This window comes from Olsenella sp. Marseille-P4559 (assembly GCF_900605015.1).
In the GTDB taxonomy this organism is placed as follows: Bacteria; Actinomycetota; Coriobacteriia; order Coriobacteriales; family Atopobiaceae; genus Tractidigestivibacter.
The window spans coordinates 251,879-303,417 of record NZ_LR027573.1 but is presented as its reverse complement, the minus strand read 5'-3'; the positions used below and the strand labels follow the sequence as shown (position 1 = coordinate 303,417).

Sequence of the window (51,539 nt, the reverse complement as noted above, 5' to 3'; positions counted from 1 at the left end):
GCCCAGCCGCGAGCCCGCGGGGACGCCGGAAGCGGCGATGGTCCGCTTGCCTGACCGGCGAAAGAACATTGGCGCGATTGGCGCCTGAAAGTTGTGCGGATTGGTGATTTCCTAATTGACGCTAACAGGGGCGCTCTCGCCGCTGCCGCCGGCCGCGTTCCCGTGCGCCGGGCGGGAGACGGGGAGGTGCGGCAGGCAGGGCACCCTCGCGCTCGGGGGCGCGCGCCGCCACTCCGCCGGGCCCGCCTGCGCACGCTGCGGGGTCGCCGTCGCCCTGGGGGCCTCCGACGTCACGGTCTGCGACGTCTCCACCGGCGAGGCGGTCGCCACCCACGGGCGCCAGCGGGGCGGGGCGCCGACCGACAGCCCCGACCCGACGCCGCGGCCGGGGCTGCCGTGCACGGGGCCTGCCGGATGGAGGGGCTCGGGCGTCAGGGCGTCGCCCCCCGAAGGGCCCGCCGCCTCCCCCGGCGGCGAGCCGGCAGGCAGCCTGGAGGCCGACCCCGGGGTGCTGCGCGACGAGGGCGCCGAGAGGGGCTGGGGCGCGGCCGTCGAGGGCATGGCGCGCCCGCTGGCGGCGACAGGCGGTCCCGACCGCGCGACCGCCTCCCCCTCCGCCGCCAGGGCGGCAGCCGGAGACGAGCGCGCCGGGTACGGCGAGGAGGTCGGCCTGGGCGCCTGCGACGGGGCGCCGAGGCTGCTCGGGGGGGTGGCCGGCATGCCGCGGACGGGCCCGGGGCGCGGGGCCCCGCAGGCCGCCTCCCGTGGGGCGGCCGGGGCGCCCTCCGTGTCGGGCGACACGATGGATGCCCTCCTCGCCTCCGCGACGCCGGGGCGGGCGGCGGCATGCACGGCGACGCCCGGGTCGGAGACCGCCCGCCGCGACAGGGCGAAGGGGGCGAGGCCGCTCCGGCAGGCGGGGTTCCCCGTGCCCAGGGCGCCCGACGCCTTCGACCGGCCGGACGCGGCCCTCCCCGACGGCTGGGGGCGCGACGGGACGTGCTCGCTGGCATTCGCGCGCGACGCCGGGGACCTCGCCTCCCGCGGCCGGACGGGGCGCGGCAGGGCCCACATGGCCACGGCCCTCGGCATCGCGGCGGCCTCGGCGGGCCACCCGGCGGGGCTCTGGCAGGCCGCGCGGCCGGTGCCCCGGCTGGGGAAGGCCAGGGGGGAGAGCACGCCCGACGGGCCGCTCGCGGACGTCGCCAGGGCAAGGCCCCCCGTCCTGGGCGAGTCCGGCTGCGCGCCCCTTGACGCGGGCGGCGCAGGGCTGCCCTGCCAGGTGACCTCCGAGAGCTACGAGGGGAGGGGCGCCACATCCGCCGCCGACGCCGGGTCCGGCCGGTGGGGCACGGCCCTCGCCGACGGCAGGCCCGCGGCCGCGGTCGTGGGCCGCGTCGCGCGCCACGGCAGGCCCGTGGGGTCCGGCGGACCCAGCCACAGGCCCGGGGAGGGCCTCATGCTGGGGAAGCCTGGGAGGTGGGGACGGCGGCGCGCCCGTGACGAGACCCGAAGAAGTCTCATGCGCGGACCCGAAAGGAATCCGCGCTCAAAACCAAAAGTCAGGCTTGACTAAACACACAAGCGAGCCCGCGAACGGAGGGGAGGCCCCACCGACTGGGTCGCTGCGCCCCAAACGGGGGCCGTGCGAGCCTCCCTCGGCGCCCGGCATGGCCCGGTCGGGCCGCCAGTGCCAGCTCCCTCCCATCGCCGCCGGGGACGGGGGTGCCGGATTGCGGGAGCCGGCTTGCGCCGCTCTCGACGCCAGCGGCGGCACCTGCGGAAGGCGTCGCACTCACGACGGGCCCAAGGCACAGGGGCGTGTCATCGGCGGGCGCAGGACAGGGCGGACGATGGCAGGGGAGAGGCTTGGGGCGCGCGGCAAGGCGAAGCCCAGAAGGGCCTGCGGCCCCTATGGGGGCGAGGCCCCAAGGCATCCCGGTGACAAGGCCCGCCAGGGCTTCGGGGCCGGACCTCCCGACCTCCTGTGGCCCACCGATGCCGCGCGGCCCTCGATGCCAGCCGGCAGGCTCTGCCTGGGCCCGGTCTCGGACCGCTTCGGCGGCGCCACCGCAAGCCGGGCGGCCCCGGCCTCCCCCGACGCCGAAGTGGCCGGCCCCACGCTCGAGGCGGCCTTGGCCACCACGGCGGCCGGAGGGCGCCGCCATCCTGCGACCCGTTCGGGCTGCGGCCGTCGCTGCCGCTGGCCTGGGTGGATCCCCGTCTGCGCGAAGGCCGGCACCACACGCCCCATGCCACGCAAGGGGCGCAGCCCTGACGACCCTCGCATGGGGGGCCTCCTCGGCACCATGGAGGCCGGGATGCTCCATGGCAGGGACTGGGCGGGCGCCGCATCGGATGAGCCCAGGGAGAAGACAGGCGCCTGTATGGAACGTCACGACAAGACGAGGGCCAAGCGCCCGCTGGGCTCGATGAGCCCCCTACAACACAGGCAGAGCTTGGGCCTGGCAGCCTGGTAGCAAGGTGCGGAAAAACGATACCACCCCCTTTGCGTCACTTCTTAGTGAACATCAACAAGCTCGTCGGGGGCGTCCCCGCGCCCACGGCCTTCTCCGTCGCCGTCGAGTGCGGCGACCTGTCCCGCTTCCGCTCGGCGAGGGCCCTCATGTCCCTCGTCGGGCTCGTGCCCCCGGAGTCCTCGAGCGGCGAGTCGGCGAGCAGGGGCGGGATCACGAGGGCCGGGAACCCCCACGTGAGGAGGCTGCTCGTGGAGGCCGCCTGGCGCCACGAGAGGCCGCCCGGGTGCTCGCCGCCGCGGCCTCGTAGGGGGCCGCCCTCCCGCCGCCGGCGGCGACGACGGCCCGTGGGGGGATCCGCGAGATTCCTATGCGAGGCCTGCGCCGACAGGCGTGACTGGACGGGCGGCAACCCCCAGCCGGAGAGTCGGAATGCGTTAGCCAACACGCGGATGTCAGACTCGCACACGCGCGTCCATGGGACCATGCCAGGGACGCCGCCGGCGGCGGGAGGGTGACAGGGAACAACGAAAAGGGGACCCGCACCGGCGGGCCCCCAGTTGTCGATTACCGCTTGACAGTGAAACTCTCATATCAGAAACGCGGAAGAGCCTTATCTTCTCCTTGGCCCAGCCTCTCCAGGATTGCTTGCACAATTTCGTTGTCCTCGATCCTCGTGATGCCGAAGGCCTTCTTGCCCGCATCCTTGAGGGATGCGCCGACGAGGCAGGCTTCCATGCCGTCGAGGATGAGGAAGCGGTCGTGGAAGGACTCCGTGCGCCTGACCGTGAGCTCGGGATACTGCGCGTTGAAGGTTTCGACGTCCTTGGCGGTGAGCCTCGCCTTGGGATGGGTCCAGATGGTAACGGCCACGCCCTCGTTCTTCTTCGCCAGGATGTTGAGGGTCCCCGCGTCGGTGTAGCCGTCGATAAGGATGATTGACTCTTTTGCACGTTGCACGAGGGAGACCAAGAGCTCAAACGCGTCCCAGACCTGGCCCTCGAAGAAGACCTTCTGCGTGGGCTCCTCGTGGGCGTCCATGTAGTCGAAGACGCGCTCGAAGCGCTCGTCCATGCTGTCGAGGCGGGCATCGGTCCTCTGCTGGTAGGCGATCTGGTGTCGTTCCATGTCGCGGATCTGCCCGAACATGGTCGCGTTTGAGGCTATGAAGTGGCGCATCTCCACGAAGGCATTCATGATGCGGACGCTGACGTCGATTGCCGTGTTGCTGCGCAGGACAGCCGAAAGCATGGAGACGCCCTGCTCGGTGAAGACGCGGGGTGGCTTTCTTCTTCCGCCCCAACCGTCCTCACTTGAAGTCACAATTTGTGACTTCAAGTTTTCGACTTCCTGCTTTGCCAGCCTGAAGCAGAAACCCTCGGGGAATCGCCGTGGGTTCCTACTCACCGCCTGATTGAGAACTTTTGTCTCCACTCCATATAATTCGGCTAGGTCGCTGTCGAGCATGACCTGGTGGCCTCGGACGATGTAGATGAGGCTTCGTATCTGGGCGTCCGTGACGGGGACTATATAGGCTGACTCATCTTCCGATGCGTTCGTACCAGTCACCCTGCTCTCGTCCTCTTCCATGTTGCCCCTTCCCATCTTGAAGCCACAGATTGTGACTTCAAGATTGTATCAACGTGCCGCCTCTCCCGTCTTCGAGGTCACAGTCTGTGATCTCGAAGGGACGCATTCTCTAAGGTCACATTCCGTGACCTTACGCCGCGCCTGCCTGCCAGGTCCTGGCCTGGGCGAGCATGGCTTCGAGCTGGTCCGCCGTGAAGGTGAGGCCTTGGGGCTGCGGGGCGGGCTCGTTGCCGAAGAGGTCGCACTCGATGGGCGAGGCCGCCGCCATGTTCACGTCGAAGCAGGCGGTCGACCTTGGAGACTGCCGCCTTCTTGGCGTCCGGGTCCACGTCGGCGTAGATGTTGAGGGTCATGGACACGCTTGCGTGGCCCAGGTAGCTCGCCACCGTGCGGACGTCCGTGCCCGCCGCGATCATCATGGTGGCGAAGGTGTGCCTGAGGTCGTGGAAGGTGCAGCGGAAGCCGTTCATCTTGCAGAAGGCGGCGAAGTCCTTGCCGAGCTGGGTGGGTTGTAGGGTCGGCTCTCCGGCTCCTGGGTGCCCAGGACGAAGGAGTCGCCCGAGAGGCCGAACTCGGCTGCGCGGCGCAGCCACTCCGCCCGCATGGACCTGAGCGTTTGGAAGGTGTGGCGGGTGAGGGGGGATCGTCCGCTCCGAGCTGTCCGTCTTGGGCTCCTTGAGGTAGAAGCCGCCCTCGGCGTTGCCCAGGGCGTGGGAGACCGTGATCGTTCCGTCATCGCCCAGGTCGGACCACCTGAGGGCGCAGACCTCGCCGCGCCTCATGCCGGTGGTGAGCGCGAGCTCTATGGCCATGCCGAGCGGGGAGGGCTGGGCCGCCACCGCCAGGCGCATCATGCGGGTGCGGTCGTCTCGGTTGAGGGCGTTTATTGGCGTCTTGACCCGCTTGGGCGGCTTGCAGAAGTCGCAGGGGTTCTTGGTGATGAGGTCTTGGGCCTCATGGCCTGCTTGAGCAGGCGGAAGGGCTTGGCCACGCTCTTGGGCGCGCAGCCGTCCTTGGTCATGCGGGCCATCCAGTCGTTCACCGTGCCGATGGTGACCGACGTGAGCCTCTCCGTGCCGATGTACTTGGCTATGAGCTTCGCCTGGCCGCGGTAGTCGCGGACCGCGGAGGGCTCGATTGTCCCGGACTGCTCCTTGTAGTCCACGAAGCTCTCCATGAACTCGCGCACGGTCATGCCCGTGGCCAGCGTCCCGCCCTTGCGCTCAAGGTCGAGGATCAGCTCGTCGCGCCTCTTGGCGGCCTGTTTCTCGGTCTTGCCCTCCACCGTGTGGTAGCTGCGCACGACCTCGCCCGTGAGCGGGTTGGTATGGGAGAGGCTAACCTCCCACATGTCCGTGCCCCGGCGGCGCCTCATGCTGCGGGTGGTGTAGTTGAGCTCTCTGACATTGTCTTGCTCCCTTCGCGTGTGTGCCGAGGCCACCATTTGACCACCATTTGACCACCAAACGTGACCACCAAATGACCACCAACGCGTTGTTGGAAGTAGTGAAAAACGTGACGAGCCATGCAAAGAGGGGTTGGGAAGAACACGAGTCCTCCACCTCTGAGCTGGCCTTTTGGAAGCGGGGGCAAACGCTGGGCCTGACGACGAGCGCCCCGGGTTCACTCATAACCCGAAGGTCGTAGGTTCAAATCCTACCCCCGCGACCAAGAACAAAGCCCTGAACCGTACAAACAGTTCAGGGCTTCTTCTTTCCCAATGGGTCGAAACTAGCGAAAGCAACGGTATCGGTAACAGTATCGCGGGTAGCTTACAGCTACTTCTTGCACCTCGTGTTCGCGAGGTAGACCATAGCAGCGCAATCGACCCCAATGATGGCAATCGCCACGTACACGAATGCCGTAGGGACCCTCTCCCCCAGTAGCGCCAAGACGAAAATGACGAGTGTGGCCACGAGCATCCCCCCGCCCATGACCCGGAGCAGCTTTTTCTCATCCACCGTCTCCCTCTCCGCCTCGGTGGCCGTGTTGTAGCCTGCGATGAGGCTTGCCCCGTGGCCGGACAGGAAGGCGACGGTCATGGCGGCGAACGCCGCGAATATGACCCACAGCATGATACGTGCGAACATGTCGCTCACCTCGAACTCTTCCGCTTGGCCCCTTGCCCATTATATACCTGACGGCCCTTGCCCCCCATTCGGGCTGCGTGCCCTTCTCCGTGGCGTCCCCGTTGGCCATCGTCGGCATCTTGCGGGCGGCCTTGGCCGTTGTGGTAGACATAATCGTCCGTGGAGTCCGGAAGCGGTGCAGAGAGAAGAGCGCCCCCTATGGAATGATGCGGTCAGAAAAGAGAGGCCCGGCTCATCAGGAGCCGAGCCGCCTGTGTACGGAAGCGTGTTTTCTGAGCCTACGTCAGCCGATGGAGACCGACCCATTGCCAGAGGGTGACGGGGGCACCGCCCATCAGCACGTTCGTGCCATCGAGCTCCGCCTTTATCGTGTCGTGATAGGCAGGAATCCAGACGAAGTGGCCGATGTAGCGCTGGGGCTGGCCGAACTTGTCATGGTAGCGCCCAGTCTCGTCCTCGATGTGGTCGAAGCAGGTGATATGCACGTCTGTGGCGCCGAGTTTCTTGAGTCTCCCATAGTCTGCCAAGGCATGGATATCTGCCGTCACAATCGGGTCGTCAGCAGACTGCACGAACCAGAGGGGCGTCTTGGCAATCGATTCCATCTCGTCGTCTGTTGCCAGGGATGCCACCCATGGTGCGCAGACGGGGACGCCTGCGGCAAAGAATCCCGGATAGTCTGCCACCAGTCTCATGGTCATGAATCCGCCGTTCGAGAGTCCGCCCACGTAGATGCGCTCGTGGTCGATATTGGGATGCGCTTCTATGAACTCGTCGATCAAGGTCTTCAGCGCCTTCGTGTAGATGGACTTGTTGTCATCTGCGATTTCTCCCGAACCTGAGTCCATCCAGTAGGTCGGGCTCGAAGGGGCAAGGATGTAGGCGGCACCGCCGAGCTTTTCTTGGATGTCAGGGGAGGAGAGTGCCGTCACGCGGTTGCCCATGACGGTACGGTAGGGCTCCTGTCCCTCTCCTGCACCATGGAGCCAGACGAGGAGTGGTACCTTCTCGACAGGAGGAAGCGGACGTGCTGCACGTGCGGCATTGACGGCAACGAGATCGGGCGTGAAGAAGCCATAGTTCATATCGATATCGTCGAATATGCCGGTGCCGGTAAGGTCCCAGCCTGCAAGGTCGGGGCAGACATCTCCCGTATCGATATCAAACAGCATGCCTACAAGCGGAGCCTCGCCTGGCGTCTCTGCGGGAATCGCCTTCGTCTGCGTGATGCGGAAGCTCATTGCACGGATATAGCCACGGGTGAGCGCTCCATCGATCCTCTTTGTGAGGCGCTCTTCGGGGAGCTCGAGCGCGATGTAGGAGCCTTCTGCTTTGTGGTTGCCCTCTCCGTCAGAGGCATAGGCGGAGAGCACATCCACATAGCCCTTGGAAAGGAAGGCCTGCTTGTCGGTGTGATGCTCCTTTGCAAGCACCACTTCGCCGGTTTCTGCATCCTTGCGCTCCACATAGACGCTGAAGCCGTCCTTGTCTACAAACTCTGCTCGTACCTTCTCGGGGAGCTCGAGGATGAGCCTCGAGACATAGGGCCCCATATCGGCGGCCGAAGTGAAGGTCTTGTATCCAGCCATGCATATCCCCCTTCCTGTGCGGCAGGGCCAGCTCCCTGCCGACCCTGCACCGTCTACCCGCTGCTTGTTCTACCCAGATGGGTCAGCTATGGCAGCAGGCCTGCCGAAGGGCCGCCTGCCAGCCTGCGCGCTTGCTCTTCCTCATCGCGTCCGCCATCTGGGGCATGTAGGTCTCATGTCCGTACCGCTCGTGAATCGCATTCGTGGTCCAGAGGTCAGCTGCACGTCCTGCCACGAAGGCAGCGCCTGCAGCAGAGAGCTCGGCGAGCTTCGAGACCTCGACCGATGCTTTTGCCATGTCTGCCTGGAACTGCATGAGGCAGGCATTCTTCGTGACGCCGCCGTCAGCCCTGAGCGCCTCCAAGGCAAGGCCAGTATCGGCGCGGAGCGCATCGAGCACATCCGCTATCTGGTAGGGAATGCACTCGGTGCAGGCCTTCGCGATCTCTGCCCTACCGGTGAGCGTCGTGACGCCCGTGAGCATGCCCGTGGCGGCGCTGTCCCACCAGGGGGCGCCGAGGCCCGTGAATGCAGGGACGAAGTAGCTCCTGTCGTTCGGGTTGGCCTCGCGGATGAGCCCCTCGAGCTCGTCAGGGCTCTGAATCATATGCACCCGGTCCTTCAGCCAAGTGACGACGGCACCTGTGTAGTTGAGGTTTCCCTCGAGCACATAGGAGAGCTTCCCTTCGAGGCTCCAGGCAATGCTCGAGACAAGGCCATGCGTGTTCCGGATGGGGGCATCTCCTGCCATGAGCATGACAGAGGAGCCGGTACCGTAGGTTGCCTTCACCTGTCCCGGCTTAAGGCAGTCCTGGGCAGCAAGCGCCGCCTGGGAGTCTCCGAGCATCGCATGGAGCGGGATGGGATTTGAGAGCGTGCCGTTGAAGTCCGAGACGCCGAAGAGGGCATCGGACGGCAGCACCTTAGGGAGCGCTGCACGGGGAATGCCGAAGAGATCGAGGAGCCCTTCGTCCCATTGAGCTGTCTCGAGGTTCAGGAGCTGCGTCCTTGTGGCATTCGAAGGCTCTGTCACGAAGGGATGGCCTTCGCAGAGGCTGTAGGCGAGCCAGGAGTCGATCGTGCCGAAGCAGAGCGTGCCGGCCTTTGCAGCTTCAGCGACTGCCGGCACGTTCTTGAGCATCCAGGACATCTTTGCTGCCGAGAAGTAGGGAGAAAGAGCGAGGCCCGAGCGCCCCTGGACGAACTCTACGGCTCCGGGATGTGCCTCTTCCAGCTCGTCGCAGAGCGCAGCGGCGCGTCCGTACTGCCAGACGATTGCGTGTGCCAGGGGACGTCCTGTGGTCCTGTCCCAAGCAAGGCAGGTCTCGCGCTGGTTCGAGATGCCGAAGGCAGCGATGTCTTCGGCTGTGGCTCCTGCGTCTGCCATCACGGCTGCCACGCAGGAGCAGACGTTTCGGAGGACCTCCTCTGCGTCATGCTCGACCCAGCCGCGCTCATCCACATACTGGGTATGGGGATGGGAGGTCTTCGTAAGAAGGGAGCCGTCTTCCTCGAAGAGGAGTGCCTTCGTGCCCTGTGTGGACTGGTCTATCGCAAGGATTAGCCCGCCCATCGCTACTGTGCTGCCTTCCCGAGAAGCTGTGTGGCAGAGGAAGCGATGCCTTCTGCATCGAGACCGTAGTAGGCAAAGACTTCCTTCGAGGTGCCGGTCACGACCGGGGCATCGGGAAGCGAGAGGTTCTGGACAAGGCGGGGGCAGGAGGAGGCGACCGTCTGGGCGACGCGTGCACCGAGGCCTCCATAGGGCGAGTGCTCCTCGACGGTGAGGACAGCCTTCGCATTCTGGGCAGCCTTCACGACCGCCTCCTCGTCGAGCGGCCTCACGCAGTACATGTCGAGGACGGCGGCAGAGATGCCCTGCCTCTCGAGGAGAACGGCAGCATCAAGCGCGGAGCGCACGAACTCGCCGGTGGCGACGATTGCGATGTCGGTACCCCCTTTGAGCCAGGTTGCCTTGTCCATCTCGAAAGGGCAGGAATCCTCGCTGTAGACGTCCTCGACAGGATTGCGGCCCACGCGGATGTAGGCTGGGTGCTCGTCCTCGAGCAGGGCGCCGAAGAGCCGTGCCGTCTGGAAGCGGTCGCTCGGGAGGTAGACGCGCATGTTCGGTATGGCAGACATGGCAGCGATGTCCTGTGCCGAGTGATGGGACATGCCGAGCGCACCATAGGAGATGCCGCCGGAGATGCAGATGAGCTTCACGTTCGTGTCAGAGTAGGCGCAATCGACCTTTGCCTGCTCGTAGGAGCGGGTCGTGAGGAAGCTTGCGGGGCTTGCTGCGAAGGGCTTCTTGCCGCAGGAGGCAAGGCCGGCAGCGATGCCGACAAGGTCCCGCTCGGCGATGCCGACCTCGATGGCCTGCTTCGGGAACCTGTCAAAGAAGGGCGCAAGCGAGGCCGAGCCCCTCGAGTCGGAGCAGAGGACACAGACATCCCTGTCTTTTTCGGCAGCTTCCATCAGCACATCACAGATGGCCTGCTTGTTCGCGATCTTGTTAGGCATGGCACTCCTCCTTGTGCGCGGCGAAATCGGCCGAGATCTGGGCATGCTCTTCTGCCGTCGGCAGGTGGTGGTGCCAGGATGCCTTGTCCTCCATGATGGGGGAGCCAAAGCCCTTCGTGGCGTTGGCAATGATCACGGTCGGCTTGCCCTTGGCCTTCTGAGCCAGGGTGAAAGCGGCGTCGAGGGCGGTGAGGTCGTTGCCGGGAATGGAGATCACATTCCACCCGAAGGCGGCCCAACGTTCCTGTTGGGGGTCCTGCCGCATGACGTCCTCAGTGGAGCCAGAGATCTGCAGACGGTTGCGATCGACCAGGGCACACAGGTTGTCGAGGGCATAGCTGCCGCCGCTCATGGCCCCCTCCCACACGGAGCCCTCGGCCAGCTCGCCGTCGCCAAGGAACACATACGTGCGATAGGAGCGGCCGTCCATCCGAGCGGCAAGCGCCATACCCACAGCGACGGGAAGGCCATGTCCCAGAGAGCCCGAGTTCGTCTCGATGCCGGGAAGCTCGTTGTTTGGGTGTCCGATGTAGGGGCTCTTGAACTTCGAGAAGCGTGCCTTCACGTCATCGAGGTCGAGGAAACCCTTGTGGCAGAGCACGGCGTAGTAGGCCTCCATCGCATGGCCCTTGGAGAGGACGAAGCGGTCGCGGTCGGGATCTCCCACCGTCTGAGGCGTGATTCTCAGATGGTTCTCGTAGAGGACCATGAGGGCATCGATCACGGACATGTCGCCGCCTATGTGTCCGCCGCCTCCGGCCATGATGATGTCCACACAGTCCTGGCGCAGCTCCCAGCGCAGGCGTTCCAGCTCGGCAATGTCCGCCACCCTACTCACCCCTCAGGTATGCCTTGACGTCTTCCTCGATCGGGTCGTACAGGTCGGGTGTGATGCCCAGGTACTTGCAGGCCTCGTAGAGCACAGGCACGACATCGTCGTGGATGCCGGCACAATGATGGATGTAGGGACCTTCCACGATCTTTGCCTCGAGGCGCTTGATGTTTGCCACGCGGACCCAGAGGTAGGTGCCCATGCCCTTGGGGCCATCGATGCCTTCTGCCGTGCCGAGCAGGAGCGAGTACTTGCCGTTGTCGCCGTCGAAGCGGGCAAGCGTGACCTCGCCGTGCCTGGCCTCGGCCGTGAGGGCGCCGTTGTAATCGAACGCCAGGGGAACGGTGATCGTGGGCCTCTCCCTAGCGACGCTGCAGGGCCACGGCCCACAGTGCTGCAGGAGTTCGCCATTGGGCTCGTCGGGGTGACGGATGGTCCAGTCAGCGAAGAAGGAGCGCTTGCGGCCCATGTCAGCAGCCTCGACCATCAGGCTGGTGATGGCACCGTGCACATCGGTCTCGCAGGTGATGGGCGTGCCCTCCTCGTTGAGGATGGAGTTTGCCGCACAGGGCATGATGCCCAGCTCATGCTGGAGCTCGTTCCAGCACTGGATGCAGCCGGCCGTGCAGTGATACTTCTTGAGCATGCGGCGCATGGCCACTGCCATGGCAGCGATGGTGCGTACCTGCTCGTCCGTGCAGCTCTGCTCGAAGTGCTCGGCAATCCGGGCAAGTTGCTTCTCGACGTCCGAGGTGCCGTCCCCGGCGTCTTCTGCTGGCGCCGCCTTCACGCCACGCCGGCACGCACGCCTGCAGACTGTCCTCCGCCGCCAAGCCGAAACATCGATGTACGGGCCGTGCTTCTGCACGGTATCCGAGGATATGAGAATGGGCAGGGATGCCCGCATGTCTCATGCTGCAGGACGCGTCCGCAGCGGCATTCGACGAACATCGTTCATCCTTGCAGTTCAGGAAGCCTCAGAGGCACCTGTTCCACGACCGCATTGCCGCTTGACAGGGGTTCGGGTCATATGAGGAATGGCGCATGAATCAGCTCATGAAAGTCCACGAACGCAATCTCCTGCGGCGACACAATCGATGCGACAGGAGGTCGCCGGCTCCCGCTACTCCTTGGCCATTTCCCAGCCGGTGATGATGGTCATAGCCATGCAGAAGAGCGTGAGAACTGCGAAGTACCTGTGTGCCTTCATGGAAACCTCCCGTATGTTGGTGATAGGCATGAGTCTAAGCTCAGGACCTACCTGTGCGGCTAGCCCTTTCGGACGCATTGGATTTGTCACCCGTGGTGCCGGTGACCACATGCCTCCTACAGGTCGTCTACGTACAGGTCGTCTACGAGTGCGGTCGACTTGGCATAGGCCGTGGATCGCGCCTCGAAAAAGTCCGTCTTCACCATGTTGGCGTTGCTGTATTGCGAAACCCACGCCATGTCCGTCGACTCCTCGACAAACTCCGGTCAAAAGGTGCCAAAGCTATGGAAGCTCCAGCTCAGATTCCCCAGGTAGTGGATGTAGTCAGAGACCTACTGGCCCGTGAGGCCAGGGATGTCCTCGCCAATAGCGTAGGCGCCCCACGTAATCTCCTGGCGTACGTCCTCCACAAGCATCTCCTGCGGCTCGGCCACGGCAGCCTCGGAGAAGATCTGCGGCTCTTCTCGCTGCAGCTCCAAGATCATATTGCGGAAAGCCAGAGGTGGGTGTTCTCGTCCAGATTGATGTAGCGAATCTCCTGCGCGCTACCAGGTATCTTGTCGTTTCTTGCCAGGCTGTAGGAGAATATGAAGTCCGAGTAGAAATGCACGCCCTCAAGGATGAAGTTCGCCATCATCACGCGCAGCAGCGCGGGTGCGCCCCTGCGCTCCTGGAACTCGTTGTAGAGGTTGCCGATGAAGGTGTTTCTCGCCAGCAGGTGCTCGTCGGTTTTCCACTGATAGAGGATGTCGTTGCGCTGTCCGGGGCTGCAGATGGTGTCGAACATGTACAAGTAGCCCTGCGAGTGCACGCACTCCTGGAACGTCTGGATGTGTAGGCACAGGTTCACCTCGTTGGCCGTGATGTACTCGCCCGCGTTGGGGAGGCTGGCGTTTGACTGCAGCCGGGACTTGGCCTAGCTGGAGCCGCTCTCGCACTCCTCGACCTCGAGCGCCTTGCTCCACACGCAGTAGATGGTCTTCACGCTATCGCGCCAGGCCTCGACGGCGGGGCGGTTGATGCGCTCTGATGCGTTTGGACACACGAAGACGGGCCCAGGATTAGCCCAGGCCCCGCACGAGAACGTGAGAACTCCGCTGCTAGCCGCGCGGCATCTCCACAAGCTGCGCGTTTGACTTCTCGTCATCCCCGGACTCGAGGGTTGCGAGCGAGCGGTAGAGCCATGCGGCGGCATCAGGCGAGAGGGCCTCGGCGTCTGCGCTGGCAGCAAAGGTGAGCAGCGCATCGAGAAGCTGCTTGCCGGCAGGGGAGAGAACAGCGATGTCTGTTCCGGCGTGGGCGGGCACGCCGCGATGGCCGCTCACGTGCTCAACAAAGCCGCGCACCTGGTCAAGGCGCTGCGGAAGGTCGGCAGGGGGCTCGGCAAGGCCGGCGGCGCTGAGGGCGTCAACCACAACCTGCGCGGGGGTCCCACAAGGGACAAAGCCGGGCGCGTCGTCCATTGCTGCCGTGATGGTTGCACCGAGGGCAACCGTCGCCCTGGCAAGCTCGCTCTGCATTTCGTTCATGTGCTGCTCCTCTACGAGGTACGGTTTGGTGGAGTCAGGATACGAGAGTAAAGACCAGCGCACTGTTGTAGTTGCAACTCCTACTGCAAATCGTCGTGGGCAGGTCAGGACTGGCGACGAGCCATGCCGCCGTGGTCTCCGGGATGCCGACGGAGCCGCGGTGTTTCAGCTGGGCTCGTGGCCTGCGGTTTCTTTGCCTGGGAGCGCTGCTTCGGCGTAGCCTTTCTGCGCTGGCGGGTGGCCTTGGGCTTTCTGGTCGGTGCACCTTCTTTTGTCGGGCGACCCTTCTTGGCTCCGCGCCGCGGCTGCGCACCCCTCTCGTCTAACGTGTGGGCAACGCGTGCCGCCTTGCGCCCATCGACGATCTTCTTGCGCTCCTTCTTGCCGGGGAGGCGGTCGGTGGGCTTGCGGTCGGGGTCAAGCCTCAAGGGGTCGTCTCCCAGCGAGACGCCTTGGGCGCGCGGGTAGATGGGGATGTTCCTGCCCATGAGCTTCTCGATGTCGCGCAGGTCGAACTCCTCTTCCGGCGAGGCAAACGTGAGCGCCCATCCGTACTCACCGGCGCGCCCCGTGCGGCCAATGCGGTGGATGTAGTCCTCGGCGTCGCTGGGGACGTCGAGGTTTGCCACGTAGGCAACGTCGGGGATATCGATGCCGCGCGCAAGCACGTCTGTGGCGACAAGGACACCCACCTCGCCATCCGAGAAACGCTTGAGCGCGCTTGCCCGCTGGTTCTGGCTGCGGTTTCCGTGGATGGGCGCGCATTCGACGCCCGCCTTGCGCAGTCGTCGGCACACGGCGTCGGCACGGTGCTTGCCGCGCGTGAACACGATTACGCGCTCGGACCCCTCGCGGTGCAGCACCTCTAACAGCGCGGAGACCTTCGCCTCGTACGAGATGGGAAGCACGAACTGCTCGATCGTCTCGGCAGCCGTGCCCCTGTGGGCAATCTCCACGCGCACGGGGTCGTGTACCAGAGATTTTGTGTTGTCCAGCACGTCGTCGGAGAGCGTTGCCGAGAAGAGCAGCGTTTGGCGGCGGGTTGGCGCGCGCGACACGATGCGGCGCATGTCGGGGAGAAACCCCATGTCGAGCATGCGGTCCGCCTCGTCGAGGACGAGCACCTCTACCTGCGAGAGGTCGCAGTCACCCGAGCCGATGAGGTCGATCAGGCGCCCGGGCGTGGCCACGAGCAGGTCGCACCCGCTATGGAGCGCTGCGCGCTGTGGCTCGTAGGTGACGCCGCCCACAAGCACCGTTGCCGTGTGACCCGTGTGCGTGCAGATGGCCCTCGCGACGTCCTCTATCTGGGTGGCAAGCTCGCGCGTGGGCGTGACTACGAGCATGAGTGGACCCTTGCCGTGGGCTGCGTGGCCGAGGCGGTCGAGCGTGGGGAGAAGAAACGCCGCTGTCTTGCCGGTGCCCGTCTGGGCTGCCGCCATAACGTCTTGACCCGCGAGGACGCAAGGGATCGATGCCGCCTGTACGGGCGTGGGGGCCACGTAGCCCATGTCTACGACGGCGGCGATCGCGCGCGCGGAGAGCCCGAGGGCGTCGAAGGTGGTGGGGAGGTTCTTCTCGGCGTGCGAAGCGTTCTTGCTCTGGCTTTGGTGGCGCTTGGCCATGTGGCGGTGCTCCTATCAACTGCGGTTGCGTGCAGTTGACAAGCTTACGCGATTCCTGCGCCCCACACGAAAGAGACAAGGTGACAGTCCCTCTGTCTCGTTTTCAAATGTTGCGGTGGCAACAGTTCGTTATGGTTAACACTCCTATACTGCAATGCGAGAAGACAAATGGCCGCAGCCCACGCCGCAGCCACTTAGCTAGGAGGCACATATGGCCACAGACCTCGACCTTTCCAAAAGCGTCCACGACCTCGCGCAGGAGAATCCCGGCTTTACCGACGTGATGGCAGGCCTCGGCTTCACCGACATCGCCAAGCCTGCAGCGCTCAATACCGTTGGCCGCGTGATGACCGTGCCCAAGGGCTGCGCCATCAAGGGAATCTCCCTCGAGGATGCCGTGCGTGCCTTCGAGGAGGCCGGCTTCACGGTTTCGGGCGTCGCGCCGGTGCCGGCGTCCGCCGCTGCCTCGGTGCCTGCCACAGCCCCTGCGTCGGAAGCCGCTGCACCCGCCCCTCGCGGCCAGAAGGTCGAAGGCCTTGACGAGGAGGGACGCGCCAAGCTGCTGCAGAGCTATGTCGCGCGCCTCTCGGCCGGCGAGGCGCTCGAGTCCGTGCGCGCAGACTTCGTGGCCAACTTCGAGGGTGTAGACGCCGGGGAGATTGCCCGAGCCGAGCAGGGCCTCATCCAGGGCGGCGTGAAGATTGACGACGTGCAGCGCCTGTGCGACGTGCACTCCGCACTCTTCCACGGTGCCACGCGCGAGGAGCGCATCGCCAACGCCGAAGATGCCGTGATGGGCTCGCTCGCCAAGGGCGCAAACGACTTCACCACCAGGGTGCTCTCGCGCACGCCGGGCCATCCGGTTCGCGTCTTTACCCTGGAGAACCAGGCCATCTCTGCCCAGATTGAGCACACGCGCGCGGCGCTTGCCGGCACGGGCGCAGCAGACGAGCTGCGTACCCTATCCAAGCTGGGCATTCACTACGCCAAGAAGGGCGACCTCATCTACCCTGCGCTCAAGGTGCGCCACGGCTACTCCGGTCCGTCGGACGTCATGTGGGGTGTGGACGACGAGATTCGCGCAGAGCTGCGCGCGCTTCTCGACGCAAGCGACCACGATGCGGGATGGCACGAGCGCGTCGAGAAGGTCCTCACTCGCGCCGAGGAGATGGTCTACAAGGAGACGAACATCCTGCTCCCGCTATGCGCCCAGAACTTCACCAATGACGAGTGGCTGCAGATGTACGCCGACATGAGGGGCTATGACCTGTGCCTCATCGACGATGCTGGCACATGGGGGATAGGCGAGGACTTCATCCAGCGCCGCGCCGCGTCCTTCGGGGCTGCGCCCGCGGTCTCCACGCCCGGCGAGATTCACCTTCCTACCGGCCACTTCACGTCCGAGCAGCTCGACGCCATGCTCAACACCATTCCGCTCGAGATCACGTTCATCGACGGTCAGGACGTCAACCGTTACTGGAATGATGACGGCGAGAAGAAGCTCTTCAAGCGCCCGTCATCGGCGCTGGACCGCGAGGTGTGGTCGTGCCATCCTCCCAAGGTGCAGCCCATGGTGAGACGGGTGATTTCTTCGCTCAAGAGCGGCGAGCAGGACTCCGTTGACATCTGGATGCAGAAGGAGGGCGAGCCCGTGCTCGTGCGCTATATGGCCGTTCGCGACCGCATGGGCGCCTACCTTGGCACCATGGAGGTCGTCCAGCGCATGGGGTTTGCCGAGAAGCACTTTGCATGAGACAAGGGGACCGTCCCCTTGCCTCATACGCTACCATGTAGCCTGGCCACGCGGGCGGCCCTCCAAGCAGTCCCAGGTAAAACCTGCTTGTCAATCCAAAACCGGGAGAAGCGCATGCTCAGGCAAACCCTTGAGGACTACAAAGTCCTCCTCAGAAGCATCCCCAGTGCGACCGTCACCCTCTTTGTGGTGAGCGTCATCGTGATGAACCTCCTTGCGAACAAAGAGCTGGTATCGCTACCATGGCTCGCGCTCGACTGTGGCTTCTGCGTGAGCTGGGTGAGCTTTCTCTGTATGGACATGATCTGCAAGCGCTTTGGCGCCAACGCATCCATCAAGGTGAGCCTTCTCGCCCTTGCAATCAACCTGGCGGTGTGCGTGCTGTTCTGGCTCGCGAGCATGACGCCGGGCATGTGGGGCGCCTACTACGACACGGGCAGCCTCCAGGTAAACGACGCCCTCAACGCCACGTTTGGCGGCTCGTGGTACGTGGTGGCGGGATCGTCTGTGGCCATGCTCTGCTCGTCTGTGACCAACTCGCTGCTCAACGAGGGCATCGGCCGCAGGCTCCGCAAGAACACGTTTGGCGCCTTTGCCCTGCGCTCCTACGCGAGCACGCTCGTTGGGCAGTTTGTCGACAACCTTGTGTTTGCGACCATCGTGAGCCACACCTTCTTTGGCTGGACGTGGCTGCAGGTCCTCACCTGCTCGCTCACGGGAGCCATCTTCGAGCTCCTGTGCGAGGTGTTCCTCTCGCCTGTAGGCTATCGCGTGGTGCGCGGCTGGGAGCGCGAGCGCGTGGGCGAGGAGTACCTGCACCTGCATGCCGCCAAGGCGACAGGGGCCGAGCAGTGAGTGCCGAGAGGGGCCTGCCGCTCGACGCCGGCAGCCGCTCGCTTTCCGTGCTTGTCACGGGCACGTCGCGCGGCATCGGCCAGGCGACGGCGGGCCTCTTCCTGTCGCGCGGGCATCGCGTATGGGGGATGGACGTGTTGCCCGCCGCAATCGAGCACACCCGCTACCAGCACGTCGTTTGCGATGTGCGCAATCGTTCTGCACTGCCGGCCGGCATTGCGCCCGAGGTTATCGTGAGCAACGCGGGTGTGCAGGGCAGCGGGTCCGACATCGACGTCAACCTCAAAGGCGCTCTCAACGTATGCGAGCGCTACGCGTTTGAGCCGGGCGGTCGCACGCCTGCGCCGCAGGTGCGCGCCGTAGTGCTCGTGGGGTCTTCCAGCGGGCACACCGGCGCGGAGTTCCCCGAGTACGCGGCGTCGAAGGGCGGCGTGCTTGCGTATGCAAGGAACCTGGCCCAGCGCCTTGCTCCACAGGCAACCTGCAACAGCGTGGATCCGGGCGGGGTGCTCACCGAACTCAACCGCCCCGTGATGGATGACCCTGCGCTCTGGGGGCGTATCATGGCCCTCACGCCGCTTCGCCGCTGGGCAACGCCTGAAGAGATTGCGGAATGGATCTACTTCGTTGCCGTAACCAACCGTTTCATGACGGGGCAGAACCTGCTCATCGACGGTGGCGAAGCGGGAGGTTTTGATTTCGTGTGGCCGGAGGACTAAGAGATATGAGCAATCTGCTCGATGCCATCGCCGAATCCGACGAGGACGTCTGCGGCCGTGAGTTTGTGGGCGAGGACCTCTCGGGAGAGGACCTTGGACATGTGGAGTTCGAGGACTGCACCTTTAGCGGGTGCGTTCTTGCCTCTGCGCGGATGGGTCGGCCGAGCCTCGAGCGCTGCACGCTTATGGGTTGCGACTTGGCAAACGTTGCGGGAAACACCGGCTTCTGGCGTGATACGAGGGTTGCCGACTGCCGGCTTGCGGGGGCCGACCTCCACAAGTCCGTCCTGGTGCGCACGCAGTTTTCGGGCTGCGACCTGCGTGAGGCGTCCCTCTCGCAGCTTCGCATTCGCGGCTGGCTGCACCTCGAAGACTGCGACCTCACGCGTGCCGAGCTCTTCCAGACGCGCTTGGCGGGTGTCAACCTCACGGGCTGCAGCATCGCGGGCATCCGCGCGGTGACGATTGTGTTGCTGCCTGCAACACAATCGTCGACGAATCTGTTGCGACCTGCGGCTCGTCACACATTCGTGTACGAATGTGTGACGGATAGAAGGGAGGCTGGCGAGAACGGCGCGAGGGAGGCTGGCGAGAACGGCGCGCGATCAGGGCGCCGCGCCCCCTCATTAGCGTCTCGGCAAAGGGGTATCCTCTTCTTTGTCAGGCCGACGGAAAACCCGTCGGGACGGCGGTCGACAGGGGAGTTGCGCATGGATGGGTTCAAGCGCTTCTGCATGTTCGTCTTCTCGCTGGCAGGGCTTTTGACCCTGGCGGCGTTCGCGTTCACATGGCTGGGGCCCTGGACGGCCCAGGCATCGGCGCTCTTCGTGCTTCCGGAGTACTACACTGCGGTTGAGGTGCTGCTTCTCATTACGGTGGTGGGTCTTCTCATCCTGCTCTTCCGCTCGGTCTTTGCGCGGCGAGTACGCACCGTCGAGGTGACCACCGTCGACGGCGGCACCATCTCGGTCTCGCGTGATGCCATTGCGTCCCAGGCCAGGCATGTGGTCGAGGTAGACGGTGCCTGCTCGGCAGACCGCGTCTACGTGAACGCCAAGAAGAGCGGGCACATCCGCGTGCATGTGCGTGTCCTGCCGCATGAGAGCGTGGACGTGGTCCAGAAGGGCACCGAGCTCCACGACGAGCTGGTCCGTGGTCTCGCGGCCGTGTGTGGCGACAAGCTCGAGGACGTGAGCCTCGAGTTCGTGGAGCCCAGGGAACCCACTGACACCCCCGTTGCGGGCAACGTGAGCGTGCCCACACCCTCGCAGGCAGCACCTGCTGCTGAGGACCATCTCGCACCAGGGCCCGAGGTCGAGGCCCCCGCGCCGGAGGCCCCTGTGGCAGCATCCCAGACGGCATCCTATGGCACCATTACGGTACCCATGAGCCCGGGACATGAGGGGTCGTCCGCCTCAGCAGACGATAAGCCCGCAGACAACCGGGATGGGGAGGCCTAGCCATGAGCGACGAGTTCAACAAGGCACCGCGGGCCAAGGTCGAGGCAGAGGCCCCACAGGCGCAGCGCGCCGACGAGCACGATGCCACGAAGGCGTCCACGGAGACTCCCCGTACCGACGCCACACCCGGGAAGACGACCCCCGAAGGCTCGCAGAGCGGCGTCGACAAGGTCTCCGCATGGGTGAGTCGCACCTTCCCCGGCCACGAGAACGCCTTCCTGGGCGGCGTCTGCGGTCTGATCGTCGCAATCGTGATGGCGGCCATCGGATTTTGGCGCGCGCTGCTGCTCGTGCTTCTCGTGCTTGTCGGCGTGGCCATAGGCCAGAAGGCAGACGGTGACCCCAAGATCTGGCGCGCCATAAGCAAGCTCTTTAGGGATCACGAGATTCACTAGGCACGCGGCTCACGCATCATGCCCACTATGCCGTAACATCGCAGTCATCAGTCCACGTAAAAGGAGCGAGCATGGACACCGAGAATAGCGTACAGCAGGCCGAGGCTCCGGCAGAGACGGGCATCGTTGCCACCACGGCATCCACGGCCCCGAGCGAGCCCGTCCAGGTTCAGGACATCGACATCGCAGACGACTCCGATTCCGAGGACTCCCTCACGTTCTCCAATGGCGTAATCGAGAAGATCGTCGCCATTGCCATGCGCGACGTCCCCGGCGTAGTGGGCATGAAGGGCAGCTGGCTCAACCGCGTGCAGGACGCATTTGGTGCCTCTGATACCACGAAGGGCGTGTCGGTTGAGGTCACGCCCGAGAGCGCCGTCAAGGTGAACGTCTCGGTGCTCATCGAGTACGGCGCCTATGCGCCGCAGGTCTTTGAGGACGTCAAGAAGGCCGTCGTGAAGCAGGTCACGGGCATGACCGGCCTGGAAGTCGCGGGCGTCAACCTGCGTATCGAGGACGTGCTCACGCCCGAGGAGTACAAGCGCAGCGTGGAGGCCGAGAGGGGTGCAGAAGAATCCGCGCCCGTGGCCGGCACCGACGACGCTGACGCAGCCACTGCACGTGGCGGGAAGGCATAGCGCATGGGAGTTCGCAATGCCTGCGCCGTCGGCCTGGGACGGCTTGCGTCCTGGGGCCTGCGTCGTGTGCTCCACCGCAATGCATCGCAGATGCCGGGTAGGGTCACCCTTGCGCTCGACCCCAATGCCATAGCGCACCTCGCGTCCAAGCTCTCCGAGGGCTCTATCGTGGTCTGCGGCACAAACGGCAAGACCACCACCAACAACGTGCTGGCCAACGCCATCGAGCGCTCGGGCAAGAGCGTGCTGTGCAACCGTGCGGGTGCTAACATGGCGGCTGGCGTTGCCGCCGCAATGCTTCCCGGCTCCGGCGCGGACTGGGCGGTGATGGAGGCCGACGAGCTCTCGACCGTCCACATCCTGCCCCAGCTGCGTCCTCGCTACCTGGTGCTGCTCAACCTCTTTCGCGACCAGCTCGACCGTGCGGGCGAGATAGACCACGTACAGGACACCATCGTCGCCGCGCTCGCGGTCTCGCCCAACACGACGCTTGTGGTGTGCGGGGACGACCCGCTCTCCGTGGGAGTGGCGCTATGCGCCCAGAGGGCTGGCACCAAGGTACTGACCTTTGGGATGGGAGAGGACCTTCGCCTTCCGCCCGACCGCGTGCCCGAGGCGCGCTTCTGCCAGGTCTGCGGAGCCGAGCTCACCTACGACTATCGTGCCTATGCCCAACTCGGCGCCTTTAGGTGCCCCAACGGCGACTTCTCCCGTCCCAAGCTGGACTTTGTTGCCACAGGCGTGCACGTGGACGCCCATGGCGTGGCCTTTGACGTGGCGTTTCCCGAGGGTGGCGCGGCTCACGTCTCGGCGGGCTTTGGCGGCGTGTACATGGTCTACAACCTGCTTGCGGCTGCGGCGGCGGCGCACCTTGCGGGCGTCGATGCCGCCTCGTTCCAAGCCGCGCTCGACGGCTACCATCCTGAGAACGGCCGCCTCCAGCACTTCATGGTGGGAGGCCGCGAGGTCGTGCTCAACCTGGCAAAGAACCCCACGGGCTTCAACCAGAACATCTCGCTGCTCCAGGCCGACGCCCGCCCCAAGGCCGTCTTCTTTGTGATCAACGACGACTTCAACGACGGCAAGGACATCTCCTGGATCTGGGACGTGGACTTTGAGCGGCTTCTTGGCGAGAAGGACCTCCTCGCCTTTGCGGGCGGCCACCGCGCCAACGACGTGCAGGTGCGCATGAAGTACGCGGGCATCAAGGCGCCTGTGGCGGCCACGGTCTCCGAGGTGCTGGGGCGTCTTGGCTCGGTACCCGTCGAGAGGCCCCTCTACGTGCTGTGCAACTACTCTGCGCTGTGGCCGGCCAAGGCCGAGCTCGAGGGGATGGGTGAGCGCCGTGACTAGCCAGGCTGTCGAGAGTCGCGGTGGCGCCAAGGGCGGCCGCACGCTGCGCATCGCCCACCTCTACCCGGAGCTCCTGAACCTCTACGGTGACTCTGGCAACATCCTGTGCCTGCGCCGCCGCATGGAGTGGCGCGGCCTCGCGCCGGACGTGATGGAGGTCCATGTAGACGATACGCCGTCCTTCTCGGATGTGGACATCGCCTTCATCGGCGGTGGGTCAGACCGCGAGCAGCGCATCGTGTGCGACAAGCTCCTGGCCGAGCAGGCAGAGATCAGGGCCTTTGTCGAGGACGGCGGCGTGCTTGCAGCCGTCTGCGGCGGCTACCAGCTGCTGGGCTCGAGCTACCTCATGGCCGACGAGCGCGTCGAGGGCCTCTCGCTCGTAGACCTCTACACCGACCACGGCGACCCGCGCCTCATTGGCAACATCGTGGTGGAGAGCAGCGTTTCCCCGCAACCCATCGTGGGCTACGAGAACCACGCCGGCCGCACCCACCTGGGCGAGGGCATAGCCCCGCTGGGGTGCGTGGTCTATGGCCATGGCAACGATGGCGTGACGGGCTACGAGGGCGTGCTCTACAAGAACGTGGTGGGCACCTACGTCCATGGCCCGCTTCTGCCCAAGAACCCTGGCGTCGCGGACTACCTCATTGCCCGCGCGATGGAGCGCAAGTACGGCACGGCGGAGCTTGAGCCGCTCGACGATACCGAGGAGCTCGCTGCCAACCAGGTCATGTACCATCGACTCATGGCAGGAGAGGTTCGGGAGAGCTAGTGCGCCAGCCGTGGCCGTGGACGGTCGCGTGGCGCTCAGGATGGAGGGCGCATGTCGAAGGTCATCGTCTTTGGGTCGCTCAACATGGACCTCTCGGTTGGCTGCCCGCGCGTCCCCGGCGCAGGCGAGACCATCATCGGCCACGGTTTTCTCGCAAGCCCCGGTGGCAAGGGCGCAAACCAGGCCGTGGCCTCGGCGCGCATGGGCGTCGTCACGCACATGGTGGGCGCCGTGGGCAAAGACGTCTTTGGTACCCGCGTCGTGCAGTCGCTCGTCGAGGCCGGGGTGCTCTGCGAGCGCGTCCGCGCGCTCAAGAACGTTCCCACGGGCACGGCGACGATCCTTCGCGCCGAGGGGGACAACCGCATCGTGGTCGACCCCGGAGCCAACGCCGCAACCCCGGCAGACGTGGTCTGCTCGGCCATCGACGACATTGCAAAGCCAGGCGACATCTTCTTGGCGCAGCTCGAGTGCGACCTGGACACTACGGTGGATGCCATTGCCTATGCCCGTGAGTCTGGCCTCTACACCATCTTGAACGCCGCCCCCGTGGCGATGCTTCCCTCAGACGTGTACCAGGCCATCGACCTTCTCTGCGTGAACGAGACCGAGTGCAAGGCGCTCACGGACATCTCGCCAGATACCGAGAGGGGCTGCATGCGCGCGCTCATGGCCTTCTCGGCACGAGGCGTGGCAACCACGGTCATCACGCTGGGGGCAAAGGGGTCCGTCGCGCGCATTGCCGACGACGTGTACCGCATGGGCTCCTTCGAGCTCAACGCTGCAGATACGACGGCTGCGGGAGACACGTACCTGGGCGTGCTGGCGGCGCAGCTCTCGCAGGGCCTCGACATCGTCGATGCCATGCGCTGGGCCTCTGCCGCAGGTGCCCTGGCAACCACGCGCGAGGGCGCTCAGCGCTCGATTCCCTCTCTCGCCGAGGTCCAGAAGTTGTTGTGAGACAAGGGGACTGTCCCTTTGTCTCACCCGGTGATGCGATAGAGCTTGTAGCCGTTCTCCTCAAGAACGAGCTCGAAGCCAGGTGTGTCATCGGTGATGTAGTTGATGCCGCGCCACTTGGTTGCGTCGTAGGTGTCCTTCACGAAGGTGTTGTTGCGCTCGTCGGTGCTCATTACGAGAACATAGCGCGCGCCAATGGACTCAACGGCCTCCTGCACCTGGGAGTCGTTGGCAATGTTGTAGAGCCGCTGGCGAATGACGCGGCTCTGCCAGGTCTCGTCGCTGCCTCCGTAGCCAGAGAAGAACCGGTAGTAGCAGCGCATGCCCGTGACGCCGTAGCCAAAGACGCTGCCGTCGAAGGGCTGGTTGATGACAAGGTCGTTGCCAACCAGGCGGTGGGCCTCCTCCATGAAGTTGGCCTCCTGGTAGGTGAGCGGCGCTTCGTGCGAGTAGGCACGCCAGACGTAGTTCTGGTAGGTGGCCCAGGGGCTGTTATTGTCGTAGTTAAAGCCGTTCTGGGCCTTGCCGGGATAGAAGAGCGCGAGCGGCACATACACCGCTGCCACAACGAGCGCCGCTGCCACAGAGAGCCCGCGCCAGTTTTGTGCGGGCGTCAGGCGCACAAGGCGGCACGCGCCCTCGGTGACCGCGTCCAGCCCAAAAGCAATCAGCGGCACCGAGAAGATCGTGGCCAACGACCCAATGCGGTACGGGTCGGAGTACCAGTACCCAATGAGGATGGAGCGAAAGGCGTCGTCGCTTGAGCCGCACGCAACGTAGGTCATGTACGCCGCGATGGCGTAGGGCACCACAGCCCAGCGCGTCTCTCGGCGAGAGGCGAGCAGGACCCCGCCCACGAGCAAAAGCGCCGCAGGGAAGAGCTGCTCGGCATCGGGCGCCGGCCACATGCCGCGCATGTAGCTCAGGTGCAAGACGTTGGTGATGGCGTTGTCGTCCCTGGCAAAGGCGTCCCAGTGGTAGCCAATGAGGCCCTTGAAGGCGGGAATCTTTGTGGCTCCCACCCAGATGACCACACAGAGCAGGGCAAAGCCCACGGCAAGCGCACGCGGGCCGACGCTTACGCGCGACCCGCACCGAACGCGCAGGCTGGAGCCCCACACACGAGCAACGATCCACGGCACCAAGAAGACCGCCATCGAGAAGACCACGTTGGGGTGGAGAAGCACCGTGCCGCCTGCAGCGAGGGCCCACGCGACAAGGTGGGCAAGCGTTGCCCGGCGGTTGTCTCCCTGGTCGAAGGTGCGCATGAAGAGGGCGCAGATGGCGGGCAGCACCGCGAATGAGGCAATGTTGGGGTAGACTGGCCCCCAGTTGGAGATGCCCCAGGGAAAGATTGTGAGCGTGAGCGAGCCTACGGCGCCGAGGGCCACCACGCGCGTGCGTCCGGGGAAGAGCGTCGAGAGCAGAAGCAACATGGAGAGGGGATAGACCACCGCCATAAACGCAAGGTTCACGGCGTTGACGGCGCTGGTGACGCTGACGTTGGTGGAGAGCGCGACCGTTGCGCACAGCACGTGCCAGCCCGAGGGGTAGTAGCCGGTCGATTGCACGGAGAGAAGCGCGTTCGATTCGGTCGAGTACGAGCGGCCGTCAAGCGGTGACATCGAGAGCGAGTCCATCATCGCACGGATGGAGTTGATGTGATGCACCGTGTCGTAGTCCTGGTGGAAGACGTTGGGGGAGGGGAGCATGCTGGCGAGAAAGACGTAGCTGGCGGCAAGCCCTGCCACGAGGAAGAGCGCCACGAGGGCCGGGTGCACGGCTGGGGCCCCATCGGCGGTCCCGCGAGGGGTGCGCCTGCGGAGAAGCGCTGCCACCAGGAGCACCGTAGTGGGCAGGCCAACCATCATGACGGGCGTGGCGGGGACTCCCGCCATCGAGTACGCCTGCCCCATAAGGCAAAGGACGGCCACGCCGAGAGGTGCCGATGCAAGCAGTGCCGTCATGCGGGGAATCCCCACCGTGCGGCCGAGAAGATATCCCGGAACGCCCAGGTAAAGCAGCGTCACGAGGACCGTTACATAGAATGAGAGCCACATGGCCGGTTGTATCCGCTTCGCTCGAGGGTGGGCGCGCGGGGCACCGCGCGTGTAATCAGCCGTTCCATCCTAGCCCATAGGGGTGCAGGAGAAACGTGACAATGTCCCACATGGTAGACTACCTGCTGGGCTGGCATCCCGCTTGCCCCTAGTCGCGTCCTCCTGCATGGAGGAGATGGGAGCGGCCTCCCCATGTGGCCCTTGTTCTTCCTCGCTTGCCTGCTTGCCTTGGTGGTTATCTACCTGCCGGGCGCGCTCGCGCTTCGAGCGCTGGGGCTTCGTATCGAGGACGCTATCGCCTGCGCTCCCCTCTATGGGATAGCCTTTCTAGCGATAAACGCCATGGTTCTGCCATACCTTGGCATCCCGGCATCCCTGCTCGCGCTTGTTGGCCCCATGTTGGTCTTTGGTGCCGCGGCCTACGCCATGGCCTCTGCGCGGCGTCGCCGTACGGCAGGCGACAAGGCCTCCGCCACGCCTGACGGGGACTGCATCCAGGTCTGCGGACACGGCGTGCCCGCATGGTCTGTCCTTGTCGTCTATGGCATCGTCGGTGTGGCCTTGTGCTGCCTGACCTTTGTGCGCAACCTCGGAGATCCCCAGGCCTTTGTGCAGGAGTTCGATAACTGCTTCCATCTTGCCGCCATTCGCACCTATCTCTCCACGGGGAACTTCTCGTCCTCCTCGAGCTTCTACTACGTGCCCGGGGGTGCCATGCCTCTCGTGTCTCAGGCGGGGTTTTATCCCAGCGCCTGGCATGACCTGTGCGCCCTTGTCGCCCAGACCCTCTCCGCACCGGTGACCCTTGCCGTAAACGCCGTCAACGCAACGCTTGTGGGCGTGGTCTTCCCGGTATCTGCCTTCTTCCTGTTGCGCAAGGCTTTCCCAGGTGGGGACTCTGTCGTTGTGGCCGGGCTCTCTGTGGCTCCGTGCTTTGCCTGCTTCCCGTGGGACTTCCTCACGTTTGGGCCGCTCTATCCCAACCTGCTCACCAATACCCTGGTGCCGCTCGGTGTTGGTGCGTTTGTCGTCTTCGCGTGGCCCGGTGGCAAGCGGGGCGTGCGTCTGCGCATGCTGGTGGTCTTTATCCTGGCCTGCGTTGCCCAGGGCCTCTCTCAGCCCAATGGCATCTTCACCATGGCAGCGCTGCTTGCGGCGTATGTCGTGTGGGCAGCCATGAGGGCGGCTAGGCTCGCGCGCGAGGCTGGTCGACGCGCGCCCGCTCCGCTGGCCGCGGGGGTCATCGCGTTTTTCGCCGTTGGCCTCATCTGGGCGGGCTGCTACAAGCTGCCCATGCTTCGCGCGGTCGTGACGTTCGACTACTGGCAGTCCAGCATGGGGGTTCGTGACGGCGCGCTTGCCGCCCTCTCCCTTGGCATGAACGGACATCCTGCCCAGTGGGCGCTTGCCGTCCTGGTGATCCTTGGCGCTGTGCTCGCCGTGATTGACCGCTCGCGCGACCACTGGTGGCTTGCCGTCTCCTGGGCGTTCATTCTCATCTGCTTTGTGATAGACGTGTCTACCGAAGGTTTGATCAAGCGCCTTACCTGTGGTTTTTGGTATGCAGACCCGCATCGTATAGCGGCCAACCTCAGTCTTGCCGCCGTGCCGCTTGCGGCGTTTGGCCTGTCCTGGCTGGGCGAGAAGGCCTCCTGCCTGCTGCGTCGCGCAGAGGACTCTGTCGTCCCGCTTGCGGTGGGGGCCGCTGCCTTGCTTGTGGTGAGCTTCCCGGCGTACCTGCCAACCGGCTCGACCGAGGGTTCCACCGCCTTTGCGAATCTGGGAGTTTCGGTTGTTGGCCAGAGCGATCTCATTCACCATCCCCTCACGGCAGAGGAGTTCGAGTTCTCGAGGGAGGCCCTTGCCGCAATCCCCGAGGGCTCACTCGTAATTAACGAGTCGGAAGACGGCAGCGTCTATCTCTATCCGCTCCTGGACGCCAACATCTACTACCGCGCGATCTCTTTCTTCGACGGCAGCAAAAACGAGACGGCCGAGAGCCTTCTCATCCGACATCACCTCTACGAGTATGCCTCCCGCCAGGATGTGCGCGATGCCGTCGCATCGATAGGTGCCCGCTACGTTCTTGTGCTGGACCAGGGCCCCGACGAGGGTGCGGGTCGCAGGCGCCTGTTGTCCTACGATCCCGAGCAGTGGGACGGCATCGAGGGGATAACGGACGGGACCCCTGGGTTCAAGGTCATTCTCGCCCGTGACGATATGCGCCTCTACGAGATTGAGGGGTAATGGGGGACTGCTCTCGGGCGCCTTGTGCCTTGCGGGCATCCAGGAGCGTATGAAGCTCGATGGCTGCCCTTTGGGGCTACGGCCGTCTTGACCCCAGCTTGCGCCGGTCCCTACGCCAGAATCTTGGCCTCAAGCTCGGTGGGCGTGTCTACGATGGTGGTCGCTCCATGCTCCACAAGCCATTTCTTGTCGCGAAACCCCCACGAGCAGGATAGGCACGCGCACCCGCAGTTCTTGGCGGTCTCGATGTCGACCTCAGAGTCACCCACATAGACCATGCCGTCCGCGCTCCTCCCCAGCTCATGCAGGATCACGTCGATCATGTCGCGGTTGGGCTTTCGCCTCGTGCCCGCGCGCTCGCCCATCACGTAGTCGAACTTGCCGGGGTAGAAGTGGTCGATGATGCCCTGCACGGCGAAGTCTGCCTTGTTCGAGACAACGGCGCAGGTGACGCCCGAGGCACGAAGGTCGTCGATGACTTCGGCCATGCCGGTGTAGGGGCGTGTGGTGTCGAGCTTGTGCTCGTCGTAGTAGGCCTTGAACTCGCTAAAGACTCGATCGGTGAGGTCCTTTGGCGTGCCTTCGGGGACCGAGAGGTCGATGAGACGCCGAATGCCGTTGCCGGTGAAGAGACGCACCTCGGCTAGGCTGCGCTTGGGCAGGCCACATGTCACAAGCGAGTGGTTGACGGCGCCAAAAAGGTCGTCCAGCGTGTTGAGCAGCGTCCCGTCGAGGTCGAAAATCGCGGTCTGGTATGGCATTCCACATCACTCCCACCGCATCCGCTCGAAAACCGTTGTCCGTGTGGTTACGTGGTGCGGATGCGCTTACGTATCATGAACGTCGGCTAGCCAAACGAGCGTACACGCAATCCAGCGCGTGCGCCGGGCACCTGCCAGAACGACACGTAAACCCCAGGTGGGCCACAGACAGTTGCCGGGGTTCTTCTCGTCCCGCCATGCGGGCTTTTCGTTAAGGTGTCGTTGCCGACCTGCGTGTTGGTGGGTACTCTCGCCTGTTTGGTTTACCATGGCCAGTTGCGCGTGTCGCCGCGGTCTACGTCGGCGCGCCGTCATCTGTTGGTCTGCCCGTACGGCACGGGGCGGAAGAGGCGAGAGGAACCACATGTCCCACAGCATGCATACGCACACCTGCGGCGAGTTGCGCGAGGCGAACATTGGCGAGGAGGTCACGCTTACCGGTTGGGTCTGGCACCGTCGTGACCACGGTGGCCTCATCTTTGTCGACTTGCGCGACCGCACCGGCGTCACGCAGCTCGAGTTTGACCCCGAGGTCTGTGACGAGGCAACGTTCCACGAGGCAGAGACCATTCGCTCCGAGTGGCCCATTCTCGTGAGCGGCATCGTGCGGGAGCGTCCCGAGGGCCAGGACAACGACAAGCTGGCCACCGGTGCGATTGAGGTCTATGTCACCCAGATCAAGGTCTTGAATACCTCCAAGACACCGCCGTTCCAGATTGAGGATCACGTGGACACTGCCGAGGACCTGCGCCTGCGCTACCGCTACCTCGATCTGCGTCGCCCCAAGATGACCCAGAGCCTCAAGCTTCGCTCCGACTTCACCTTCGCCCTGCGCGAGGCCTTCCACGGAAGCGACTTCATGGAGGTCGAAACCCCCTCGCTCTTCAAGTCCACGCCTGAGGGCGCGCGTGACTTCCTGGTGCCCAGCCGCATGCAGCCAGGCCACTTCTACGCGCTGCCGCAGTCGCCGCAGCTCCTGAAGGAACTCCTCATGGTGGGCGGCGTCGAGCGCTACTACCAGATTGCAAAGTGCTTCCGCGACGAGGACCTGCGCAAGGACCGCCAGCCCGAGTTCACCCAGGTGGACGTTGAGATGAGCTTTGTCACCCAGGACGATGTCATGGGCGCACTCGAGCAGGTCTTTGCCGAGGCCTTCGGTAAGATGGGCGTTGAGATGCAGCTTCCCCTGCGCCGCATCGGGTACTGGGATGCCATGGACACCTACGGCATCGACAAGCCCGACACGCGCTACGGCATGACGCTCCACGACGTTACGTCGATTTTCTCGGCATCCAAGTTCAAGCTCTTCGCCACCGCCGCGGCAACCGAGGGCCAGTACGTCAAGGCCATCAACGCCAAGGGTGCCGGCAGGTGGCCCCGTGCGAGGGTCGATCGCCTGGCCGACGTTGCCGCCGAGTTTGGCGCCAAGGGCCTGGCCTACATCGCCTTCCGTGAGGACGGCTCGGTGACCAGCCCAATCGTCAAGTTCTTCTCGGACGAGGAGATGGCAGCGCTTCGTACGGAGATGGATGTCGAGCCCGGGGACCTCGTGATGTTCGCCGCGGCAGACCGCCTGCGTGCCGACGAGATCCTGGGCGGCATGCGCTGCCACATGGCAGGCGAGCTCGACGTGCCACGTGAGGGCCACGACTTCCTGTGGGTCGTGAACTTCCCGCTCTTCCACTGGGACGAGGACCGCAAGTGCCTGGACTCCGAGCATCAGCCCTTCACCCAGCCCAACGAGGACGAGCTTGGCCTTCTCGACACCGACCCTCTCGCCATGGGCTCGCACACCATGGACTTTGTCATGGACGGCTACGAGGCCGGTGGCGGTGGCATGCGTGTCCACGACGCCAAGCTGCAGGAGAGGATTCTGGAGAAGCTCGGCTTCACGCCCGAGCGCGCGCGGGCGCAGTTCGGCTTCCTCATGAGCGCGCTCGAGTTCGGCGCGCCCCCCATGGGCGGCTTTGCGCTGGGTCTCGACCGCGTGTGCATGCTGCTTGCGGGCGCGGACAACATTCGCGAGGTCATGGCGTTCCCCAAGACGGCGAGCGGCTCCGACCTCATGAGCGCGGCCCCGTCTGAAGTCACAGGTACCCAGCTCAAGGAGGTCTCGCTGAGGCTGCTGTAGGGCTGGGGATTGTTGCGGCTGACGTGGCGCAGCTGCGTGTGATGCCGCACGTCCGCTTTTCGACGGGAAGCCCCGCATACGGCCCACGATGTCAATTCGACGCCGAGAGGGGATGCCTTTTTATACGTAATACCTGTGAAAACGCCCACTGTGGCATCAATACGGCGGCAGGGACATTCTCGTGCGAGAAGGTTGCTGGCCGAGAGTGGTGGTGCATACCGCGAGCGGGATCTTCTATAGGGATTGATGCTGTGCCTCTCGTCTTGAATTACCAACAGTTGGCCGGAACGAACGCGGATTACCTTGGCCCCCATCTTACCGGGAAGGTAAGTTTGTTAAACGGAGGGGCGAGATCGTCCCACCGTTCAGGCGTGATGAAGATTGCCGTGGGCGAGGTTTGTCACTATCTGGTGGCGTCACACGTTCATCTTGGGCATGAAATGCTCGCCATCGACGTTGTCGGGGATGACCGACGGGTCGTGCAAGTACTCAGGCGCCCGCAGGCCATCCATAGCGGTGTAATCTCGCAAGAGACGGGAATGTCGAGCGGGCGCTTCAGGCCTGCCCGATTGCCGCTTGGGCACCGATAGTCGCGAGATGCTGCACAAAACTGCCCTAACGCTGGGAAATCGGGGTGCTCGTGTATAAAAACGCTCTATCGCGGGCGCTTCGAGGCACAAATATCAATGATGTAATTATCGTATCCAGTATTACGAATCTATCGTATAGTTTATGCATCATTGTGCAATCAATGTTCAACATTTGATGTCAAGGCCTCGATGGCCCCCTGCGATAGGCCGGTTTTGTGCATGAGAACGGGAATTTCCCTTCGATAGAGTGTTTTTGTGCAGCGGGGGGGGAGGGTCCCGCGCTGCGAAACGCGCGTAGGTTGAGACTAGGGTTGCCCGGTCCCACCTTTCTCGTACTTAAAGCCGCTCTCGCCCCTCTGAACCTCATGAGAGGTCCTGCCGTAACAGCCGACTGCAGCATTGCTAGATTCACGCTCTTCTCAACAGGATCTCCGCCACCTGCGCAAGCACAGTGGGCGTATAGCTCGCGTACTTCCAGCCTTTCTCGGTGTCGTTGATAACGGAGATGCCAAGGTGCCTGCCCGTTTCTGTCGGTAGCCTGTCCTCCGCAAGCAGCCCGGCATCTACCAGCAGTTTGTTCACGTCTCTTGCGCTCGTTGGAAGGGTTTCTGGCCAGGTTCTGGCTTCCTGGGCCGTTCGGATTGCCCTGGTGAGAGACATGGCTTTGCCCATGGGCGCCCCCAGCAGAGCAGCCAGCTTGCGTACTGCGTTCTCGGTATAGACGCACCAGGTGTCTCCCTCGTTGTTGCGCGAGAACGCAATGCCAAGGTTCTGCCCTGAGTCCGTCGGTAGGTGACCTGTGCTGGTCTGCTCAATAATGCCGTGCTTGGCGAGAAGAACATTGATGTCTTGAGTCTTGGCTGGCAGGGTATCTGGCCAGATCTTCTCAGCCCGAGCCCACCGAACGGCAGCCGTGAGCGACTTGGGCCATGATTGCGCCTCTGGTGCGGCGGGAGTCGCCTGCGGCTGCTCTGTCGGCGCAACTGGCACGGCTTGCGGCGCGTCCGCGCCATCCACCTTGGGGCCATTTGCCAGCCCTACCTTATGGTCGAGGCAGTACGCGCTGAGAAGCCCCAGCACGCCGTCACCATGCTGCTGTGCCAGCAGATACTTACTCCCAAAGAGGATAAAGCTGTCCTTCGCGCGCGATACGGCAACGTACATGAGGTTGGGGTTGTTCTCGACAAACGAGGCACTGGAGCCTGCATCATAGACAAGCGAGAAGAGGACAACGGGGCACTCTGCGCCCTGGAGTCGATGCGCCGTCCCAACGGCAAGCTTATCCAGGTCGAGCGCAGGCCGCGTGGACCCATCGAACGCAGCGCCAGCTCCCTCTTTTGCCGGCCGAGTGCCTTGCTGATCTCGCGCATCTGGGCGGCAAACGGCGTGACAACGCCGACGAGAGTCGCGGGGTCGGGTGCCTCCTTGTCCTTGCTTCTCGCGCTCTCGGCATAGCTGTCGTAGATTCCCGGCAGGTTTGCCGAAATCCAGCGAGCGACGGCTCCTGCCTCAGCAAAATTTTTTCGAGACGTACCCGATGGCTGCGCCTTGCCCTCTACAGGGCAGAACCCCATAGCAGGCAAGTCGAGCGAGACAGCACGCTTCTCGATGCCACCTCTCATGGGGAGGAGCTGCCCCATGTAAAGTAGGTCGTTGCAGTACGAAATAATCTCGTCGAGGCAGCGTCTGTGCTCGCGCAGGAAGAGCCCGCCATCCAAATGGCGCTCCCCATCCCCCTCGACTGCGTGGCACCAGGGGCAGGCGGCCTGCGCCGCCCTCATGAGGCTCGAGTAGGCAGAGGCGCTCAGGCCCCGCTCGCGCATGATGTCCCAGACCTTCTCGAACTCTGCCGACCCGAGCGCCATCCGTCCTTCTGCAATCTGCCTGTCAACGGACTCGTCGAGGCTCCAGACAGGTGGAAGCTGCGCCGTATCGCCAACAACCACAGCTCTCTTTGCCAGTGCGAATGCGGCGGCGCCGATCGTGGTGTCTACCTGGCCCGCCTCATCGACGATGAGGAGATCGATGGAGTTTAGGCAGTGCGTCTCCTGCCCCTTGCCGTCCTCGCAGGCAAACTGACGGGGCAGGCGGAAGAGCGTTATGACAGAAAGCGGCATGAGGGCTGCAAGCTGGTGGCGATAGGTCTCGACCGATGCCTTCGTCTTGCTTTTCCGGTCGTATTCCGGCTGAGGAGTGCGGACACCCGGTCTAGGCGACCTCTGCTTGTGGCAGGTAATCCAAACGCCCTCGTAGTAATGCATGGCAAGCCAGAACTCGAGTGGACGTATGCAACTGTCGAGCACATCGTCCAAGGACCCAAGGTCGTGAAGTGCCTTCTCGCCTATGCCTTGTCCCCGCCTGTCGAGCGCACCGTGTCCGGTGAGCCAGCCGGCATGCTCCCGGGCGCCTGCCGTGTTCCCTTGCGCAACAGTCTCAATCAGCTTGCGGCGCTGCACGTCAATCTTGCCAAGCATGTGCCGGCATTCCTCTTGGATGTCCGCTGCTGTGCCAAAACCCCGCCCAAAGTAGGCTCTTGCCTCCTCGACGTAGACTTCTTCCGACTGCTCCTTGAATCGCTTGTCCAGAGCGTATCCGTAGAGGGTCTTATCCCGGTATAAAACATCGCAGATGAGGTAGTTGCCGCCCTGTGCCTCTATCTTCTTGGAGACGCTCGGCGAATAGGCACCGAGGCTGTGAAGCGGTCGGTCCTTCGTGTACTTGACTCTGAAACCGTTGCTCCCCTCCAGTGGTGCATAGTAGATATCTGACAGCCAACGCCTGAAGACCGAGCGGCCCTCGTCCTGCTCGATTTGGCCAAAGGCGTCGATGATGTTCCTCACAGCTTGGTTGTTTGTGGAGGTGCCGACAATAACAGGGGCTTCTCGGCCGTTGAGCGCGTGCCGTACAAGCGTGTCTGCGACGATGGACTCAAGCAGCGTGGTCTTTCCGGTCCCAGGAGGGCCGCTTACGGCGAGCACCTGGCCTTCGCTGAGCGCCGCATAGGCATGCACCGCTGTCTTCTGGGAGCGTGCGAGCGGATACTCCCTGCTCATGGTGCCGCAATGCTCGAGCATCTGCCGGAGCGATGTCGCGTCGGACGCAAGTTCTTGATGGCGAGGGCCAACATTGAGAAGCCCGCGATAGAGTGCGAGGGTGGCATCGTCTGGGGCTTGGTCCAGCCGCGCTGCGATTGTGTGATAGAGGTCCGCGACGTTTGCCGAGGCATTGACCTGCGTGTCGACGAGGACGTATCCATCTTTGTCGAGTATGGCGTCTGCCGCATTGAGTCGCGCTTCCGCATCGGGAGCTGCAGCCCGGAAGAGCTCCTCGCAATAGGCCAGGTACGCTCGCCATTGGGCCCGCCCCTCGAGTGCATCTATCTTCGACCTGCGCATTGACGAGGCGGAGACAAAGGAGCTGTAGGCTGTATAGGCGCCTATGGCTAGCTCTTCCTTGCGACCGGCTTCCTCCTTGGAAGCCGCCGTCTCCTCGAGAAGCGGCCGGGGGATCCAAGGGCTCTTTGCTCGCCAGTCGACGGGATAGCCAAGGGCTCCCCTGTCGCTTCTGGCGAGAGACGCGTTCGCCGGGGCCACCAGAAGTGCCTGCTGGTTGTCGGGGGCTGTGTCGGCCTTTCCTCTCATGGAGCGTAGCACGAGAAGTACCGGCAGCGTACCTTCTCGGAGAGCCTTGCGCTTCTTGCCGCTGTCGAGAGACTCGAGGAGGCTGTCCAGGACTTCACCCGCAAGCTTTCCGGATTCTATCCCTTCCGTATCGCCTGCGGCGGTATAGCCCTCTCGCCTTGGCCTGCCGTTCCCCGTGCGCTCGACCGCACTTCCCCTGAAGTTGACCATCACCATGTTCGAGGTGCCGAGGACATTCCTGAAATAGGATGTGATGCGGAGGGCTGTGTCAGGCATCGTCGCGTCCATTCTCGCTGGTATCGTACGCATGCGGTCGTGTTTGTGCCGGCCAACAGGCGGGGTGCCTGAGATTATGAGCCAAGGCGGATGCCCCATCCAACCAAAATGAGACAGGGGGACAGCCCCCTTGTCTCACCTCGCCGCTGGCCCGCGCGCGATTGCCAGTCCGTTTCTGCCTGCCATTACAGTCAAAATAGGTTAACTTAGAATGCGAGAAACTCACTTAAAGAAACCCTTGATACGGTGCTATCCTTGAGGCTACGTAATACGGTTTTGGGAGCCTGTGCGGCCGTTCTTACGGAAGGGGAAGCGATGTTGAGCCATGCAGTGACACTACATAAACGGAGGCCTGTGACCATCACGTTTATCGCTGCGTTTGCCCTCGCCCTCTTGGCGGTGCTGCCGATGCCTGCCAGGGCGGAAGCGAGCAATTCTGGCCAAGGGACCAGTTGGACGATTCCCAAGTCCAAGGTTGCAACCTGGCTTGAGGAGGGCAAGACTGCACAGGTCACGCTCCAGCTTCCAAGTGCCGAGGCTGTGCTTTCCTCCGACATCGTCTTTGTCGTGGACAACTCAAGCTGCAAGGACGATGCCATCAAGGACGCTACTGCGACGCTCGACCGGCTTGTTGCCGAGGCGGGCGGCGTCGACCAGGTGCGGCTAGGCGTTGTGTCGTTCAAGGGCGACGGCCACGTGGAGAAGGAGCTCTCGACGCTTACCACCGATAACGTCGACTCGTTCAAGAGTGCCATCACGGGTGGCTACACCGGTGATATGAAGTCCGGGACCAACATGCACGATGGGCTGCTCAAGGCCAAGGCCATGCTCGACGCCGACACCACCACCCCCGCGAACCGCAAGTACGTCATCATGGTCAGCGACGGCCTGACGCGCCTGTTCACCGGCGCAGACGGCAACGTGAAGGACATCTACTACCAGTACACCTATTTGGACCAGAGCTCCCAGCAGCCTGCAAGTGATTTCAATGCAAAGGACTTCGTCTACTACGGCATGATCGACGAATGGCGGCAGGCGCGCACGCCCGGCTCTGCAACGTATGCCATGCCGTACGGCAACTGGAGCGACTACTACTCCCACCTCCAAGAGTGGGTGAAGACCGACGGCGACAAGTACGCGTTTGATTTCGCGACGTACGGCAACGATGCGACGCCCAAGGTGAAAGACGCCGCAACGGGAGCCATCACCGACCCGAACTTCGCTTACATCGAGCACGGAACCCAGGCAGATCACGCCATGGCGCCCGACCGGGCGGTCTATGAGGCCTATGGCACATGGCAGGCGCTGAAGGGTGAGGGCTACAACTGCTATGCGGTGCGTACCGGCAGTGATTCCGACTTCTCCGTCAAGTTCATGGATGAGCTAAATGGCGGTAGTGAGCTCGACTTTTCGCAGATTGGCGACAATATCCTGTATGCGTGTGGAGCCGGCTCCATCATCATCGACTCCATGGGCAAGGGTGACGCGTATGACTTCGACTTCGTTCCGGGGTCGGCAGCGCTCAGCGTTGGTGACGAGCAGCTTGAGGCAACGAATGAGGGCGCAAACATGTGGAGCTTCCACAGCAAGGGCGACACGACGGTGCGCTTCACCTTGGTCTACGATCCGGACGCGGATGCTTATGCGCTTACGGCTCATGAGCCCATCTCGAACTTTGCTCCCGTGAAACTGACCTATAACCTCACGCTTGCGCAGGCCCCGACCGAGCCGGGCAGCTACGAGCTTGCGACCAACACCAAGGCGACGCTTTCCCCTGTTAACTCCAACGGCGTTGTGCGTGCCCCAGAGGATTTTGACGTTCCGTCCCTGGCCTACGTTGTCGAGACGCCCGAGCCTCCCGCGCCGGATCCCGGCTCTGGCGATGAGCCCACGCCCGACACCACCAAGCCCGATACCAAGCCGGCTGTCAGGCGCCCAGCCACTTCCAGTGCTGAGAAAGTACCTCAGACAGGTGATGCGATGTCGTCGCTGGCCTTTGGTGCCGTAGTGCTTCTGGCCGCGGGCGCAGTTGCCATTGCTGTGGGAGTGAAGATTTCACAGAGGCACTAACCTGTACAGTTGTGAAGCACGGACAGGTTTTTCTCGACGAACCGTCGGTCGTGGTGCAAAGCGGTCGGCGGTTCATTTTTCTCTTTGAGGGATGCGACTGACGCACCATCCCAAGACGGCGGAACCGATTCCACAGATGCCAAAGTGACGGTCGGTGGCAGTTTTCCGGGTGCGCTCGAGCATCAAGCGGCTCGTACCCTGATAAACTGCAGGTCATGGGTTTTCCAGTTCAGAGATACCACATCAAGGATTTTCCCAGGCTGTCTCCAACTGTCATTTCGCGCACGAGACCTGCGACAGCAGACGCCAGACCTCTCGCGTCAGTCTGGAAATCGAGTGCCGTTCATGCGGCGCTTCTCGGCTTCTCGGTTGGGACCCGCGACAAATTGCTCCGGAGTTTCTACGGCCTGCCAGTGCGTGTGCGTCATCTCTTCGAAGCAGATGACGTGTTTATGACCGTCGATCAGGCTGCCCGGGGAGTTCCCCCTGGGTGAGCTTTCGGATGGACGAGCAGCCCGATATTGCCCTTGTGCTCGAACGCACTTAGTCGGGACGCTGCGTTGGGCAGGCGATTCTCACGGCGTAGATAGCCTGTAAGGGCACTCGCCTGATTGCGTCCTGGGCCCGAGTGGCCTTGGACTGCACAAAAACGCCCTATCGAAGGGTTTTTAGAAGTCCGGTGCACAAAAACGGGCTATCGCGGAACCTTTGGGGGCGTGCAACATCAATCATCAAACTATAGTTGCAAAATCATGCATATTTATATCGATTTAATCATAAAATTGAAATAATAGTTAAGTATTTGATGTTATATCTGGAAAAGTACCCCGCGATAAGCCACTTTTGTGCAATGAACTCGCCATTTCCCGCGATAGACGCTTTTTATGCGAGACGCCGTCTCTAGTGAAGAGAAGTTGCGGCCGCTTCTCGCCCGCAGGCGGAGGGGGAGGCCTGTGTGCATGCACGCTGCAAAGAAGAGATGCGCAAACACGCTTCGCCAGGGCAGCCCGCTATCCCAACACGCCCGAGGCCAGGGCATGGGTGAGAGAGTCCACACCCGCATCGGTAGATGCCCAGCTCGTTGCAAGGCACACGACAGTGTGCTCCAGGTCCGGCTTCTCCCAAAAGCTCGTCACCACGGCCTCGTCCAAGCGCGCCAACTGCTCATCCCTGAGGATGGGGAAGACCTGGTTTGTCTGGGAGGGGTGCGCAAGCACGCAGCCTGCAGCGCCGAAGGCACTGGTAATTCTTCGCGCCTGCGCAACTGCCGCTTGGCCAATCCGACCGTACAGCCCATCCTCGAAGAGTGCCTCAAACTGCACGCCGAGAAGCCGCCTCTTGGCGAGAATCGCACCCCCTCTGCTTTACGATCGTGAAGAAGTGGGGAACGGTGTCGTGGCGCGGGAAGGCCAGCGCCTCCCCAAAAAGCGTGCCACACTTGGTTCCGCCGATGTAGAAGGCATCCGCAAGGCGGGACAAATCCTTAAGAGAGACGTCGTTATCGGGTGCGCCAAGTGCATAGGCGAGGCGTGCGCCGTCCACGTAGATCCTCAGGTCGTGGCTGCCGCACACACCGCGCAGCGCCGCAAGCTCCGCCTTCGAGTACAAAAGCCCGTACTCGTTAGGCTGCGAGATGTACACAAGACTTGGCTGGACCATGTGGTCGTGGTTGCCGTCCTTCTCCCAGAACACATGTAACGCTCGAGTTCCTCCGCAAGGAGCTTGCCGTCATGCTCCGGCAGCTCGAGCACCTTGTGGCCTCCCGCCTCGATGGCACCCGCCTCGTGCACGCTGACGTGCCCCGAGGTTGTAGCAATAACGCCCTGGTACGGGGCGAGAAGTGCGGAAATCGCGACCCCGTTGACCTGCGTGCCGCCAACGAGGAAGAAAACGTCCGCATCGGGCGCGTCGCATGCCTGGCGGATGAGCTCGCGCGCACGGTCGCTGTGCTCGTCCACGCTCGCTGTGTTCGTCCAGTCCGTAGCCAGCGGTTTTCTCGTGGTTGGTTTGAACGAGGCGCCTCATGATGGGGTCTGCGCACCCCTCGAGGTAATCGGACGAGAAGTCAAGCCTTTCCATGGTGGACGCATCCCTTTCTGCCTGCTTGCGCAGGGCCCTTGTCGGCGCTTTCGCCGATTCCGCATTGTCGCCCCATGTACATGTCTGAGCACGAGAACAACTATAGAAGGATATTAGATATGATTTATTGTGCTTATAATCATGTTTGTAATGATGTTTCATCATATTATGAGGTCTCATGGATGCGAGCAAATGCGCGGCGCTTATAGCCGCAGTAGAGTGCGGCTCGTTTTCGGCGGCGGCTCGCCAGCTTGGCTACACGCAGTCGGGCATCACGCGCATGGTCGCCTCGCTTGAGGCAGAGCTTGGCTTTGCTCTGTGCGTTCGCACCAAACAGGGCGTCCGCATCACGGAAAATGGACGCCGCATGATGCCATGCCTGCGCGAGCTCGTACGCGCCCAGCGCGTGGCAGAGGAATCGGGCGCCGAGATTCGCGGCGTGCTTGCCGGCGCGCTTGCAGTTGGCTCCTACTACAGCATCTCCGCCATCTGGATGCCCACGGTCCTCAGCGAGTTCGAGAAAAGCTACTCCGGCATCGACGTGGAGATTAGGGAGGGCGGAAACGCCGAGATGGGTCAGTGGCTCAATAGCCGTGCCGTTGACCTGTGCTTTTGCGCCAAGCCCGCCAATGGCACCTACTGCGACTGGCTGCCGCTCTACGAGGACGAGATGGTCATGTGGCTTCCCGAGGGGCATCCGTACGCGCACGCGGTGCGCTACCCCCTACGCGAGATCGAGCATGAGGCATTCATCCACACGCTTGCCAACCACGACACTGACCAGGACCGCCTAATTCGCGAGGAGGGGCTCCTCGTCCAGGATCGCTACACCACACGTGACGGCTTCACCACATACAGCATGGTCGAAGCGGGCCTCGGCGTGAGCTTTAACCAGCGGCTTATTAGTGAGAGGTGGAACGGGCGCGTGGCGGAGGTGCCCTTCGAGGAGCCGCGGCGCATCTCGCTGGGCATAGCTGTTCCCTCGCTTGCGGAGGCGTCCCCGGCAGCACAGCGTTTCATTGACTGCATCAAGCAGTTGATGCCGCGCCTGCGCGAACGCGCCGGGTCGTCAGCGTAAGGGCATCTGCGACGCTCGGCCGCGTCCTCGGTTCCGGCATCATGAGAGTTTTATATCTCTAACTCCTCTCGTGTAAGCAATGGCTAACATAAAAACATTGCCGAGAGAGGGGAGATATTCATGATGGACAAGAGACTTCTGGCGCTAGTGCCAGAAGCGATGTGCCATGTCATTCTTTCTGTGGCGTGGAAATGGGCGGGTCTTCTGGCTAACGTCTGCCTCGTCTGGGGCGTCGCGTCCGTTCTGACGGCGGTGCTTGCCGGGACGGCCGTGCCTGTCGGGACGTCTGTCGTTCTGATCGCTGTTGCCTGCGTTGGCAAGGCGGCTTCAACCTGGGCTGGCGAGCGCGAGAGCTTCGCGGCCTCACAGGATGTGAAGCGCAAGCTGCGCCGCGCGATTCTCGAGAAGCTTCTGCGCCTGGGACCCGCCTATGACCGTTCGGCCTCGACCGCCGAGGTCGTGCAGCTCTCGGTCGAGGGCTGCGAGCAGCTCGAAACCTACTTCGGGCAGTACCTGCCGCAGCTCTTCTATTCGGTTCTGGCGCCGGTCACGCTCTTTATCGTGGTTGCCCCGATGGACCTTGCCGCGGCCTTCGTGCTGCTCGTCTTTGTGCCGCTGATTCCGCTCACGATTGTGGCTGTGCAGAAGATTGCCAAGCGCATCCTCTCTGCCTACTGGGACCGGTACACCCAGCTTGGCGATTCGTTCCTCGAGAACCTCGAGGGGCTCACGACGCTCAAGATCTACTCGGCCGACGAGGCGCACCACAAGGCGATGAACAAGGAGGCCGAGCACTTCCGCATCGTTACGATGAAGGTTCTCTCGATGCAGCTCAACTCCATCGTTGTGATGGATATCGTTGCTTTGGGGGGTGCCGCAGCAGGCATTTGGGTGGCCCTCTCCGCGCTGGCAGCGGGCTCGATTACGTTGTTCCAGGCGCTTGCGATCGTGCTTCTCTCGGCAGACTTCTTCCTGCCCATGCGTCAGCTTGGCTCGTTTTTCCACGTGGCAATGAATGGCATCGCCGCCTCGGGCAAGATCTTTCGGCTGCTCGAGCTCCCCGAGCCTGAGAAGAGGGCAGGTGTGCCCGCAGCCAATGCCGTGCCAGCCCTTGAGGACGTGAGCTTCTCCTACGACGGCGAGCGGGAGGTGCTGCACGAGGTCACGCTGTCGGTTGCGCCCCGGGGCGTCACGGCGATCGTCGGTCTTTCGGGCTCCGGCAAGTCGACGATTGCGGCGCTGATGGCGGGGTGCCTGACGGGCTATGCGGGGCACATCCGCTACGGCGCGCTTGAGCTTTCGGACGTTGATCCTGCGGTGCTCGCGAAGCGTGTCACGACCGTTGGCGTTGGTGCCTACCTCTTCTCGGGCACCGTGCGGGAAAACCTGCTCATGGCAAAGCCGGAGGCGACGGACGAGGAGCTGTGGGCGGCCCTTGAGGCGGCGAGCCTCGCGGGGTACCTTCGAACGCAGGACGGGCTTGATACGCAGCTCACGCAGGACGCGCAGAACCTCTCGGGAGGCCAGCGGCAGCGTCTTGCCTTTGCGCGCGCCTATCTCCACGGCTCTGCGATGTACGTGTTTGACGAGGCGACAAGCAACATCGACGCGGAGAGCGAAAGCGTGCTCCTCGCCTCGATCTTTCGCCTTGCGGCCGACCGTCCGGTCGTGATGATCGCCCATCGCCTGGCAAACGTCGTGGATGCCGAGAGGATCTACGTGATGGACCAGGGGCGCATTGTCGAGTCTGGCACGCACGAGGAGCTTCTGGCGGCTGGTGGCACCTATGCGCGCATGCGGGCAGGCCAGCAGGAGCTCGAAGCCTATGGGAGAGGTGGCGAGCGTGGATAAGAAAAGCAACCTCCGCCTCATGGGGCGCATGCTTGGCTTCGTGAAGCCGATGGCGGGCGTCATGTGCGCCTCGGTTGTCTGTGGCATCTTGGGCTTTTCCTGCGCGACGGCGCTGCCGGTCCTGGCCGCGGAGGCGGTTCTTTCGGTGGCGGGGAGAGGGAGCCTTGTCTGGGGCGTTGGCGCCTTTGGTGGCGTGCTCGTTTTTCTCGCCGTGGCGCGAGGCGTTCTCCACTACATCGAGCAGCGCTGCAACCACTACATTGCCTTTAAACTCTTGGCACACATCAGGGACCTGGTATTTGGGGCGTTGAGAAGGCTTGCGCCCGCCAAGCTTTCCGGCAGGAATCGCGGCGAGCTCATCTCGACGATCACAAGCGATATCGAGCTCCTTGAGGTCTTCTACGCCCACACGGTCTCTCCCGTGCTCATTGCGGCAGGGATGACCCTTGTGCTCGTGGGATTTCTCGCGAGCTTCTCGTCCGTGTTTGCCTTGGTGGCGCTTGTGGGCTATGCGCTTGTCGGCGTTGCGTCACCTATTCTCGTCTCCCGCGCCTCGGGGGACGGTGGGGCACGGGCGCGCTCGGTGCAGGCAGGGCTCTCCGGCTACGTCCTCGACAACCTGCGAGGCTTGGCGCAGGTGATCCAGTATGGGGCTGGCGAGAAGCGCCTGGCGGGTCTTGACGAGCGCAGCCGCAGGCTTGTGGATGTGCAGAGGAGACTCCGCGCGAAGGGGGTCATCGGGGCTGCCTGCGTGGGCGTGCTTGTAGTGCTCACAGCCGTGGCGCAGCTCTTCGTCGGCGCGCCGCTTGTGGAGTCGGGGGCGGTCTCGGCCGAGGCCTACGTGCTTGCGATCGTGACGACGCTTTCCTCGTTTGGCCCTTATGTCGCGCTTGCCAACCTTGGCTCCACGCTGCAGCAGACGCTTGCATCCGGAGGACGGGTCCTGGGCATTCTCGACGAGGCGCCGGCGGTTGCGGAAAGGGAGACGGGCGAGGAGCCCGCCTTCACGGGTGCCGCGGCCGAAGGCGTGAGCTTCTCCTATGGGGACGAGAAGGTCCTGCGCGACGTGAACCTTGAGATTCCCGTGGGCAAGATCGTGGGTGTCTCGGGACGGAGCGGCTCCGGCAAGTCCACGCTTTGCAGGCTTCTCATGCGCTTCTGGGACGCTGGGGGCGGTGCCATTCGCATTGGAGGTAGCGACATACGCGACATCCGGACGGGGTACCTGCGGGACCTCGAGGCCTTTGTCGAGCAGGATACCGTGCTCTTCCACGACACCATTCGGGCGAACCTCCTGATTGCGAAGCCCAATGCAACGCAGAAAGAACTCGAGCGCGCCTGCGCGCAGGCCTCCATCCTCGACTTCGTCGAGGGCCTACCTGCTGGATTCGATACTGAGGTGGGCGAGCTTGGCGACACGCTCTCTGGCGGCGAGCGCCAGCGCCTGGGCTTGGCACGCGCCTTCCTGCACGAGGCGTCCTTCGTGCTTCTCGATGAGCCGACCTCGAACCTTGATGCGCTGAATGAGGGTGCCGTCCTGAAGGCGCTCGACGCTCAGCGGGGGACCAGGACGGTGCTTCTGATCTCGCATCGCCCGGGCTCGCTGGCAATTGCGGACGAGGTCATCTCCTTGGACCAGGGGAGGGTCAGCTAGGGGCGGACTGACGAAATCGGCCTGACGAAATCGGCCTGACGGCTCCGGCATCCAACGAAAGCAAGGTGGCATGATGCATACCTTTATATCTTTCTGGGACTTCTCTTTGCGGCTCTCGGCATGGCTGACATCGTCGTGCCGCTTCTGCCGACGGTGCCTCTCTATCTGCTGGCGGCGCTCTTTTTCGGGAAGGGGTCTGCTCGGCTTGATGCCTGGTTTAAGGGCACGAGCCTCTATGCGTTGCGGATGCGTCCGCTGTCGGAGGGTAGGGGGATGGCGCTCAAGGTGAAGGTCCAGGCCTTTCTTGCCGTGACGCTATTACTGGGCGTTGGCTTTGCCTTCATGGGTGCCGTGCCCTGGGGAAGGGCAATTCTCGTGGCCGTCTGGGTCTTCCACATCTGGCTCTTCTGGGTGAAGATCCCAGCTGACGCCCCCGAGGCCAAGGAGGGGTTCACGCACGAGGTGGTAGAGGAGCCTGAGGCCAAATGACGAGGACAGAAGACCAGGCCGATCGCAAGCGCATACGTGAGTCTCGCGTCATGCGGGAGACGATTTCGCTCTACTGTCGAGGTGTGCACCATGCGGCACGGGGTAGCCTCTGTCCTGAGTGCGAGGCGCTTGCCTCATACGCGCAGAGTCGCATCGCGCACTGCCCATTCATGCGGACAAAGACGTTCTGCTCGGCGTGTAGCGTTCACTGCTACGCGCCGGCACAGCAGGAGCAGGTTCGCCTGGTCATGCGGTATGCGGGGCTAAGGCTTCTCTTTCGGCATCCCGTCATGTGCCTGCATCATGGTGTGGATACACTCGGGGCAAAGCTGAGGCCACGCGGGAAGGCCGAGGCCTAGTAGCGGGATTTGCAGCTACGGAAGAGAAGAAAGGGCGATATAGGACAGGGCCGCAGTCAGAAGCGACGCTCCCCTCATGCTGCGTGGCTCGTGCAAACTGAAGGATTTTACGAAACCGGTTTTCGACCCCTCGTGCTGGACAGCCTGCACAGAATTCTCCTAACGCTGGGAATTTCGGCTGTCCGTGCATAAAAACGGTCTATCGCGGGACCTTTTCTGGAGTTATCATCAAAGGTGCAATTACTGTATCCACATTTACGAGTTCTTTTTACAGAATATGCGAAAATATGCAAACATAGTTCAATTGTTGATACTACGACCCCAAATGGCCCCGCGATAGGCCGTTTTTGTGCACAGAGGCCAGGATTTCCCAGCGATAGGGCGTTTTTGTGTGCCGACGGCCCCAGGCAAGAGTTGCGAGGGGTCGACGGAGTAGCGCGGGACTTCGCCGGATAGGCCGGCGAGAAGCACAAAGGCAGGGACCCGTCTCTCGTCTTGCAGGGCTCTCATCCTTTGGGATGATGCACCCGATGGCCGGCGCTTGGAAAATTTCCTAGAAGCAGGACACAGCCTGAAGACAGGCACTCTCTAGGATTGGAGCAACCATGGCGAAGCTCGCCTGACACCCGTGGTGGCTGCCAGTAGCGATATCACGCGCCGCCGCTGCGGGAATTGCGCTTGCGCTGGCAGTCGTCCCTGGCATAGCTTGGGCCGACGCAACATTCTCTTCCGACAACCAGTTAACAAAAGAGGGCTACGCCGCCTTAGGCCTCTCGGTAAACGACAATAAGCCTGCTAACGCTGTCGATATGGCACCCTACGATGCCTCCACTACAGGCGCCACGACCATGCTGCTCTCCAACAGTGGCGTATATGTGGCCGCGAATTGAGCAAAGAGCAACGTCTACACGCTCCGCTCGAGGCTGAATCACATGGCTCAGTACTATTCGAAGGACTCGGATAGCGCACACCCCAGTTAGATAGTCGATGACTACGGTGGGCTGTGCGGTGCTTACGACTTCTACGGCATAAACGATGACAGTGACATCAGTAGCAACGGTTACCAGCCCAAGATTGGTTGGTCGTACGATTCCAGTCTGAGCGACAACCAGCTGGACGTACTCAAGGGGGCCATGGACAACGGCTTTGATGGCATCTATGCCACGAGCATCGAGTTCGATATGGGTGGCAGTTACAGAGATCACGCGGCCGAGCTGCGCGCATATGGCAGAAACGCCTCGACCACAGTGGATGGCGTGAAGATTTCCGGTGGCTATGCCGTAAAGCTCTTCTCGTTTGACTCCTCGGGCAACAGGAGCGAGGTGGCAACCCTCTCGCCGACCGTCAATTCGACAAATTCGACACTCAACGACGGCAGTGGCAAGTTTGCCTACCTCGACAGTGACTACCTGCAGGAAAACGACACTATGTTCGAGATTCAGGCGGGGGGATGTGGATAATGATGGCGTGGACGAGATCTGCCACCAAGGGACTTCACTGCCGTCTGGCCGGTTGTGGCCAAGCTTGTTGTAGTCGATGCCGTAGGTGGCGAAGCCACTGTTGTCGGCCATACCCTTCTCGCCGCAGATCACAGGCAGCTTGTTCGCGTTTGCCACCATCGAGATGGTGGACACACCAGCGGCGATGGGGTCGTCGGTAGCTTCGAGGGCATGGGCGACGTGCTGGCAACGTTTTCAGGCACCCCGCTTCGGGGGACTCCCAACGGGCTTGACCGCATCTGTCTCCTCGGTGGGAGGCGGCTGCCTCTATACCTCCCACTCAAACCGACGCATATCCACTTTTCCACTGGCGAGAAATCCAACGCCTTCTGCCTCGAGCATCTTTCGCTGCTCTTCAGGTCCACCAAAGGCAAACCCTGGGGCAAGGCTCCCGTCTGCAAAGACGACCCTATGGCAGGGCACCCCGCCAGCCAGGCCCGGACTTGAGTGCATGGCAAATCCCACGTAGCGAGCCTTCCGCGGCTCGCCCATCATGCGAGCGACCTGCCCGTAGGTGGCAACCCTTCCGGGTGGAATCTGTCGCACGATACCGTATGCACGCTGGAAGAATCCCTCGTTGTCCATGGGACCCCCTTCGTCTTACAGTTGCTTCCTACTTTGCGAAACCTTGTGCCGCAAGAAATACGATATCGCCCTTCAGCAGCTTGGGCAATTGGCTTGGAGAAGATGTGGCCGCCTATCAGGCAGCCTCCTGGATGTGAGGGAGAAACCCATGCTCATACCCACGCACGGCGGAGACCAAGACAAGGGCATCGGCATGTGGATTGGTATTGCGGTTTTGGTGGCCGTAGCCATCCCCTCCATCGTGTCGCTCTTTGCCGACTCGCCAATCCTCGACTACCTCTTCTAGAGTGCAGCTCCGACTGAGGCCTCGGCACCCTTTGCGACCACCTGGATTCACGAATTGACGGTTGGTGGCAGTTTGCGGCAAATCTTTTATGTGAGATCGAGCTAGTTACAAATCGTTTACCTGCGATTTGTCAAATCTCAAAGAGCTTGCTACTCGGGGGTACCGACAAAAACTGCCACCAACCGTAAAAACTTGCCACCCAGCGGCCTGTGCCCCGTCGCCCGAGTCTGACATGAGCCCCCAACGGCACCCTGACGCCTCCGGCCATCGTCGAATGGTGCACGTTTACGTTTGGTGGCAGTTTTTCGGGGACGGCCCGAGTATCAGACGATTGCATTTCTGATAAACTGCAGGTCAGCGATTTGCTACATCGACGCACTCACATAAAGGATTTGCCTCAAACTGCCACCAACCGTCAATTCGCGCTGGGGGCTCGCATCAAGAGCTCACTTTGCCCACTCAGGGCCCACGTGAGGCCGATCATCGCCGATGCGCCCCACCCGTGTGGAGATTTGCAACTTGACGAATATCATATCTGCAGAGACTCCAATCAGGGTATACGCAGGTCAGTACTGTTTCTGACACTCTCCCTGAAAGGAGCATCATGGCTGAGAAAGACCTTCAACTCTATATAAAGAACGGTTGCCCCTACTGCCACAGGGTTCTGCGCTACATGGATGCCAACGGTATCGTGCTACCGCTCCACAACATCGACGAGTCCGAAGAAGATCGCGATCGCCTGGTCGAAGTGGGTGGGAAGCGGCAGGTTCCGTGTCTGTTCATCGACGGTACGGCAATGTATGAATCTGATGACATCATTGCCTACCTCGGCCGCGAGTTCTCGGCAGGCGACGAGGGTACCAGCGACAAGGGCGATGCGCCTGCAGCTGGTGCGTCGTGCACTATTGGTGGCGGCTGCTCGTTCTAGGGCGAAGCCGCTGCCGGCGCGCCACCGCAAGAGGGTGACGCGCCGGCAGCACTCTTAGGCGGGAGCCCAAGGCGCCTACTCCACCGTTCCGTATGCGTTGCCCCATCCATGGGCAGTCACAATACTGTTGAGTTGGTCGCAAAGTCGTCCGCGCTTGTAGTGTCCCGCAGGCAGCAGGTCCACGACCTCCATAAGGTCATCGCAGAGGTCATCGATCTCGGCGCGTGACAGCACATCAATCTTTGTCACCGTGCCGGACATGTTATGCGCGTAGAGCTCGTTTACCAGCTGCTGAAGGTCGCCATACTCCTTGGAGCGCAGGCCACCATGGGTGACGCTGCGCGCGGTTTGGTGCCGGTGGCTGTTACTGTTTCTCATCATGGTTACACATGGTAGCAGCTGCATTTGGTATGCGAGTCGGCGCGCTATACTTCTTCTGCTCGGAGCCGCATCATTTAGCAACGTTTTCACGAGGAGGGGCCCATGCCCACCGCATACGAGCTCATGTCAGACCAAGACCTTACGCAAGAGATTGCACAGCTCGAGAAGGAGGCGGACCGCCTCCGCTCCCTGGAACTCAAGCTGGACATGGCCCGAGGCAAGCCCAGTCCCGAGCAGACCGCCCTTTCCAAGCCCATGCTCGACGTCCTTAGCTCCTCGACCGAGATGGATGACCAGGGCGTTGCCGTTGACAACTACGGTGCTCCGGATGGCCTTCCCTCTGCGCGCGCCCTCGCCGCGCAGATCCTGGACGTCGATCCCAAGAACGTGATCGTGAACGGTTCCTCCAGTCTTAACCTCATGCACGACGTCGTCTGCAATGCCTTCACGCATGGCATCGGCAGCAACAAGCCCTGGAACCAGCAGGGCAAGGTCAAGTTCCTCTGCCCCTCGCCCGGCTACGATCGCCACTTCAAGGTCACGGCTCACTATGGCATCGAGAACATCCCCGTTCCCATGCTTGAGGACGGCCCGGATATGGCAGTGGTGAAGCGCCTGGTCGAGAATGACCCCGCGGTCAAGGGCATCTGGTGCGTCCCCAAGTATGCCAACCCCACCGGCATCACCTACTCCAACGCTGTCGTGCGCAAGTTTGCCGCGCTCACGCCTGCGGCGCCCGACTTCCGCATCTTCTGGGATAACGCCTATGTGGTGCATACCTTCGAGGGTGAGGGCGACCACCTGCTCAACATCTTCGATGCCCTGGCCGAAGCCGGCAAGAGCGACATGGTCTACGAGTTTGGCTCCACGGCCAAGGTGACGTTCCCCAGCTCGGGCATCGCGTTTGTCACCGCAAGCTCCGCCGACATGGCTGAGATCCGCGCAGCCTTCTCGGTGATGCGCGTCTCGCCCGAGAAGGTCTCGCAGTTCGCGCACGTGCGTTTGCTCGAGGACCTCGATGGTATCAAGGTCCACATGGAGAAGCATGCCCAAATCGTGCGCCCGCGCTTCGAGCTGGTGCAGGAGAAGCTCCACGCCGGCCTCGACGGGTTGGATTGCGCCACCTGGAGCAACCCCCACGGCGGATACTTCGTTTCGTTCGACGGCCCCAAGGGCTCGGCCAAGGCAATCGTTGCGATGGCCGCAGTGCTTGGCGTAAAACTCACGCCCGCCGGCGCCACCTGGCCCTACGGTCGCGACCCCGAGGACACCAACATCCGCATTGCCCCCACGTATCCGTCCCTCGAGGACCTCGGCGCTGCGCTCGATGTCTTTGTGCTGGCGGTCAAACTCGTCTCGGCGCGCCTTGCCAAGGCGGAGCGCGAGGGCAAGGCAGAGTAGGCGGTTCGTCCGGCGCAGATTGTTTGGTTCCGTTCGCCAGCCAGTTCGCCGAGAGGAACTACCCATACAATGCTTATATGGCAACGGTCTCCAGAATGTATTTTTCGTTCGGGAAGCCGTTGCATAGCATGGGAGTGGCATTTGGCTTGCGCTCCGACGGTTCCGCAGAGTTCTGTAGAATCGGGAAGCGCGCGCATCGCTCGCGTGGGAGGGCCGGATGTGGCTTACATTAAAGAGTCACAAACGGCGCTGCTTGCGGCGTAGTGCGAGAGGGGCGGGCCAGCTCTCGGTTCGTCGGGCGTAGGTCAACACGGAGGGATTTCTCGGGCATGTCGAAGAAGCCAAGCAATAAGGTGCACAAGAAGGGCGCTTCGAAAGGCGCTGCCTCGGCAAGGGCCAAGGGCGGCTCCTCTTCCTCCAGCAAGGGTGGGGCGCAGTCCTCAAGCAACCTCTCCACGCCCACCAAGGTCGTCATTGTCGTCTTTGCCGCTCTCATGGTCGTCTCGCTCATGCTGCCCACGCTCTCCACGGCCTTCTCCAACAACCAGCAGGCCGAGCAGGGCAGCTCCGAGGACTCAAACTCGGACAGCAGCTCGGACTCCACGGATTCAAGCGCGACCGACTCAAGCTCCGTGACCGGCGCAGCTGCCGTCGATGCCAAGTACCAAGACACTGTCTCGGAGCTCGAGTCCAAGCTCGCCTCCGACAACACGAACCTCGCGACCCTGCTCAACCTCGGCCGCAACTACATGCGCTGGGGTGCTTCGGTCCTCTCGGCGTCCTCTTCAGACGATGATACC

At 62.9% G+C, this 51,539-nt stretch carries 49 protein-coding genes, 1 tRNA gene and 1 pseudogene (1 of these 51 cut by a window edge); 26 read left to right on the top strand and 25 right to left on the bottom strand.

Annotation, left to right across the window (positions count from 1 at the left end; translation table 11 throughout):
* Positions 1-559: 559 nt before the first annotated feature.
* The 3 genes from E0E00_RS14230 (at position 560) to E0E00_RS15270 (ending at position 2,995) form a co-directional block, all read left to right on the top strand.
* Positions 560-1,576, top strand: coding sequence for an ATP-binding protein (locus E0E00_RS14230; RefSeq protein ID WP_371683374.1), 1,017 nt, complete (start codon positions 560-562; stop codon positions 1,574-1,576).
* 277 nt (positions 1,577-1,853) lie between these two features.
* Positions 1,854-2,480: a hypothetical protein gene (locus tag E0E00_RS01355; RefSeq protein ID WP_130810707.1), complete on the top strand. Its 627-nt coding sequence runs from the start codon at positions 1,854-1,856 to the stop codon at positions 2,478-2,480.
* A gap of 44 nt (positions 2,481-2,524) precedes the next feature.
* Positions 2,525-2,995 (top strand): transposase, encoded by a 471-nt coding sequence (locus E0E00_RS15270; protein WP_165443486.1) that lies wholly within the window; start codon positions 2,525-2,527, stop codon positions 2,993-2,995.
* A 76-nt stretch (positions 2,996-3,071) separates the two neighbouring features.
* Here the strand turns inward: E0E00_RS15270 and E0E00_RS01345 are convergent, their stop codons facing one another.
* From E0E00_RS01345 to E0E00_RS01335, 3 genes are all read right to left on the bottom strand, one after another.
* Positions 3,072-4,067, bottom strand: a complete 996-nt coding sequence (locus tag E0E00_RS01345) for an ORF6N domain-containing protein (protein WP_130810705.1) — start codon at positions 4,065-4,067, stop codon at positions 3,072-3,074.
* A 77-nt stretch (positions 4,068-4,144) separates the two neighbouring features.
* Positions 4,145-4,921: a site-specific integrase gene (locus E0E00_RS01340; RefSeq protein WP_130810703.1), complete on the bottom strand. Its 777-nt coding sequence runs from the start codon at positions 4,919-4,921 to the stop codon at positions 4,145-4,147.
* Between the two features lie 29 nt (positions 4,922-4,950).
* The gene (locus E0E00_RS01335; protein ID WP_130810701.1) at positions 4,951-5,418 is read right to left on the bottom strand and encodes a hypothetical protein; all 468 of its coding nucleotides are present in this window, start codon (positions 5,416-5,418) and stop codon (positions 4,951-4,953) included.
* 232 nt (positions 5,419-5,650) lie between these two features.
* Between E0E00_RS01335 and E0E00_RS14225 the strand changes: the two genes are divergently transcribed.
* Positions 5,651-5,734, top strand: a tRNA-OTHER gene (locus E0E00_RS14225).
* Between the two features lie 111 nt (positions 5,735-5,845).
* Here the strand turns inward: E0E00_RS14225 and E0E00_RS01330 are convergent.
* From E0E00_RS01330 to E0E00_RS01290, 13 genes are all read right to left on the bottom strand, one after another.
* Complete coding sequence (locus E0E00_RS01330) at positions 5,846-6,157, bottom strand: DUF3784 domain-containing protein (protein ID WP_242622150.1); 312 nt, start codon at positions 6,155-6,157, stop codon at positions 5,846-5,848.
* A 278-nt stretch (positions 6,158-6,435) separates the two neighbouring features.
* Positions 6,436-7,746, bottom strand: coding sequence for a prolyl oligopeptidase family serine peptidase (locus E0E00_RS01325; protein ID WP_130810696.1), 1,311 nt, complete (start codon positions 7,744-7,746; stop codon positions 6,436-6,438).
* 82 nt (positions 7,747-7,828) lie between these two features.
* A complete protein-coding gene (locus E0E00_RS01320; protein ID WP_130810694.1) occupies positions 7,829-9,319 on the bottom strand; it encodes a glycerol kinase in 1,491 nt (496 codons plus the stop codon).
* A 2-nt stretch (positions 9,320-9,321) separates the two neighbouring features.
* The gene (locus E0E00_RS01315; protein WP_130810692.1) at positions 9,322-10,269 is read right to left on the bottom strand and encodes a transketolase family protein; all 948 of its coding nucleotides are present in this window, start codon (positions 10,267-10,269) and stop codon (positions 9,322-9,324) included.
* Positions 10,262-11,098: a transketolase gene (locus tag E0E00_RS01310; protein WP_207302602.1), complete on the bottom strand. Its 837-nt coding sequence runs from the start codon at positions 11,096-11,098 to the stop codon at positions 10,262-10,264. Before E0E00_RS01310 ends, E0E00_RS01315 begins: the two co-directional genes overlap by 8 nt.
* A gap of 1 nt (position 11,099) precedes the next feature.
* Complete coding sequence (locus E0E00_RS01305; RefSeq protein WP_242622086.1) at positions 11,100-11,891, bottom strand: L-fucose/L-arabinose isomerase family protein; 792 nt, start codon at positions 11,889-11,891, stop codon at positions 11,100-11,102.
* A 333-nt stretch (positions 11,892-12,224) separates the two neighbouring features.
* Positions 12,225-12,341, bottom strand: coding sequence for a DUF6219 family protein (locus E0E00_RS14855; RefSeq protein ID WP_242622085.1), 117 nt, complete (start codon positions 12,339-12,341; stop codon positions 12,225-12,227).
* Positions 12,342-12,427: 86 nt separating this feature from the next.
* Positions 12,428-12,550 (bottom strand): hypothetical protein, encoded by a 123-nt coding sequence (locus E0E00_RS15125; protein WP_256386393.1) that lies wholly within the window; start codon positions 12,548-12,550, stop codon positions 12,428-12,430.
* Positions 12,551-12,643: 93 nt separating this feature from the next.
* Positions 12,644-12,790 carry a hypothetical protein gene (locus tag E0E00_RS14850; RefSeq protein WP_242622084.1) on the bottom strand — a complete coding sequence of 49 codons (147 nt, stop codon included), beginning with the start codon at positions 12,788-12,790 and terminating at the stop codon, positions 12,644-12,646.
* Between the two features lie 2 nt (positions 12,791-12,792).
* On the bottom strand, positions 12,793-13,161 hold the full coding sequence (locus E0E00_RS14845; protein ID WP_242622083.1) for a ribonucleotide-diphosphate reductase subunit beta: 369 nt from the start codon (positions 13,159-13,161) through the stop codon (positions 12,793-12,795).
* Positions 13,162-13,227: 66 nt separating this feature from the next.
* A complete protein-coding gene (locus E0E00_RS15120) occupies positions 13,228-13,356 on the bottom strand; it encodes a hypothetical protein (RefSeq protein WP_256386392.1) in 129 nt (42 codons plus the stop codon).
* Between the two features lie 55 nt (positions 13,357-13,411).
* Positions 13,412-13,840 (bottom strand): hypothetical protein, encoded by a 429-nt coding sequence (locus tag E0E00_RS01295; protein ID WP_130810690.1) that lies wholly within the window; start codon positions 13,838-13,840, stop codon positions 13,412-13,414.
* A gap of 104 nt (positions 13,841-13,944) precedes the next feature.
* On the bottom strand, positions 13,945-15,465 hold the full coding sequence (locus tag E0E00_RS01290; protein ID WP_130810688.1) for a DEAD/DEAH box helicase: 1,521 nt from the start codon (positions 15,463-15,465) through the stop codon (positions 13,945-13,947).
* 211 nt (positions 15,466-15,676) lie between these two features.
* On the opposite strand from E0E00_RS01290, the gene E0E00_RS01285 reads away from it, so the two are divergent.
* From E0E00_RS01285 to E0E00_RS01245, 9 genes are all read left to right on the top strand, one after another.
* A complete protein-coding gene (locus tag E0E00_RS01285) occupies positions 15,677-17,218 on the top strand; it encodes a DUF438 domain-containing protein (RefSeq protein ID WP_130810686.1) in 1,542 nt (513 codons plus the stop codon).
* 114 nt (positions 17,219-17,332) lie between these two features.
* Positions 17,333-18,073: a VUT family protein gene (locus E0E00_RS01280; RefSeq protein ID WP_130810684.1), complete on the top strand. Its 741-nt coding sequence runs from the start codon at positions 17,333-17,335 to the stop codon at positions 18,071-18,073.
* Entirely contained in the window at positions 18,070-18,792 is a 723-nt protein-coding gene (locus tag E0E00_RS01275) for an SDR family NAD(P)-dependent oxidoreductase (RefSeq protein WP_242622082.1), read from the top strand. The genes E0E00_RS01280 and E0E00_RS01275 overlap by 4 nt, the downstream gene beginning before the upstream one ends.
* 5 nt (positions 18,793-18,797) lie before the next feature.
* Positions 18,798-20,252, top strand: coding sequence for an alkaline shock response membrane anchor protein AmaP (amaP, locus tag E0E00_RS01270; protein WP_130810682.1), 1,455 nt, complete (start codon positions 18,798-18,800; stop codon positions 20,250-20,252).
* A gap of 2 nt (positions 20,253-20,254) precedes the next feature.
* Entirely contained in the window at positions 20,255-20,647 is a 393-nt protein-coding gene (locus E0E00_RS01265; RefSeq protein ID WP_130810680.1) for a DUF2273 domain-containing protein, read from the top strand.
* 71 nt (positions 20,648-20,718) lie between these two features.
* Entirely contained in the window at positions 20,719-21,285 is a 567-nt protein-coding gene (locus E0E00_RS01260; RefSeq protein ID WP_130810678.1) for an Asp23/Gls24 family envelope stress response protein, read from the top strand.
* A gap of 3 nt (positions 21,286-21,288) precedes the next feature.
* Positions 21,289-22,638 carry a Mur ligase family protein gene (locus E0E00_RS01255; protein ID WP_130810676.1) on the top strand — a complete coding sequence of 450 codons (1,350 nt, stop codon included), beginning with the start codon at positions 21,289-21,291 and terminating at the stop codon, positions 22,636-22,638.
* A complete protein-coding gene (locus E0E00_RS01250; protein ID WP_130810674.1) occupies positions 22,631-23,413 on the top strand; it encodes a type 1 glutamine amidotransferase in 783 nt (260 codons plus the stop codon). The genes E0E00_RS01255 and E0E00_RS01250 overlap by 8 nt, the downstream gene beginning before the upstream one ends.
* Before the next feature lie 51 nt (positions 23,414-23,464).
* Complete coding sequence (locus tag E0E00_RS01245) at positions 23,465-24,373, top strand: ribokinase (protein WP_130810672.1); 909 nt, start codon at positions 23,465-23,467, stop codon at positions 24,371-24,373.
* A 23-nt stretch (positions 24,374-24,396) separates the two neighbouring features.
* On the opposite strand, the gene E0E00_RS01240 is transcribed toward E0E00_RS01245, so the two are convergent.
* Positions 24,397-26,433: a DUF6541 family protein gene (locus tag E0E00_RS01240; protein ID WP_130810670.1), complete on the bottom strand. Its 2,037-nt coding sequence runs from the start codon at positions 26,431-26,433 to the stop codon at positions 24,397-24,399.
* A 192-nt stretch (positions 26,434-26,625) separates the two neighbouring features.
* Between E0E00_RS01240 and E0E00_RS01235 the strand changes: the two genes are divergently transcribed.
* Positions 26,626-28,680, top strand: a complete 2,055-nt coding sequence (locus E0E00_RS01235) for a DUF6541 family protein (RefSeq protein WP_130810668.1) — start codon at positions 26,626-26,628, stop codon at positions 28,678-28,680.
* A 110-nt stretch (positions 28,681-28,790) separates the two neighbouring features.
* Here E0E00_RS01235 and E0E00_RS01230 read toward each other — a convergent pair whose 3' ends face one another.
* Positions 28,791-29,441 carry an HAD family hydrolase gene (locus E0E00_RS01230; protein WP_130810666.1) on the bottom strand — a complete coding sequence of 217 codons (651 nt, stop codon included), beginning with the start codon at positions 29,439-29,441 and terminating at the stop codon, positions 28,791-28,793.
* A 364-nt stretch (positions 29,442-29,805) separates the two neighbouring features.
* Here E0E00_RS01230 and aspS point away from each other — a divergent pair, with 364 nt between their 5' ends.
* Positions 29,806-31,572: an aspartate--tRNA ligase gene (aspS, locus tag E0E00_RS01225; protein WP_130810664.1), complete on the top strand. Its 1,767-nt coding sequence runs from the start codon at positions 29,806-29,808 to the stop codon at positions 31,570-31,572.
* A gap of 998 nt (positions 31,573-32,570) precedes the next feature.
* Here aspS and E0E00_RS01220 read toward each other — a convergent pair.
* Both E0E00_RS01220 and E0E00_RS01215 read right to left on the bottom strand, forming a co-directional pair.
* Positions 32,571-33,242, bottom strand: a complete 672-nt coding sequence (locus tag E0E00_RS01220) for a hypothetical protein (protein ID WP_130810662.1) — start codon at positions 33,240-33,242, stop codon at positions 32,571-32,573.
* Positions 33,200-36,079, bottom strand: coding sequence for an AAA family ATPase (locus E0E00_RS01215; protein ID WP_165443485.1), 2,880 nt, complete (start codon positions 36,077-36,079; stop codon positions 33,200-33,202). The genes E0E00_RS01220 and E0E00_RS01215 overlap by 43 nt, the downstream gene beginning before the upstream one ends.
* Before the next feature lie 354 nt (positions 36,080-36,433).
* Between E0E00_RS01215 and E0E00_RS01210 the strand changes: the two genes are divergently transcribed.
* The gene (locus E0E00_RS01210) at positions 36,434-38,149 is read left to right on the top strand and encodes a vWA domain-containing protein (protein WP_242622081.1); all 1,716 of its coding nucleotides are present in this window, start codon (positions 36,434-36,436) and stop codon (positions 38,147-38,149) included.
* A gap of 1,010 nt (positions 38,150-39,159) precedes the next feature.
* Here the strand turns inward: E0E00_RS01210 and E0E00_RS14570 are convergent.
* The 3 genes and pseudogenes from E0E00_RS14570 to E0E00_RS15265 all read right to left on the bottom strand — a co-directional run.
* Positions 39,160-39,471, bottom strand: a complete 312-nt coding sequence (locus tag E0E00_RS14570; RefSeq protein ID WP_207302601.1) for a hypothetical protein — start codon at positions 39,469-39,471, stop codon at positions 39,160-39,162.
* Complete coding sequence (locus E0E00_RS14565; RefSeq protein ID WP_242622080.1) at positions 39,461-39,841, bottom strand: beta-eliminating lyase-related protein; 381 nt, start codon at positions 39,839-39,841, stop codon at positions 39,461-39,463. The genes E0E00_RS14570 and E0E00_RS14565 overlap by 11 nt, the downstream gene beginning before the upstream one ends.
* A 53-nt stretch (positions 39,842-39,894) precedes the next feature.
* Positions 39,895-40,107, bottom strand: a pseudogene (locus E0E00_RS15265) (low specificity L-threonine aldolase); the annotation flags it as partial.
* Between the two features lie 299 nt (positions 40,108-40,406).
* Between E0E00_RS15265 and E0E00_RS01200 the strand changes: the two are divergent.
* The 6 genes from E0E00_RS01200 to E0E00_RS01175 all read left to right on the top strand — a co-directional run bounded on the left by E0E00_RS01200 (position 40,407) and on the right by E0E00_RS01175 (position 47,119).
* Positions 40,407-41,306 carry a LysR family transcriptional regulator gene (locus E0E00_RS01200; protein WP_130810658.1) on the top strand — a complete coding sequence of 300 codons (900 nt, stop codon included), beginning with the start codon at positions 40,407-40,409 and terminating at the stop codon, positions 41,304-41,306.
* A 120-nt stretch (positions 41,307-41,426) separates the two neighbouring features.
* Positions 41,427-43,157: an ABC transporter ATP-binding protein/permease gene (locus tag E0E00_RS01195; protein WP_130810656.1), complete on the top strand. Its 1,731-nt coding sequence runs from the start codon at positions 41,427-41,429 to the stop codon at positions 43,155-43,157.
* A complete protein-coding gene (locus E0E00_RS01190; protein WP_242622079.1) occupies positions 43,150-44,811 on the top strand; it encodes an amino acid ABC transporter ATP-binding/permease protein in 1,662 nt (553 codons plus the stop codon). The genes E0E00_RS01195 and E0E00_RS01190 overlap by 8 nt, the downstream gene beginning before the upstream one ends.
* Before the next feature lie 87 nt (positions 44,812-44,898).
* Positions 44,899-45,300 (top strand): YbaN family protein, encoded by a 402-nt coding sequence (locus tag E0E00_RS01185; RefSeq protein ID WP_256386409.1) that lies wholly within the window; start codon positions 44,899-44,901, stop codon positions 45,298-45,300.
* Positions 45,297-45,659, top strand: coding sequence for a nitrous oxide-stimulated promoter family protein (locus E0E00_RS01180; protein WP_130810652.1), 363 nt, complete (start codon positions 45,297-45,299; stop codon positions 45,657-45,659). Before E0E00_RS01185 ends, E0E00_RS01180 begins: the two co-directional genes overlap by 4 nt.
* A 1,133-nt stretch (positions 45,660-46,792) precedes the next feature.
* Positions 46,793-47,119 carry a hypothetical protein gene (locus E0E00_RS01175; protein ID WP_130810650.1) on the top strand — a complete coding sequence of 109 codons (327 nt, stop codon included), beginning with the start codon at positions 46,793-46,795 and terminating at the stop codon, positions 47,117-47,119.
* Positions 47,120-47,425: 306 nt separating this feature from the next.
* Here E0E00_RS01175 and E0E00_RS01170 read toward each other — a convergent pair whose 3' ends face one another.
* Positions 47,426-47,743 (bottom strand): MGMT family protein, encoded by a 318-nt coding sequence (locus E0E00_RS01170; RefSeq protein ID WP_130810648.1) that lies wholly within the window; start codon positions 47,741-47,743, stop codon positions 47,426-47,428.
* Positions 47,744-47,891: 148 nt separating this feature from the next.
* Between E0E00_RS01170 and E0E00_RS14220 the strand changes: the two genes are divergently transcribed.
* Entirely contained in the window at positions 47,892-48,029 is a 138-nt protein-coding gene (locus tag E0E00_RS14220; protein ID WP_165443484.1) for a hypothetical protein, read from the top strand.
* A 604-nt stretch (positions 48,030-48,633) separates the two neighbouring features.
* Positions 48,634-48,957, top strand: a complete 324-nt coding sequence (locus tag E0E00_RS01165) for a glutaredoxin (protein WP_130810646.1) — start codon at positions 48,634-48,636, stop codon at positions 48,955-48,957.
* A 75-nt stretch (positions 48,958-49,032) separates the two neighbouring features.
* Here the strand turns inward: E0E00_RS01165 and E0E00_RS01160 are convergent, their stop codons facing one another.
* Positions 49,033-49,338 carry a hypothetical protein gene (locus tag E0E00_RS01160; RefSeq protein ID WP_371683362.1) on the bottom strand — a complete coding sequence of 102 codons (306 nt, stop codon included), beginning with the start codon at positions 49,336-49,338 and terminating at the stop codon, positions 49,033-49,035.
* Positions 49,339-49,440: 102 nt separating this feature from the next.
* On the opposite strand from E0E00_RS01160, the gene E0E00_RS01155 reads away from it, so the two are divergent.
* Positions 49,441-50,739, top strand: a complete 1,299-nt coding sequence (locus E0E00_RS01155) for an aminotransferase (RefSeq protein WP_130810644.1) — start codon at positions 49,441-49,443, stop codon at positions 50,737-50,739.
* Between the two features lie 329 nt (positions 50,740-51,068).
* Positions 51,069-51,539: the 5' portion of a tetratricopeptide repeat protein gene (locus E0E00_RS01150; protein WP_130810642.1), read on the top strand. The gene runs 441 nt beyond the window's last position; the window shows 471 of its 912 coding nt (coding positions 1-471); its start codon is at positions 51,069-51,071; its stop codon lies beyond the right edge, outside the window.

Coding starts and splice junctions, on each gene's coding strand:
- E0E00_RS14230 (WP_371683374.1), top strand. CDS start 560: ATGGCGCGCCCGCTGGCGGCGACAGGCGGTCCCGACCGCGCGACCGCC.
- E0E00_RS01355 (WP_130810707.1), top strand. CDS start 1,854: ATGGCAGGGGAGAGGCTTGGGGCGCGCGGCAAGGCGAAGCCCAGAAGG.
- E0E00_RS01345 (WP_130810705.1), bottom strand. CDS start 4,067: ATGGAAGAGGACGAGAGCAGGGTGACTGGTACGAACGCATCGGAAGAT.
- E0E00_RS01340 (WP_130810703.1), bottom strand. CDS start 4,921: ATGATGCGCCTGGCGGTGGCGGCCCAGCCCTCCCCGCTCGGCATGGCC.
- E0E00_RS01335 (WP_130810701.1), bottom strand. CDS start 5,418: ATGTGGGAGGTTAGCCTCTCCCATACCAACCCGCTCACGGGCGAGGTC.
- E0E00_RS01330 (WP_242622150.1), bottom strand. CDS start 6,157: ATGTTCGCACGTATCATGCTGTGGGTCATATTCGCGGCGTTCGCCGCC.
- E0E00_RS01325 (WP_130810696.1), bottom strand. CDS start 7,746: ATGGCTGGATACAAGACCTTCACTTCGGCCGCCGATATGGGGCCCTAT.
- E0E00_RS01320 (WP_130810694.1), bottom strand. CDS start 9,319: ATGGGCGGGCTAATCCTTGCGATAGACCAGTCCACACAGGGCACGAAG.
- E0E00_RS01315 (WP_130810692.1), bottom strand. CDS start 10,269: ATGCCTAACAAGATCGCGAACAAGCAGGCCATCTGTGATGTGCTGATG.
- E0E00_RS14855 (WP_242622085.1), bottom strand. CDS start 12,341: ATGCCTATCACCAACATACGGGAGGTTTCCATGAAGGCACACAGGTAC.
- E0E00_RS15125 (WP_256386393.1), bottom strand. CDS start 12,550: ATGGCGTGGGTTTCGCAATACAGCAACGCCAACATGGTGAAGACGGAC.
- E0E00_RS01295 (WP_130810690.1), bottom strand. CDS start 13,840: ATGAACGAAATGCAGAGCGAGCTTGCCAGGGCGACGGTTGCCCTCGGT.
- E0E00_RS01290 (WP_130810688.1), bottom strand. CDS start 15,465: ATGGCCAAGCGCCACCAAAGCCAGAGCAAGAACGCTTCGCACGCCGAG.
- E0E00_RS01285 (WP_130810686.1), top strand. CDS start 15,677: ATGGCCACAGACCTCGACCTTTCCAAAAGCGTCCACGACCTCGCGCAG.
- E0E00_RS01280 (WP_130810684.1), top strand. CDS start 17,333: ATGCTCAGGCAAACCCTTGAGGACTACAAAGTCCTCCTCAGAAGCATC.
- amaP (WP_130810682.1), top strand. CDS start 18,798: ATGAGCAATCTGCTCGATGCCATCGCCGAATCCGACGAGGACGTCTGC.
- E0E00_RS01265 (WP_130810680.1), top strand. CDS start 20,255: ATGAGCGACGAGTTCAACAAGGCACCGCGGGCCAAGGTCGAGGCAGAG.
- E0E00_RS01260 (WP_130810678.1), top strand. CDS start 20,719: ATGGACACCGAGAATAGCGTACAGCAGGCCGAGGCTCCGGCAGAGACG.
- E0E00_RS01255 (WP_130810676.1), top strand. CDS start 21,289: ATGGGAGTTCGCAATGCCTGCGCCGTCGGCCTGGGACGGCTTGCGTCC.
- E0E00_RS01245 (WP_130810672.1), top strand. CDS start 23,465: ATGTCGAAGGTCATCGTCTTTGGGTCGCTCAACATGGACCTCTCGGTT.
- E0E00_RS01240 (WP_130810670.1), bottom strand. CDS start 26,433: ATGTGGCTCTCATTCTATGTAACGGTCCTCGTGACGCTGCTTTACCTG.
- E0E00_RS01235 (WP_130810668.1), top strand. CDS start 26,626: ATGTGGCCCTTGTTCTTCCTCGCTTGCCTGCTTGCCTTGGTGGTTATC.
- E0E00_RS01230 (WP_130810666.1), bottom strand. CDS start 29,441: ATGCCATACCAGACCGCGATTTTCGACCTCGACGGGACGCTGCTCAAC.
- aspS (WP_130810664.1), top strand. CDS start 29,806: ATGTCCCACAGCATGCATACGCACACCTGCGGCGAGTTGCGCGAGGCG.
- E0E00_RS01215 (WP_165443485.1), bottom strand. CDS start 36,079: ATGCCTGACACAGCCCTCCGCATCACATCCTATTTCAGGAATGTCCTC.
- E0E00_RS01200 (WP_130810658.1), top strand. CDS start 40,407: ATGGATGCGAGCAAATGCGCGGCGCTTATAGCCGCAGTAGAGTGCGGC.
- E0E00_RS01195 (WP_130810656.1), top strand. CDS start 41,427: ATGATGGACAAGAGACTTCTGGCGCTAGTGCCAGAAGCGATGTGCCAT.
- E0E00_RS01180 (WP_130810652.1), top strand. CDS start 45,297: ATGACGAGGACAGAAGACCAGGCCGATCGCAAGCGCATACGTGAGTCT.
- E0E00_RS01175 (WP_130810650.1), top strand. CDS start 46,793: ATGGACAACGGCTTTGATGGCATCTATGCCACGAGCATCGAGTTCGAT.
- E0E00_RS01170 (WP_130810648.1), bottom strand. CDS start 47,743: ATGGACAACGAGGGATTCTTCCAGCGTGCATACGGTATCGTGCGACAG.
- E0E00_RS14220 (WP_165443484.1), top strand. CDS start 47,892: ATGCTCATACCCACGCACGGCGGAGACCAAGACAAGGGCATCGGCATG.
- E0E00_RS01165 (WP_130810646.1), top strand. CDS start 48,634: ATGGCTGAGAAAGACCTTCAACTCTATATAAAGAACGGTTGCCCCTAC.
- E0E00_RS01160 (WP_371683362.1), bottom strand. CDS start 49,338: ATGATGAGAAACAGTAACAGCCACCGGCACCAAACCGCGCGCAGCGTC.
- E0E00_RS01155 (WP_130810644.1), top strand. CDS start 49,441: ATGCCCACCGCATACGAGCTCATGTCAGACCAAGACCTTACGCAAGAG.